At 73.5% G+C, this 56008-nt stretch carries 52 protein-coding genes, 2 tRNA genes and 3 pseudogenes (1 of these 57 cut by a window edge); 26 read left to right on the top strand and 31 right to left on the bottom strand.

Annotated features, from left to right (window positions below; genetic code table 11):
• The 7 genes from BG482_RS31965 to BG482_RS31935 all read left to right on the top strand — a co-directional run.
• Positions 1-2222 carry the 3' portion of a type I polyketide synthase gene (locus BG482_RS31965; protein ID WP_069772682.1) on the top strand. 4816 nt of this gene lie to the left of the window's left edge, so the window shows 2222 of its 7038 coding nt (coding positions 4817-7038); the start codon falls outside the window, past its left edge; its stop codon occupies positions 2220-2222.
• Positions 2223-2266: 44 nt separating this feature from the next.
• A complete protein-coding gene (locus tag BG482_RS31960; RefSeq protein ID WP_069772681.1) occupies positions 2267-6841 on the top strand; it encodes a type I polyketide synthase in 4575 nt (1524 codons plus the stop codon).
• On the top strand, positions 6838-7164 hold the full coding sequence (locus BG482_RS31955; RefSeq protein WP_069772680.1) for an acyl carrier protein: 327 nt from the start codon (positions 6838-6840) through the stop codon (positions 7162-7164). The genes BG482_RS31960 and BG482_RS31955 overlap by 4 nt, the downstream gene beginning before the upstream one ends.
• A 3-nt stretch (positions 7165-7167) precedes the next feature.
• The gene (locus BG482_RS31950) at positions 7168-7995 is read left to right on the top strand and encodes an alpha/beta fold hydrolase (RefSeq protein ID WP_069772679.1); all 828 of its coding nucleotides are present in this window, start codon (positions 7168-7170) and stop codon (positions 7993-7995) included.
• Positions 7992-9158, top strand: coding sequence for a glycosyltransferase (locus BG482_RS31945; RefSeq protein WP_069772678.1), 1167 nt, complete (start codon positions 7992-7994; stop codon positions 9156-9158). Before BG482_RS31950 ends, BG482_RS31945 begins: the two co-directional genes overlap by 4 nt.
• Positions 9155-10222: a class I SAM-dependent methyltransferase gene (locus BG482_RS31940; RefSeq protein WP_176741523.1), complete on the top strand. Its 1068-nt coding sequence runs from the start codon at positions 9155-9157 to the stop codon at positions 10220-10222. Before BG482_RS31945 ends, BG482_RS31940 begins: the two co-directional genes overlap by 4 nt.
• A 99-nt stretch (positions 10223-10321) precedes the next feature.
• Complete coding sequence (locus BG482_RS31935) at positions 10322-11275, top strand: alpha/beta hydrolase fold domain-containing protein (RefSeq protein WP_069772677.1); 954 nt, start codon at positions 10322-10324, stop codon at positions 11273-11275.
• 65 nt (positions 11276-11340) lie between these two features.
• On the opposite strand, the gene BG482_RS31930 is transcribed toward BG482_RS31935, so the two are convergent.
• Positions 11341-12129, bottom strand: coding sequence for an alpha/beta fold hydrolase (locus BG482_RS31930; protein WP_069772676.1), 789 nt, complete (start codon positions 12127-12129; stop codon positions 11341-11343).
• A gap of 162 nt (positions 12130-12291) precedes the next feature.
• On the opposite strand from BG482_RS31930, the gene BG482_RS31925 reads away from it, so the two are divergent.
• Complete coding sequence (locus BG482_RS31925; protein WP_069772675.1) at positions 12292-12636, top strand: cupin domain-containing protein; 345 nt, start codon at positions 12292-12294, stop codon at positions 12634-12636.
• On the opposite strand, the gene BG482_RS31920 is transcribed toward BG482_RS31925, so the two are convergent.
• A complete protein-coding gene (locus BG482_RS31920) occupies positions 12626-13672 on the bottom strand; it encodes a LacI family DNA-binding transcriptional regulator (RefSeq protein WP_069772674.1) in 1047 nt (348 codons plus the stop codon). The genes BG482_RS31925 and BG482_RS31920 overlap by 11 nt on opposite strands.
• A 139-nt stretch (positions 13673-13811) precedes the next feature.
• On the opposite strand from BG482_RS31920, the gene BG482_RS31915 reads away from it, so the two are divergent.
• Both BG482_RS31915 and BG482_RS31910 read left to right on the top strand, forming a co-directional pair.
• Positions 13812-14969 carry a Gfo/Idh/MocA family protein gene (locus tag BG482_RS31915; protein ID WP_069772673.1) on the top strand — a complete coding sequence of 386 codons (1158 nt, stop codon included), beginning with the start codon at positions 13812-13814 and terminating at the stop codon, positions 14967-14969.
• 137 nt (positions 14970-15106) lie between these two features.
• Positions 15107-15775 (top strand): hypothetical protein, encoded by a 669-nt coding sequence (locus BG482_RS31910; protein ID WP_069772672.1) that lies wholly within the window; start codon positions 15107-15109, stop codon positions 15773-15775.
• 98 nt (positions 15776-15873) lie between these two features.
• Here the strand turns inward: BG482_RS31910 and BG482_RS31905 are convergent, their stop codons facing one another.
• On the bottom strand, positions 15874-16908 hold the full coding sequence (locus tag BG482_RS31905; protein ID WP_069772671.1) for a LacI family DNA-binding transcriptional regulator: 1035 nt from the start codon (positions 16906-16908) through the stop codon (positions 15874-15876).
• A 129-nt stretch (positions 16909-17037) separates the two neighbouring features.
• On the opposite strand from BG482_RS31905, the gene BG482_RS31900 reads away from it, so the two are divergent.
• Together BG482_RS31900 and BG482_RS31890 are read left to right on the top strand one after the other, a co-directional pair.
• Entirely contained in the window at positions 17038-18210 is a 1173-nt protein-coding gene (locus tag BG482_RS31900; protein ID WP_069772670.1) for a phytanoyl-CoA dioxygenase family protein, read from the top strand.
• Positions 18211-18661: 451 nt separating this feature from the next.
• The gene (locus BG482_RS31890; RefSeq protein WP_069772668.1) at positions 18662-19666 is read left to right on the top strand and encodes a Gfo/Idh/MocA family oxidoreductase; all 1005 of its coding nucleotides are present in this window, start codon (positions 18662-18664) and stop codon (positions 19664-19666) included.
• A gap of 59 nt (positions 19667-19725) precedes the next feature.
• Here BG482_RS31890 and BG482_RS44230 read toward each other — a convergent pair whose 3' ends face one another.
• The 6 genes from BG482_RS44230 to BG482_RS31860 form a co-directional block, all read right to left on the bottom strand.
• Positions 19726-19899, bottom strand: a complete 174-nt coding sequence (locus BG482_RS44230; protein WP_176741522.1) for a hypothetical protein — start codon at positions 19897-19899, stop codon at positions 19726-19728.
• A 51-nt stretch (positions 19900-19950) separates the two neighbouring features.
• On the bottom strand, positions 19951-21198 hold the full coding sequence (locus BG482_RS31880) for a serine hydrolase (RefSeq protein ID WP_069772666.1): 1248 nt from the start codon (positions 21196-21198) through the stop codon (positions 19951-19953).
• 150 nt (positions 21199-21348) lie between these two features.
• Entirely contained in the window at positions 21349-22251 is a 903-nt protein-coding gene (locus BG482_RS31875) for a sugar phosphate isomerase/epimerase (protein ID WP_069772665.1), read from the bottom strand.
• A 1-nt stretch (position 22252) separates the two neighbouring features.
• Positions 22253-23173, bottom strand: a complete 921-nt coding sequence (locus BG482_RS31870; RefSeq protein ID WP_069772691.1) for an ATP-binding cassette domain-containing protein — start codon at positions 23171-23173, stop codon at positions 22253-22255.
• A 5-nt stretch (positions 23174-23178) separates the two neighbouring features.
• Positions 23179-24255: an ABC transporter permease gene (locus BG482_RS31865; protein WP_069772664.1), complete on the bottom strand. Its 1077-nt coding sequence runs from the start codon at positions 24253-24255 to the stop codon at positions 23179-23181.
• On the bottom strand, positions 24255-25274 hold the full coding sequence (locus BG482_RS31860; protein ID WP_069772663.1) for a substrate-binding domain-containing protein: 1020 nt from the start codon (positions 25272-25274) through the stop codon (positions 24255-24257). Before BG482_RS31860 ends, BG482_RS31865 begins: the two co-directional genes overlap by 1 nt.
• Before the next feature lie 515 nt (positions 25275-25789).
• On the opposite strand from BG482_RS31860, the gene BG482_RS31855 reads away from it, so the two are divergent.
• Entirely contained in the window at positions 25790-26575 is a 786-nt protein-coding gene (locus BG482_RS31855) for a GntR family transcriptional regulator (protein ID WP_069772662.1), read from the top strand.
• A 57-nt stretch (positions 26576-26632) separates the two neighbouring features.
• Here BG482_RS31855 and BG482_RS31850 read toward each other — a convergent pair whose 3' ends face one another.
• From BG482_RS31850 to BG482_RS31830, 6 genes and pseudogenes are all read right to left on the bottom strand, one after another.
• On the bottom strand, positions 26633-27391 hold the full coding sequence (locus BG482_RS31850; RefSeq protein WP_069772661.1) for an SDR family NAD(P)-dependent oxidoreductase: 759 nt from the start codon (positions 27389-27391) through the stop codon (positions 26633-26635).
• A 2-nt stretch (positions 27392-27393) separates the two neighbouring features.
• Positions 27394-28572, bottom strand: a complete 1179-nt coding sequence (locus tag BG482_RS31845) for an acyl-CoA dehydrogenase family protein (RefSeq protein ID WP_069772660.1) — start codon at positions 28570-28572, stop codon at positions 27394-27396.
• A gap of 147 nt (positions 28573-28719) precedes the next feature.
• Positions 28720-29292, bottom strand: a complete 573-nt coding sequence (locus BG482_RS31840; RefSeq protein WP_069772659.1) for a TetR/AcrR family transcriptional regulator — start codon at positions 29290-29292, stop codon at positions 28720-28722.
• Between the two features lie 47 nt (positions 29293-29339).
• Complete coding sequence (locus BG482_RS31835; RefSeq protein ID WP_069772658.1) at positions 29340-30326, bottom strand: aldo/keto reductase; 987 nt, start codon at positions 30324-30326, stop codon at positions 29340-29342.
• A gap of 550 nt (positions 30327-30876) precedes the next feature.
• Positions 30877-31110, bottom strand: a pseudogene (locus tag BG482_RS41715) (peptidase M15); the annotation flags it as partial.
• A 346-nt stretch (positions 31111-31456) separates the two neighbouring features.
• A tRNA-Pro gene (locus BG482_RS31830) sits at positions 31457-31530 on the bottom strand.
• 101 nt (positions 31531-31631) lie between these two features.
• Between BG482_RS31830 and BG482_RS31825 the strand changes: the two genes are divergently transcribed.
• Entirely contained in the window at positions 31632-32162 is a 531-nt protein-coding gene (locus BG482_RS31825) for a DUF309 domain-containing protein (RefSeq protein WP_069772657.1), read from the top strand.
• A gap of 42 nt (positions 32163-32204) precedes the next feature.
• Positions 32205-32978: a precorrin-6A synthase (deacetylating) gene (cobF, locus tag BG482_RS31820; RefSeq protein WP_069772656.1), complete on the top strand. Its 774-nt coding sequence runs from the start codon at positions 32205-32207 to the stop codon at positions 32976-32978.
• 103 nt (positions 32979-33081) lie between these two features.
• Here the strand turns inward: cobF and BG482_RS31815 are convergent, their stop codons facing one another.
• Complete coding sequence (locus tag BG482_RS31815) at positions 33082-33855, bottom strand: sulfite exporter TauE/SafE family protein (protein ID WP_069772655.1); 774 nt, start codon at positions 33853-33855, stop codon at positions 33082-33084.
• Between the two features lie 165 nt (positions 33856-34020).
• Positions 34021-35208, bottom strand: a complete 1188-nt coding sequence (locus BG482_RS31810; protein ID WP_069772654.1) for a thiolase family protein — start codon at positions 35206-35208, stop codon at positions 34021-34023.
• Positions 35209-35309: 101 nt separating this feature from the next.
• Between BG482_RS31810 and BG482_RS31805 the strand changes: the two genes are divergently transcribed.
• The 4 genes from BG482_RS31805 to BG482_RS31790 are packed head-to-tail and all read left to right on the top strand — an operon-like array spanning position 35310 to position 37267.
• The gene (locus BG482_RS31805; protein WP_069772653.1) at positions 35310-36110 is read left to right on the top strand and encodes an alpha/beta hydrolase; all 801 of its coding nucleotides are present in this window, start codon (positions 35310-35312) and stop codon (positions 36108-36110) included.
• 56 nt (positions 36111-36166) lie between these two features.
• Positions 36167-36424, top strand: coding sequence for a WhiB family transcriptional regulator (locus BG482_RS31800; RefSeq protein ID WP_069772690.1), 258 nt, complete (start codon positions 36167-36169; stop codon positions 36422-36424).
• Positions 36421-36903 carry a Dps family protein gene (locus BG482_RS31795; RefSeq protein WP_069772652.1) on the top strand — a complete coding sequence of 161 codons (483 nt, stop codon included), beginning with the start codon at positions 36421-36423 and terminating at the stop codon, positions 36901-36903. The genes BG482_RS31800 and BG482_RS31795 overlap by 4 nt, the downstream gene beginning before the upstream one ends.
• Positions 36904-36934: 31 nt before the next feature.
• Positions 36935-37267, top strand: a complete 333-nt coding sequence (locus tag BG482_RS31790; protein WP_069772651.1) for a DUF3140 domain-containing protein — start codon at positions 36935-36937, stop codon at positions 37265-37267.
• Positions 37268-37333: 66 nt separating this feature from the next.
• Here BG482_RS31790 and BG482_RS31785 read toward each other — a convergent pair whose 3' ends face one another.
• Both BG482_RS31785 and BG482_RS31780 read right to left on the bottom strand, forming a co-directional pair.
• Positions 37334-38590, bottom strand: a complete 1257-nt coding sequence (locus tag BG482_RS31785; RefSeq protein WP_079142402.1) for an amidohydrolase — start codon at positions 38588-38590, stop codon at positions 37334-37336.
• Between the two features lie 107 nt (positions 38591-38697).
• A complete protein-coding gene (locus BG482_RS31780; protein WP_069772650.1) occupies positions 38698-39567 on the bottom strand; it encodes a Cof-type HAD-IIB family hydrolase in 870 nt (289 codons plus the stop codon).
• 70 nt (positions 39568-39637) lie between these two features.
• Between BG482_RS31780 and BG482_RS31775 the strand changes: the two genes are divergently transcribed.
• The 6 genes from BG482_RS31775 (at position 39638) to murJ (ending at position 46004) form a co-directional block, all read left to right on the top strand.
• Positions 39638-40486 carry an SAM-dependent methyltransferase gene (locus BG482_RS31775; protein WP_069772649.1) on the top strand — a complete coding sequence of 283 codons (849 nt, stop codon included), beginning with the start codon at positions 39638-39640 and terminating at the stop codon, positions 40484-40486.
• A gap of 78 nt (positions 40487-40564) precedes the next feature.
• Positions 40565-41968, top strand: a complete 1404-nt coding sequence (locus tag BG482_RS31770) for a glutamine synthetase family protein (RefSeq protein WP_069772648.1) — start codon at positions 40565-40567, stop codon at positions 41966-41968.
• 1 nt (position 41969) lies between these two features.
• Positions 41970-43106 (top strand): amidohydrolase family protein, encoded by a 1137-nt coding sequence (locus BG482_RS31765; RefSeq protein ID WP_069772647.1) that lies wholly within the window; start codon positions 41970-41972, stop codon positions 43104-43106.
• 15 nt (positions 43107-43121) lie between these two features.
• Positions 43122-43661 (top strand): NUDIX hydrolase family protein, encoded by a 540-nt coding sequence (locus BG482_RS31760; RefSeq protein WP_107450828.1) that lies wholly within the window; start codon positions 43122-43124, stop codon positions 43659-43661.
• 5 nt (positions 43662-43666) lie between these two features.
• Positions 43667-44134 carry a (2Fe-2S) ferredoxin domain-containing protein gene (locus BG482_RS31755; protein WP_256096539.1) on the top strand — a complete coding sequence of 156 codons (468 nt, stop codon included), beginning with the start codon at positions 43667-43669 and terminating at the stop codon, positions 44132-44134.
• 226 nt (positions 44135-44360) lie between these two features.
• A complete protein-coding gene (murJ, locus tag BG482_RS31750) occupies positions 44361-46004 on the top strand; it encodes a murein biosynthesis integral membrane protein MurJ (RefSeq protein WP_069772646.1) in 1644 nt (547 codons plus the stop codon).
• A 236-nt stretch (positions 46005-46240) separates the two neighbouring features.
• On the opposite strand, the gene BG482_RS31745 is transcribed toward murJ, so the two are convergent.
• From BG482_RS31745 to tdh, 7 genes and pseudogenes are all read right to left on the bottom strand, one after another.
• Positions 46241-46314, bottom strand: a tRNA-Pro gene (locus tag BG482_RS31745).
• A gap of 111 nt (positions 46315-46425) precedes the next feature.
• The gene (locus BG482_RS31740; RefSeq protein ID WP_069772645.1) at positions 46426-46785 is read right to left on the bottom strand and encodes an MmcQ/YjbR family DNA-binding protein; all 360 of its coding nucleotides are present in this window, start codon (positions 46783-46785) and stop codon (positions 46426-46428) included.
• A 30-nt stretch (positions 46786-46815) separates the two neighbouring features.
• A pseudogene (locus BG482_RS31735) lies at positions 46816-47346 on the bottom strand (GNAT family N-acetyltransferase).
• A gap of 54 nt (positions 47347-47400) precedes the next feature.
• A pseudogene (locus tag BG482_RS46270) lies at positions 47401-47457 on the bottom strand (hypothetical protein); the annotation flags it as partial.
• A gap of 101 nt (positions 47458-47558) precedes the next feature.
• Positions 47559-48461 (bottom strand): LysR family transcriptional regulator, encoded by a 903-nt coding sequence (locus tag BG482_RS31730; protein WP_069772644.1) that lies wholly within the window; start codon positions 48459-48461, stop codon positions 47559-47561.
• 47 nt (positions 48462-48508) lie between these two features.
• Positions 48509-49720, bottom strand: a complete 1212-nt coding sequence (locus tag BG482_RS31725; protein WP_069772643.1) for a glycine C-acetyltransferase — start codon at positions 49718-49720, stop codon at positions 48509-48511.
• Positions 49721-49766: 46 nt separating this feature from the next.
• Complete coding sequence (tdh, locus tag BG482_RS31720; RefSeq protein ID WP_069772642.1) at positions 49767-50795, bottom strand: L-threonine 3-dehydrogenase; 1029 nt, start codon at positions 50793-50795, stop codon at positions 49767-49769.
• Positions 50796-51087: 292 nt separating this feature from the next.
• Here tdh and BG482_RS31715 point away from each other — a divergent pair, with 292 nt between their 5' ends.
• Positions 51088-51693, top strand: coding sequence for a GPP34 family phosphoprotein (locus tag BG482_RS31715; RefSeq protein ID WP_069772641.1), 606 nt, complete (start codon positions 51088-51090; stop codon positions 51691-51693).
• Positions 51694-51739: 46 nt separating this feature from the next.
• Here BG482_RS31715 and BG482_RS31710 read toward each other — a convergent pair whose 3' ends face one another.
• From BG482_RS31710 to BG482_RS41710, 5 genes are all read right to left on the bottom strand, one after another.
• Complete coding sequence (locus tag BG482_RS31710) at positions 51740-52309, bottom strand: GAF domain-containing protein (protein ID WP_069772640.1); 570 nt, start codon at positions 52307-52309, stop codon at positions 51740-51742.
• A gap of 62 nt (positions 52310-52371) precedes the next feature.
• The gene (locus BG482_RS31705; RefSeq protein ID WP_256096538.1) at positions 52372-53040 is read right to left on the bottom strand and encodes an ATP/GTP-binding protein; all 669 of its coding nucleotides are present in this window, start codon (positions 53038-53040) and stop codon (positions 52372-52374) included.
• On the bottom strand, positions 53018-53389 hold the full coding sequence (locus BG482_RS31700; protein ID WP_069772639.1) for a DUF742 domain-containing protein: 372 nt from the start codon (positions 53387-53389) through the stop codon (positions 53018-53020). Before BG482_RS31700 ends, BG482_RS31705 begins: the two co-directional genes overlap by 23 nt.
• 2 nt (positions 53390-53391) lie before the next feature.
• Complete coding sequence (locus tag BG482_RS31695; RefSeq protein ID WP_069772638.1) at positions 53392-53823, bottom strand: roadblock/LC7 domain-containing protein; 432 nt, start codon at positions 53821-53823, stop codon at positions 53392-53394.
• Positions 53824-53894: 71 nt separating this feature from the next.
• Positions 53895-56008 (bottom strand): ATP-binding protein (locus tag BG482_RS41710; protein ID WP_079142400.1); only part of this gene is annotated, 2114 nt, incomplete at its 5' end.

Here is a 56008-nt window from a genome sequence, read left to right as displayed (position 1 = left end):
ATCTGGTGCGCACCGCCGACGGCGCCCTCCTTCCCGGTGCGCTCGCACCGGCCCGACGTGTCGTGGACCCCATCGAGAGGACAGCGGCGACTGTGACGACCAACCCCCCGCACGGCGTCCCGTCCGACCGGGACGCGCTCGTCTCCGAATTCCTGCGCACCAGCCGGGAGATGATCGCCGCCCAACGGGACGTCCTGCTGACCTACTTCGGGGCCGACCCGGGCGCGCGGCTCGCCCCGCCCCCGGCGCCGGCCGCCCCCCGGCTCATCCAGGCCGTCCCGCAACTCCCCGCCGCAGAAGCGGAGTCGACGGCGCCCACCCGGGCGTCGGCCCCGACGAACCATGTCGGAGGACCGGACGACGGGGATCCCGTTGTGGAGCCGTCGGGGGCGGTCGACGTCCAGCAGGTCGTCCTGGAGATCATCAGCGAGCGCACCGGCTACCCCGTCGACATGATCGAGCCGGACCTCGATCTCGAGGCGGATCTCAGCATCGACTCCATCAAGCGGGCCGAGATCGCGGGCGAACTGGCCCGCCGCCTGGGCGCGGGGGCGGACGCCGACCTCGCGGCCCTGGACGACGACGCGCTGGAGGAGCTGGCGAAGGCGCGGACGGCCGCCGCCGTGACCGGCTGGCTGACCGCCCGGCTGGGCGGACCCGCCGAGCAGGCCGCCGCCCCGACGGAACCGGCCGCGCCCCCGACCCTGCAACCCGGGCCGAAACCCGGGCCGGGGCCGGACGCCGTCACCGGCGAGGCCCCCGGACGGCGTCTCCTGCGCCCGGTCCTCCTCGACGAGCGGCCCGACGCTCCCGTCGACCCGTCGGCCGCGTTCACCGGCGCCCGCTGGATCGTCCTCGGCGACGCCCCCGAGGCCGCCGCCCGGCTGGCGTCCCACGGTGCCGACGTCGACGTGCGCCCCCGCGATCACGTCCTGACGGAGGCGGACGGGCCGGTGGACGGCGTGCTGTGGCTCGGAGCCCTCGCGGACGCCGACGACTCCCCCGTGCTGCCCGACGCGTTCCCCGTGCTGAAGGCAGCCCTGGCGCACGGCCCGCGCCGGCTGCTGGCCGTACGGCGCGCCGACGGCGAGGCGCCCGACCCCCGCACCGCGGGCCTGCGCGGACTGTTCAGGACGGTGGCGCACGAGTATCCGCAGACGGTGGCCAGGGTCGTCGAACTCTCCGACGTCTCGCCGTCCGCCGTCGCGGACGCCGTGGTCGCCGAGGCCGTGGCGCCGGACCGGACGCCGGTCGTGCTGCGGACGGCGGCCGGCCGGCACGGGTTCGAACTGGTGGCGGCCCCGCTCGGCGCTCTCGGCGACACCGGGGCGGGACCGGCCGGGGAGGGGGCCGCGGAAGCGGCCGCGCTGGGGCTGGACCGGGATTCGGTGGTGCTGCTGGCGGGCGGGGCGCGCGGTATCACCGCGCAGTTCGCCGCCGCGCTCGCCCGCGCCGCCCGCTGCCGTCTGGAACTGCTCGGCCGCACCCCCGCCCCGGACGGTCCGGAGGCCGCGGACACCGCGTCCGCCGGCACCCCGGCGGAACTGCGGGCCGTGCTCGCCGCCCGCGGCGGTCTGCGGCCGGCCGAGATCAACCGCGCCGCCGAACTGCTGCTGGCCCAGCGGGAGATCGCGGCCACCCTCGCCGAGCTCACCGCGCTGGGCAGCCGGGCCCGCTACCGCTCGGTCGACTTCCGCGAGCCGGACGCCGTCCTGCAGGCGGTCAAGGAGATCCACGCGGAGCACGGACGGCTCGACGGCGTGGTGCACGCGGCCGGCGTGATCGAGGACCGGCTCATCGCCGAGAAGAGCGCGGAGTCGTTCCGGCGGGTGTACGGCACGAAGGCGACCGGCGCCCACGCCCTGCTCACCGCGTTGGAGGAACTGCCGGAGGCGCCCGCGTTCACCGTGCTGTTCGGCTCGGTCTCGGCCGTGGTGGGCAACCGGGGCCAGGTCGACTACGCGGCCGCCAACGACGCGCTGGAGACCCTGGGCGCGGCCTTCGCGGCCCGCACGGGCCGGCGTGCGGTGACCGTGCACTGGGGCCCCTGGGCGCCCTCGGCCGAGCATGCGGGCATGGTCGGGGCGGAACTCGCCCGCGAGTACGCCCGGCGCGGCATCCGGCTGATCGACCCCGAGGAGGGGACGGCCGCGCTGCTGCGGGAGCTCGCCTGGGGCGAGGAGTCCGCGACCGCCGTCGTCTACACCGCCTCGGGCTGGTGACGGGCCCGGTGCCGTCACCCCGACTCCAGGACGCGGCACAGGTCATGACGGCACGTCAGGTGCCGGTCGCCATCGTCGGGATGGCGGTGCTGCTGCCGGGCGCCCCCGACCTGGACGCCTACTGGCGCAACCTGCGCGACGGCGTCGACGCGATCGGCGAGGCGCCCGAAGGGCGCTGGGACGCCGACTTCTACCGGCCCGGCACCGCGTCCGACCCGGCCGTCGCGGACCGGGTCTACGCCCGCCGGGGCGGCTTCGTCGACGGGCTGGCGCAGGTGGAGGTCACCCGTTTCGGGATCATGCCGAACTCGGTGGCCGGGACCGAGCCCGACCAGCTGATCGCCCTGCACGTGGCCTCCGCGGCACTCGACGACGCGGGTGGCGCGGACCGCCTTCCCGACCGGGGGCGGGTCGGCGTCGTCCTGGGCCGGGGCGGCTATCTGACGCCCGGCCTGGTCCGGCTCGACCAGCGGGTCCGCACCGCCGGCCAACTGGTGCGCACCCTGGGCGAGTTGCTGCCCGACCTGACGGGCGACCAACTCGACCGGGTGCGCTCGGCGTTCACCGAGCGGCTCGGTCCGGACAGCCCCGAGTCGGCGATCGGCCTGGTGCCGAACCTCGCGGCCTCCCGGGTCGCCAACCGGCTCGACCTGCGCGGGCCCGCGTACACGGTGGACGCCGCCTGCGCCTCGTCGCTGGTCGCCGTGGACCAGGCGGTGGGCGAACTCGCCTCCGGGCGCTGCGACCTGATGCTCGCGGGGGGCGTCCACCACTGCCACGACATCACGCTGTGGAGTGTCTTCTCCCAGCTGCGCGCCCTCTCCCCCAGCCAGCGCATCCGCCCCTTCCACCGGGACGCCGACGGCATCCTGATCGGCGAGGGGACGGGCGTCGTCGTCCTCAAGAGACTGGCCGACGCCGAACGCGCGGGCGACCGGATCTACGCCGTGATCCGGGGCACCGGCGTGGCCAGCGACGGCCGGGCGGCGGGTCTCGTCAACCCCGATCCCGGTGGCCAGGCGCAGGCGGTGCGGCAGGCGTGGCGGGCGGCCGGGCTCGACCCCGCCGAACCGGACTCGATCGGCCTGCTGGAGGCGCACGGCACCGCGACCCCGGCCGGCGACGGAGCCGAACTGACCACGCTGGCCGAGGTGTTCGGCCCCGGCGACGGCGACGCGGTGCTGGGGTCGGTCAAGTCGATGATCGGGCACGCCATGCCGGCCGCCGGGGTCGCCGGTCTGGTCAAGGCCGCGCTCGCCGTCCACCACGGCACGCTCCTGCCGACCCTGCACTGCGACGACCCGCACCCCGCCCTGGCCCGCACCCGGTTCCGCGCTCTGGAGAAGGCGGCCGACTGGGAGACCACCGAGCGGCGGCCCGTGCGCCGCGCCGCCGTCAACGCGTTCGGGTTCGGCGGGATCAACGCGCACGTGGTGCTGGAGGAGGCGCCGGACTCCCGCGGGAGCCGCGCGGGCGGCCCGGCCCGGCCGGCCCTGCGGGTCGCCGAGCCCGAGCAGGTGCTGCTGCTCGCCGCCGACTCCCCGGCCCGCCTGGCCGCCCTTCTCGACGCCGACGACGCCACCGTGCGGGCCGCCGGCCTCGACCCGGACCGTCCGCACCCGCAGGCCGGGCCCGCCCGCCTCGGCATCGTCGACCCGACCGCCAAGCGGCTCGCCCTGGCCCGCCGCGCGGTCGTCCGGGAGCGGCCCTGGAACGGCCGCAGCGATGTCTGGTTCCGGCCCGGTCCCCTGCTGGGCGCCGGCCACGGCAGGCTCGCGTTCCTCTTCCCCGGCCTGGAGGGCGACTTCACCCCGCAGGTCGACGACGTGGCCGCCCACTTCGGGCTGCCCGCCGTCACGGTCGACGGTTCCCGCACGGGTGACGTGGGCCGGCACGGCTTCGGCGTGGTCGCCGTCGGCCGCCTCCTCGACGCGGCGCTGCGCCGCAGCGGGATCGTGCCGGACGCCGTCGCCGGACACAGCGTGGGCGAGTGGACGGCGATGGCCGCGGCCGGGCTGTACTCCGGGGACGAGGTCGACGCGTTCATGAGCACGTTCGACCCGGACTCGGTGACCGTCCCCGGTCTGGCCTTCGGCGCGGTCGGCGCGTCGGCCGAGAGCGTCCTGACCGCCCTGCGCGCCGAGGGCGGGGACCGCGCGGGCCTGGTCCTGTCCCATGACAACGCGCCCGGCCAGTCGATGGTGTGCGGTCCGCAGGCGGCGGTGGAGGACTTCGTGCGGGCGCGACGCGCCCAGGGCGTCCTCAGCCAGGTCCTGCCGTTCCGGTCGGGCTTCCACACGCCGATGCTGCGTCCCCATCTCGCGCCGATCGAGCAGGCCGCCCGCCGGTTCCGGCTGCATCCGCCGCACACCGCGCTCTGGTCGGGCACGACCGCCGCGCCGTTCCCCGACGACGAGGCCGGGATCCGGGCCCTCTTCGTCCGGCACCTGCTGGAGCCCGTACGGTTCCGGCAGCTGACCGAGGCCCTGCACACGGCGGGCCACCGGGTGTTCGTCCAGGTCGGCCCAGGTCAGCTCGGCTCTCTCGTCGGGGACACGCTGGGCGCTCACGACCACCTGGTGGTCGCCGCGAACTCGCCCCACCGCAGCGGCCTCGCCCAGTTGCGCCGGGTGGCCACCGCGCTGTGGACGGCGGGTTCGGCGGTGGCGCCCTCGCTGCGCCCCGTCGGGGAGGCGGCCGGGGACCGACGTCCGCCGGTGCGACTGGAGCTGGGCGGCGCCCTGGTGTCCCTGGCTCCCGGACGGCTCACCGAGCTGCGGGCCGACCTCCGGGCCGAGCTCCGGGGCGATCCGCGCGGGGAGCCGGGCGCGTCCGCCCGTGCGCCGGGCCGGGTGGGCCCGTCGCCGCTGGACACGCTCGTCGACGGCTCCCCGATGGCCGCCGAACTGAGCGCCCTGCTGCGCGAGACCGCGGACACGGCCGCACTGCTGATGTCCGCGCGGACGACGGCCCCGGCGAGAACGCCGATGCCCGCGCCTGCTCCGGCCCACGCCCCCGCCCCTGTGCCCGCCCCGGCACCGGACCCGTCGGACGGGTCACGGCACACGACCGTCCGCGTCTCCCCCGACACGATGCCGTACCTGCTGGACCACTGTTTCTTCCCCCAGCGGCCCGGCTGGCCCGAGGTGGCCGACCGCTGGCCGGTCGTGCCGGCGACGACGATCGTGCAGCACATCGTGGACGCGGCGCTGGAGACCGCCCCCGGCGCGGTGCCGGTCGCCGTGCACGGCGCGCGCTTCGAGGAGTGGCTCACCGCCACCCCGGCCGTGGACGTGCCCGTGACCGTGACGCCCGGGGAACCCGGTCGCCTCGCCGTCTCCTTCGGTCCCCGCGCCCGCGCCACCGTGCAGCTCGCCGCGGCCCATCCCGCGCCGCCGCCCGCCCCCTGGACCGTCGACCCCGGCGCCGAGCGCGCCCCGGACCACACCGCCGCCCAGCTCTACGCAGAGCGCTGGATGTTCCACGGCCCGGCGTTCCAGGGGGTCACCGAGCTCACCGCGATCGGCGAACGGCATGTGCGCGGACGTCTCACCACGCCTGCCGCGCCCGGCGCCCTGCTGGACAACGTCGGCCAGGTCCTCGGCTACTGGATCATGGCGACCCGTGCCGAGCGGACCGTGGTGTTCCCCGTGGGCATGCGGGAGATGCGGTTCTACGGGCCCCATCCGGCGCCGGGCACGGAGGTGGGCTGCCTGGTGCGGGTCACCTCGCTCACCGACGCCGTCCTGGAGGCCGACGTCCAGCTGACGGTCGGCGGGACGGTGTGGGCGGAGCTGTACGGCTGGCAGGACCGTCGCTTCGACAACGACCCGCAGACCCGGCCCGTCGAGCGCTTCCCCGAGCGGCACACCCTGTCCGAGGCGCGGCCGGGCGGCTGGCTGCTGCTGCACGAGCGGTGGCCGGACCTGGCCTCCCGGGAGCTGATCATGCGCAACTCCCTGGGCGGCGCGGAACGTGCGGAGTACGCGCGGCACGCGCCGCGCGGGCGCCGGCAGTGGCTGCTGGGCCGGATCGCCGTCAAGGACGCGGTGCGGCAGTGGCTGTGGGACCAGGGGGAGGGCCCGGTCTTCCCGGCGGAGCTGCGGGTGCACAACGACGACGCCGGCCGCCCCTACGTCACCGGGGTGCACGGCCGGGCCCTGCCCCCGCTGGACGTCTCGCTGGCCCACTGCGCGGAGGCGGCCGCGGCGATCGTGCGGCCGCACCGGCCGGGCCCCGGGCCGGGGATCGACGTCGAGGAGGTCGTCGACCGCGCCCCGCAGGCCATGGCCGCCGCCCTCGGCGCGGACGAACTGCGGCTGCTGCGCCGCCTGTCGGCGTCGGCGGGCGACGGAGAGGCCCTGTGGTTCACCCGCTTCTGGGCGGCGAAGGAGGCCGTCGCCAAGGCCGAGGGCACCGGCTTCGGCGGCCGGCCGCGGGACTTCGCCGTGCTCGACGCGGCACCGGCCGGAGACCGGCTGACCGTCGCGGGTCGCCTGGAACGCGCCTACACCGTGCACTGCGCACCGGCCGCCAACCCGCCCCGGCTGCCGGAGCGCGCCTACGTCGTGGCATGGACGACGGGACAACCGACCGCTGAGGAGTACGACGCCCGATGACATCCCCCACCCCCCGCACCCCCGTCACCGCCGACGAGGCCTCCGTCCTCGCCGACCTCACCGCCCTGCTGGCGCGGCTCCTGGAGGACGAGTACGGCCTCGACGACGTCGAGATCGGCATGGCGACGACCTTCAACCGCGACCTGGAGCTGGAGAGCATCGACCTGGTCACCCTGGCCGGACTGCTCCAGGAGCGCTACGGCGAGCGCGTCAACTTCGCCGAGTTCCTGGCGGACATGGAGTTCGAGGAGATCATCGAGCTGACCGTCGGACGGCTGGTCGAGTACGTCGTGACCAGTCTGAAGGCCACGGAGGCGAGCTGAGCCATGGCGATGGTCGACACCGGCGCCGTCCGGTTGCACGTACAGCGGATCGGCCCCCGCGCGGGCCGGCCGGCGACCGCCACCGTGGTCCTGGTGCACGGTCTGCTCACCGACAGCCTCGCGAGCTACTACTTCACCGTCGCGCCCGCGTTCGCGGCCGCCGGGCTCGACGTGGTCATGTACGACCTGCGCGGGCACGGCCGCAGCGAACGCCCGGCGCGGGGGTACACGCTGGACCACAACATCGACGATCTGGAGGCGTTGCTCGACCGGCTGGCGGTGAGCGGTCCCGTGCATCTCGTCGGCAACTCCTACGGCGGCACGATCGCGTTCGGTTTCGCCGCCCGGCACCCGGAGCGGGCGGCGAGCGTCAGCCTCATCGAGTCGGAACCGGCCACCGCGGCCTGGGCGGTGAAGCTCGGCGGCATCCTGGACCGCGTCGTCACCCAGCTCGCCCACAACGAGGCCGACGCGATCCGCTGGATCTCCGCCCACCGCGGACACAACACCGCGCGCCTGGCCAAGGGCGCGGCCCGGCTGGCCCGTGACACCACCCTCGGCCGGGACATCCCCGCCAGCCGTGTGCTGACGCAGGCTCAGATCGCGGCGGTGCGCTGTCCGGTGCTCGGTCTGTACGGGGGCGACTCCGACCTCGCCGAGCTCGCGCCCCGGCTGGAGTCGGCGCTGCCGGACTGCCGGACCGTGGTGGTCCCGGGGCATGAGCACTCGGTCCTGGTGGAGGCGTCCGGGACGGTCGGCGGGCACGTTCTCGGGCTCGTGGAAGAGGTCGAGCGCACGGCCGGACGGGTGGCGGCGGAGGCGGCCGGGTGAGCCGGTTCCTGTTCGTCGTACCGCCGTTGACGGGTCACATCAACCCGGCGGTCGGCGTCGCCGCCGAACTCACCGCACGCGGCCACCGGGTGGCGTGGGCCTGTTCCGACCCGGCGCTGGTCACCCGGCTGGCGGGCTCCACGGCCGGACCGGTCCTGGCCTGCGCCGGGGCGCCGCGGGGCGAGCGGCCGGCCGAACTGCGCGGGCCGGAGGCGCTGAAGTTCCTGTGGGAGTGGTATCTGCTGCCGCTGGCCGAGGCGATGGCCCCTGGTGTCCGGGCCGCGGTCGAGGAGTTCCGGCCGGACGTCGTCGTCGCCGACCAGCAGGCCTTCGTCGGCGCGCTGGTGGCGGAGCGGCTGGGCCTGCCGTGGGCGACCTCGGCGACCACGTCGGCGGAGTTCACCGACCCCCTCGCCGGACTGCCCAAGGTCGCCGAGTGGCTGCGGCGGCGGCTCGCCGCACTGCGCGAGGCCGTCGGGGACCCGGCCGGAACCGCCGACCCCCGCTTCTCCCCGCATCTCGTCCTCGCCTTCAGCACACCGGAGTTGGCGGGCGACGCCCACGACGGGGTCTGCTGGGTCGGGCCGTCGATCACGTCCCGGCCGTCCGGGACCGGCTTCCCCTGGGAGTGGCTCGACCCCGGCCGCCGAACCGTCCTGGTCACCCTGGGCACCGCGAACGCCGACGCCGGCGGCCGGTTCCTCGACGTGTGCCGGAACGCGTTGCGGGAGCGGGCCGACCGGGTGCAGACGGTGATCGTCGATCCCGGCGGCACGCTGCCCGCGCCGGGCGACGACAAGGACGTGCTGATCGTGCCGTCCGTGCCGCAACTCGCGCTGCTGGAAAGAGGAGTCGGCGCGGTCGTGTGCCACGCCGGGCACAACAGCGTGTGCGAGGCCCTGTGGCACGGGACGCCGCTGGTGGTGGCGCCCATCCGGGACGACCAGCCGGTCGTGGCCGGCCAGGTCGTGGCCGCGGGGGCGGGGGTGCGGGTGCGGTTCGGCCGGGTCACCGCCCGTCAGCTCGGCGCGGCGGTCGACTCCGTCCTCGACGATCCCGCGCACCGCGCCGCGGCCGACCGGATCGGCACGGCGTTCCGCGCCGCGGGTGGCGCCTCGGCCGCCGCGGCCCGACTCGACGAACTGGCCAGGGAGTCCCGATGAGCGAGAAGACCGAGCGCGCCGAACGGATCGCCGGGCTGCGGCCCGTCTATCAGGCGGACATCGCCGCCGGCCCGGACCGCTTCTTCGAGCCCCGGCGCACCAGTTGCCCCTGGTGCGGCTCGCCGGAGCTGACCACCCGGCTGCGCACCACCGACCTGCTCCAGCACAAGCCGGGCCGGTTCGTCCTCGACCGCTGCGAGGGGTGCGGGCACACCTTCCAGAACCCCCGGCTGAGCGAACAGGGCCTGGAGTTCTACTACCGGGACTTCTACGACGGGCTCGGCGAGAAGAAGCTCGGCGACACCTTCGGGAGCCGGACGAAGATGTACCGGGGGCGGGCGGAGTCGATGCTGCCGCACGACCCCGCGCCCAAGACCTGGCTGGACGTGGGCACGGGCCACGGCCACTTCTGCGCGGCCGCGCGCGAGGTGCTGCCCCACACCTCGTTCGACGGGCTCGACTTCACCGACGGCGTCGAACTCGCCGAACGGGAGGGCCGGGTGGAGCGTGGCTACCGGGGCGACTTCCCCGGGCTCGCGCCCGAACTGGGCGGCCGCTACGACGTGGTGAGCATGTTCCACTACCTGGAGCACAGCACCGATCCCGACCGCGAACTGCGCGCCGCGCGCGAGACGGTACGACCCGGCGGGCATCTCCTCGTCGAGGTGCCGGACCCCGAGAGCCGCTACGCGCGGCTGCTGGGCCGCTGGTGGCTGCCCTGGCTGCAGCCGCAGCATCTGCACTTCGTGCCGGTGGCCAATCTGCGCGCACGGCTGACAGAGCTGGGCTTCACGGTGGTGGCCGAGCAGCACGCCGAGCCGCACGACCCGGTGGACCTGCTGGCCGCCGTCTGGCTGGCGCTGGACCACACGGCCCCGCGCGACGACGCGCCCTGGCTGCCCCGGCCGCCGAGCGGACCGCGGCGCGCGCTGCGCGCGGCGCTGCTGGTCGCCGGGATCCCGGCGCTGGTGGCGGGCACCCTCCTCGACCGGTTCGCGGTGCGGCCGCTGTCCCGGCGGCTGAGGGTGTCGAACGCGTACCGGATCGTGGCCCGGCGCGACTGACGGGGCGGTGCGCACGCGGGTGTCGCCGTGCTATGTTCCGCCCGTCCCATCGACAGGAATCCTGGCGATCGACGGTACAGCTCGACGAACGGAACCCGCATGTCCATCCTGGCCGGACCGACGGTGGCCGCCCTCGCCGCCAAGACGATGCAGAGCCTCACCCGGCTGGCGAGCCGCCGCTCGGGCGGCCCCGGATCGACGGCCGCCTGGCGGGCCAGGTTCCCCGAATACCCGCGCGTCGTCACCGAGTCGACGATCCCCACGTCCGTCGCCCCCGCCCCGGTCACGGTGTACGCGCCGCCCACCGGTACGGCGACCCGGCCCCCCGTGCACGTCAACTTCCACGGCGGCGGCTATGTCATGTCGATGCCGGCGATGGACGACGCACTCTGCCGGTTCCTCGCGGTCGAGGCGGGGGTGGTCGTCGTCAACGTCAAGTACGTCGTGGCACCGCAGCACCCGTTCCCGGCCCCGCCCACCCAGGCGTACGACGTCGTGCGCTGGGTCGCCGAACACGGCGCCGAGCACGGGTGGGACGGCGGACGGCTGACGGTGGGCGGGCAGAGCGCGGGCGGCGGGCTCGCCGCTGCCGTGGCCCGCCAGGCCCATGAAGAGGCCGGGCCCCCGATCGCGCTGCAGGTGCTGCACTATCCCCCGCTGGACCTCGCGACCCCCGGCAGGGACAAGAAGGCCACCGTCGACAAGCCCGTGCTGCGGCCCTGGATGGGGGAGATCTTCGACACCGCCTATGTGCCGGACCCCCGCGAGCGCGCTCACCGCCTCGTCTCCCCCGCGGGCGCGTCGGACACCGCCGACCTGACGGGCATCGCCCCCGCGCTGGTGATCACGGCCGAGTACGACCTGCTCAGGAACGAGGCCGTCCGATACGCCGAGCGGCTGGACGCGGCCGGCGCCCTCGTGGAGCACCACGACGTCGCCGGGGCCGACCACGGCTACGACGCCCAGGACGACGAGAAGGCGCGCTTCGTCTACGCGCTGATCGCCCGGCACATCGCACGGGCCACCGGCGCGCAGGCTCCGGCCGCTTCCTGAACGGCACCACCGCTTCGGACAGGCGAGCCCGGCCGCCGCACACCGTCCGGCGGCGGACGCCGCGTTCAGCGCACCGCCGCAGCGGCCGCCTCCGCGACGATCCGGGCGACTGCGGCAGGCTGCTCGACCAGGAGGAGGTGTCCCGCATCGGGCACGGTGACCGTGCGCACGTGCGGGCAGGCCTCCAGGGCGCGCCGCTCGCCGTCCGTCAGGCCGATCTCGTCGCGGTCGCCGCGTACTGCCCACGTGGGGACGGCCGCCGCGCACAGCCTGGAGACCAGGGAGGGATACCGGTCCAGGTAGGCGTAGTAGGCACGCACCACGCGACGGCAGGTCGCCGGGTCGTTGCCGCCCATGACCGCCGCCAGGGTCTCGGCGCGGTGCGGCGGCAGCTCGCGTCTCACCGCCCGCGGCACAAGCTTGATCATGGCCGCCCAGGCCGCGCCGCCGAGCACGGGCACCCGGCCGACGGCGTTCAGCACGGTCAGGAACCTCGCCTCGTCGCCCCGCGAGAACGTCGGCGACAGCAGCACCAGGGGCCCGGTGAACACCCCCAGCGCGGCCATCTCGAGCGCCACGTTCGCGCCCAGGCTGTGACCGACGACGGTGTCGCAGCCGGCCTGCGCGGCGAAGTCAGCCATCAGCCGCGCGTAGTGCTCCATGGACACGTCCGCCGGCGCCTCGGTACGGCCGAACCCCGGCTGGGTGACCGCGACCATACCGAGCCCGGCCACCGCGGGCTCGGCCATGACGTCGGCGTAGAACTCCGTCGTGCACATCCCGCCCGGGATCATCAGCACCCGGTGCGGGGCGTCCGCCGCGCCCGCCCGGCGGACCTCCCAGCGCTCACCCATGTTTGTAGCCTGCCGCCGTGCCCGCCCGGCCGCACCCGGAGCGGCCCGAGCCGCCCCCTTGCCCTTCCGCTCCTCCGCCCCGACGGACTGCCGCCCTTCCCCCGCCCGCGGCACACACCCTGTCCACCCCGCACGGCAGGACCGCGCCGCTAGGGTCGCCGCATGACCCACAGCTTCGCTCTGCACATCCCCGACGCCGACCTCGAACCCGACCCGCTCGACCCGGCCCAGATCGTCTCCGGCGCCCCCGAGGCCAGCGGCAGGGTGGTCTGGGAGTCCGCCGACGGCCGGCAGATCCGGGGGATCTGGCAGATCACGCCGGGCGTGGTCACCGACACCGAGGCGGACGAGCTGTTCGTCGTGATCAGCGGCTCGGCGACGATCGAGGTCGAGGGCGGCCCCGTCCTGACGGTGGGCCCCGGCGACATGGCCGTGCTGCGCGAGGGCGACCGCACGACGTGGACGGTCCACGAGACGCTGCGGAAGGCCTACGCGATCAATCGGTGAGCGGGGCGGCCGCCGGAGCCGTCGTCCCCCGGATCTCCAGCAGCGGCGCGGCCAGCTGTACCCGCCCCGCACCCCCGCGCCCCTCGATCCGGTCCAGGAGGCAGCGGGCCGCCCGGCGTCCGACCTCGTGGCCGGCGTTGTCCACGGTGGTCAGCCACAGATGGCGCAGTCGCGACGTGCTGGTGTTGTCGTAGCCCACCACGGAGAGGTCGCCGGGGACGCGCAGGCCCAGTTCCTCGGCCGCCGACAGCGCGCCCACACAGGCGATGTCGTTGACGCCGAACACGGCGGTGGGCCGGTCCGGGCGGGCCAGCAGCCGTACGGCGGCACGGTGTCCGCCCTCCTCGGTCATGTCACTGGGTTCGACCACGGCCCCCCGCGTCCCGTGGGCACGCATCACGGCTTCGAAGCTGCGCCGGCGCAGCTCCCCGACCGCGCCGTAGCCCGCGATGTGCGCGATGCGGCGGTGGCCGAGGGCGAGAAGGTGCTCGGTGGCCAGGCGCGCGCCCTGTTCGTCGTCGCCCGCGACCACGTCCACGCCCGGCGGGACGGGCTCCCGGGCGCCCGCGACGACCACCGGGATCCGCTCGGCGACCGCGTCCAGCGCCGCCGGGTCGGGCAGGGTGCCGACGACGACCAGCCCGTCCGCCCCCAGGTCCAGGAAGGAGTCGGCCGGGTCCTGGCCGACGCGGCGGTTCAGGCGGGCGTCGGCGAGCAGCATGTGCAGACCGCTCGCGTGCAGCAGGGAGTTGAGGCCGTCCACGAGGTCGACGTACCAGGGGTTGCGCAGGTCGTGCAGCAGAACGCCGACCAGGGGGGTCCCCCCGCCGGAGCGCGGCCGGGCTGAGGGGAGGGCACGTGCCTCGCTGAGGCTGCGCGCCGCCGCGTTGGGCCGGTAGCCGAGTTCGCGCACGGCGCGCAGCACGGCCTCCCGCTTCTCCGCGCGCACCTGCCCGGAACCGCGCAGCACGAGGGAGACCAGCGATTTGGACACGCCCGCGCGGTCGGCGACGTCACGGATGGTCGGTGGTCTCATGACTTGGACCGTTCCATGTCGTTGACCGGTTGTCAAACGGGCGTATGGACCTTGACACCCTGTTCAGAGCGCCCTCAGGGTGGCCTGGACAGGACATGGACCGGTCTAATGGGGCCGCTCAGGGCTGAGAGGAGCCGTCATGGTGGACGCGCTCGGTGTCGCCGTCGTCGGGTTCGGCTGGATGGGCCGGGTGCACACCCAGGCCTACGCCCGTGTCCGGCACCACTATCCGCAGCTCGCCCTGCGGCCGGAGCTGGTGGTGGTCGCCGAGGAGGTCCCCGGCCGGGCCGAGGAGGCCGCCGACCGGTTCGGCTTCACCGCCACCACCCGGAACTGGCGGGAGGTGGCCGCCGACCCGCGCGTGGGAGCCGTCAGCATCACCGCGCCGAACTTCCTGCACCGCGAGATCGGCGTCGCGATGGCCGAGGCCGGCAAGCACATCTGGATCGAGAAGCCCGTGGGTCTCACGGTCGAGGACGCCCGCGCGGTGGCCGACGCGGTGGCCGCGGCGGGCGTGCAGGGCACGGTCGGCTTCAACTACCGCAACGCCCCGGCCGTCGAGGCGGCCCGCGACCTGATCGCGTCCGGTGAACTCGGCGCGATCACCCATGTCCGCATCCGGCTCTTCAGCGACTACGCGGCCCATCCGGACGGCGCTCTGACGTGGCGCTACGAGCGGGAGCGCGGCGGCAGCGGCGTACTGGGCGACCTGGCGTCGCACGGCGCCGACCTGGCCCGCTTCCTGCTCGGCGAGATCACCGCGCTGACGGCCGACACGGCGGTCTTCGTGCCCGAGCGGGCCCGCCCCACGGGCGCGACGGCGGGCCACGCCCGTGCCGCCGGCGGCACGCTCGGCCCGGTCGAGAACGAGGACTACGTCAGCTGCCTCCTGCGCTTCGCGTCCGGCGCCCGGGGGGTGCTGGAGGCGTGCCGGGTCTCCGTCGGCGAGCAGAACAACTACGGCTTCGAGGTACACGGCGCGAAGGGCGCGGTGTTCTGGGACTTCAGGCGGATGAACGAACTCGGTGTCAGCCGTGGCACGGCCTATCAGGACCAGCCCGTCAGCACGGTGTACGTCGGTCCGGGCGACGGCGAGTTCGGGGCCTTCCAGCCGGGCGCCGCGAACGCCATGGGGTACGACGACCTCAAGGTCGTCGAGGCGTACCGCTTTCTGCGCTCGGTCGCCGAGGGCGCCCCGCACGGGGCCACACTCGCCGACGCGGTGCGCAGCGCAAGTGTGCTGGACGCGATGACACGGTCCGCGCACACCGGCGTCTGGACGGATGTGCACCCCTAGGGGTGGCGATAGCACCACCGCGGGTTCGGTCCCCAGGCCCAGGGACGGCGGGCCCCGTGGGACGGCACGCTTCAGGGGCCGGCGAGCGCACGGACGCCGGCGCCGAAACCGCCACACCGAGAACTCGGGGGAACCCCATGTCCGAAGCCCTCGCCCGCCGTACGACCGGCCTCGCGGCCCTCGTCGCCGCGATCGCCCTCATCGTCGAGGTGCCGCTGTACTTCGTCTACTCCGGCCCGCCGCCGGACGCGAACGTCCTGTCCCGGCTGCTGCTCGGGATCGTCGCGCTGGCGTCCCTGGTCGTGTTCTTCACCGCGTTCCGCGAACTCGTCGCCCGGGTCGCCCCCGAACACGGCTGGCTCGGCTCGATCGCCTTCTCCACCGGGCTCGTCTACGCCACCGTCACCCTGGTCTCGATGGGCCTGGAGGCCGGCGCGGTCATCGCCGTGGACCACCCGATCGACCCGACGATCGACGTCAGCGGCACCTACATCCTGTACGGGTCGATCTCGCGCCTGATGCTGGCTCTGTTCCTGGCGGCGTTCGGTCACGCGGTCACGCGCAGCGGCGTGCTGCCCCGCTGGACCGGCCGTTCCGCCTACGTCCTGGCGGGCGCCGGCCTCCTGTTCGTACCGTCGCTGTTCTTCGGCAACGACCCCGCGTTCTTCTACGCGGCGAACGGCTGGGGCACGACGGCGCTGATGGGGGCCGTCCTCAGCTACTGGCTGCTGGCCCTGGGCATCACGGTGTACCGCAGCGCGGGCCGGGTCGTCCCGGCGGGCGCGTCACCCGCTCTGCACCGCTGAGACGGCCCCGCACTGCCCGGGTGAGGCGGTCGGGCGGTCCACACGGCCCGGGGACCGGGCGTCGCACCGAGAGCACACGCCCCCAGGGGGCGGCCGCGTCAGCCGGCCGCCCCCTGGGGCGGCATGTTGTACGGGGTGACCACCTGGATCGCCGACGGCGGCCGGGGCCCGGCCGGGGGCAGCGCGCCGTGCGCGCGCATCACGGTGTGGCAGGCCTCGCGCACGTCGTGCCGCAGGTCGTGGTGGAGGACGGCGGACAGCCGGTGCTCGCGCAGCAGCCCGGTGTTGTCGTGGTCGAGGTCGTGGGCCACGAACACGTCGCAGTCGCGGCCGAGGTCGGCGAAGGCGCGCAGGGTGGCGATGTTGCCGCCGCCCATGGAGTACACGGCGCGGATCTCCGGATCGCGTTCCAGCGCGGCCCGGACGAGGTCGTACTGGGTGGCGTCCAGCCCCTGCCCCTCGGCGATCTCGACGAGCGCGCGCTCCGGATGGCGGGCGCGCATGAGGCTGCGGAAGCCCATCTCACGCTCCTCCTCGTTGCGGAAGAAGCCGCTGCTCAGGCTGGTGAGCACGTTCCCGGGGCGGTCGCCGAGCCACTGGCCCATGAGGTAGGCGGCGGTGGCCCCGGCGGCCCGGTCGTCGATGCCGACGTAGGCGAGCCGGGCGCTCGCGGGCAGGTCCGTGACCAGGGTGACGACCGGGATGCCGGCGGCCACCAGCCGGCCCACGGCGGCGGTGACCTCCGGGACGTCCGGCGCCTTGAGGATCACGCCCTGCGAGCCGCGCCGGGCGGTCCGGTCCAGGGTCGCGACCAGCTCCTGGACCGGACCGGTCTCGCGGAAGAGGAAGCGGGAGCGCAGCACGGCCGGATGCAGGGACGGCAGCTCCGCCTCCAGGGCGGACCGGACGGCCGTGGTGAACCGTTCCGGCGCCTGCATCACGATGTCGATCATGAAGGTGCGGCCGACCAGCCTGACCTGCGTGCGCTGCCGGTCCAGATCGGCGATGGCCCGCCGCACCTCCTGCGCGGTGGAGTCCCGCACCCCTCCCCTGCCGTTGAGCACCCGGTCCACGGTGGCCTCGCTGAGACCGGCCTGACGTGCGATCTCACGCAGCGGGAAAGGGTGGCCCACGGAGGCTCCTGAAGGGTGGGATCGAGGGACGGCTTGAGGGGTTTTTGACGGCTGCCTGCTGGTTGTTCGACGGGTTTGTACTGACAAGAATGGCAGCACCGAGCCGCCGCTGTCACCGAAGGGACGACGATGTCCTTCACCTCCACCCGAGACCGTGCCTGGCCGACCGAGCAGACCTGTGACATCGACGACCTGCGCGCCCTCGTGGAGCGCAGCACCGAACTCGCCGACTATCCGCACGCCGCGTCGGTCGAGGGCGGCGTCCTCGTCTATGACAGCGAGCGGCTGCGCGCCACGGGGGCCGGAGCAGGCCGGGCGGTGCGGGCCGAGCTGGTGCGCGCCTTCGCCGACGGCCCCGGCGTCGTGGTCTTCCGGGGCGCATTCCCCGATCCGGCGGTCGTCGACCGCGCCACCGCCGTCTTCGAGGCGCTGATCTCCGAGCAGCGCGCCTCGGGCGCCGCCGCAGGCGACCACTTCGCCGCGCCCGGCGCCAACGACCGCGTCTGGAACGCCCTGGAGAAGACCGCCCTGTACGACCCGGAGACCTTCGCGGACTACTACGCCAACGACGTCCTCGCCCTGGCGTCGCGGGCCTGGCTGGGGCCCGGCTACCAGGTGACCGCGCAGGTCAACGTTGTCAACCCGGGCGGCGCCGCCCAGCGCCCGCACCGCGACTACCACCTGGGGTTCCTCTCCGCGCGGACCGCCGCCGCCTACCCGGCGCACGTCCACCGGCTCTCCCCCGTGCTGACGCTGCAGGGCGCGGTCGCGCACTGCGACATGCCGGTGGAGACCGGCCCCACGCTGTACCTGCCGTACTCGCAGACGTACGAGCCGGGCTATCTGGCCTGGCGCCTGCCGGAGTTCCAGGCGTACTTCGACGAGCACCACGTGCAGCTCCCGCTGGCCAAGGGCGACGCGGTCTTCTTCAATCCGGCCGTGCTGCACGCCGCGGGCCACAACCGCACCGCCGAGGTGCGCCGCACGGCCAACCTGCTCCAGGTGTCCTCGGCTTTCGGACGGGCGATGGAGACGGTGGACCGGGAGGCGGTGGCGGGCGCGGTCTTCCCGGTGCTGCTGCGACGCCGGGCGCAGGGCGTGGACGAGGACTGGCTGGAGCGGGTCGTCGCCGCGAGCGCCGAGGGCTACCCCTTTCCCACCAACCTCGACTCCGACCCGCCCGTCGACGGTCTCGCGCCGCCCTCGCAGGCCGACCTCGTACGCCGCGCGCTGCACGAGCAGTGGACCCCCCGGACGCTGCGGGACGCGCTGCGGGCGGCCGCCCGGCGCCGCATCAGCTGACCGGGGCACGCACATGGAACTTCTCCACGTCGACGGCCGCGCCGGCCGTGACAGCCGGGGCGGCGGTGCGGCCGTCACCACGGGACGGCGACCGGAGCCGGACGCGGCCCCGGTGACCGGTCGGGCCGCCCCGGGCCGCGAGGCGGCGGGCGTACCGCCGGAGCCCGGCCCTGCGGAGCCCGGGAGGACCCGTCGGGGGGCCGGTGTCCGCCCTGCGGGCGGCGGTCGCCGACGTGCCGGTCGGCCGGGCGCCCGGCAGGATCGTCGACGTCGTCGCACGGCCCGCGTGCGGCGGGCAGCCCCCGCTCACGCCCTGCGTCCGCGCTCGGACCGGACCCGCCGGCCCCATGCTTCCCCTTCCCCTTTCCCCCGTCCCCTTCGCCCGTCCGCCCCCGTCCCCGTCCCCGTCCCCGTCCCCGTCCCGTAAGACCCTCAAGGAGCTGCACGTCCCATGCGCATCGGAATCCTCGGCCTCGGCCGCATCGGCGCCTTCCACGCCGAGACCCTCTTCGGACTCGACGCCGTCGAGTCGCTCGTGGTGGCCGACCCGTTCGCGGAGGCCGCCAAGACCGCCGCCGAGCGGTTCGGCGCCGACGTCGCGGACTCCCCCGAGGCCGTGCTGGCCGCCGGGGTGGACGGTGTCGTGATCGCGGCGGCGACCGACGCCCATCCGGGTCTGATCCTCGCCGCCGTCGAGGCGGGCGTCCCCGTCTTCTGCGAGAAGCCCGTCGCCAGGACGATGACCGAGGGCGTCGCGGTGCTCAGCGCCGTCCAGGGCAGCAGCGTGCCCATCCAGATCGGCTACAACCGCCGCTTCGACGCGGGCTTCGTCGCCGCGCGGTCGGCCGTTCGGTCGGGCGAGCTGGGCAAGCTGCACACCGTACGCTCCACCACGCTGGACCCGGCCCCGCCGCCGGCCGCGTACATCGCCGCGTCCGGCGGCATCTTCCGGGACTGCTCCGTGCACGACTTCGACATCATCCGCTGGGTGACGGGCCGCGAGGTGACCGAGGTGTACGCGGTGGGCGGCAACCGGGGCGCCGACTACATCAGGGAGGCGGGCGACGCCGACACCACCGGGGCGGTGCTCACCCTCGACGACGGCACCATCGCGGTGGTGTCCAACTCCCGCCACAACGCGCGCGGTTACGACGTCCGTATGGAGCTCCACGGCTTCACGGACTCGATCGCCGTGGGTCTGGAGGACAAGCTGCCGCTGCGTTCGGTGGAGCCCGGCGTCACCTTCCCGGCCGGCACCCCGCACGACTTCTTCATGGACCGCTTCACCGCCGCCTACCGTGCCGAACTCACCGCGTTCACCGAGGTCGTGGCGGGCTCCCGCCCCTCGCCCTGCACGATCGAGGACGCTCTGGAGGCGGGCTGGATCGCGGAGGCCTGCACGCTGTCCCTGCACGAGCACCGGCCGGTGACGATCGCGGAGGTGCGGGCCGGCTGAACCGGCGGCCCGCCCCGAGCGCGGCCGGGGACAGTGCTCCCCCGGCCGCGCTCATCGGCTCACAGGCCGTACCGCACCGCGAACTCGTCCGGGTCGTAGGCGTCGCGCGCCGGGTCTCTCGGCGTGGCCGGCTGCTCCTCCACCATGTCCTGCGGGCGCACCCGCTCGGGCAACGCGCCGAACCGCGCCCGACGCAGCTCCTCCGCGGCGCCGGCCTGCTCCTTCTCCCGCATCTCACCCTCCCCGTACACGACGTCACTCGCCCTGTGCCTTGTCGAACGTCCTCACCGCGCCGCGGGTTCCGCCGGCAGGTTGAAGACATGGTCCGGGGAGATGATCTTCGTGATCGCGTCGCCGAACAGGGTACTGGGCTCTGCGTTCTTGTAGTCGATGTCCGTGTTCAGCACGACGACGACGGTGGCCTGCGCGGACGGCAGATAGATGGTCAGCGACTCGTAACCGGGCAGCGAGCCGTTGTGGCCGATCCAGCCCTGCACATTGAAGATGCCGAGGCCGTATCCGGCGCCCGGGACGGGCGTGGGGGGTGTCGTCAGCCGCTGCTTCTGGGCGGCGGGGCTGATCATCCGCTCACCGTCGGGCAGCACGCCGGTGGCCACGGTGCGCGCCCAGATCCGCAGGTCGTCCAGGGTGGAGATCATCGCGCCGGCGGCCCAGGCCCAGGAGGGGTCCCAGTCGGCCGAGTCCTCGACCTGCCCGGTCGCGGTCTGGTTCGTGTAGCCCTGGGAGTGCGGGGTGGGGAACTCGTTGCCGGTCGGGAACAGGGTGTCGTCGAGACCGGCCGGGCTCAGGATGTGCTCGTGGATGTAGTCGTTCAGATGCTGACCGCTCATCTTCTCGACGACCAGACCGAGCAGGATCAGGTTGGTGTTGCAGTAGAAGAACTCCTGGCCCGGCGGGAAGAGCACGGGGTGCTTGAAGGAGTAGCCGAGCAGCTCCTGCGGGGAGAACGGCCGGTTCGGGTCGGAGGTCAGCGCCTTGAAGAAACCCTCGTCGTCGGAGTAGTTGAACAGTCCGCTGCGCATCTCGGCCAGCTGCCGCAGGGTGATCCGGTCGCCGTTCGGCACACCGTCGACGTAGGTCCCGATGGTGTCGTCGAGGCCGACCTTGCCCTCGTCGACCAGTTGCAGGAGCGCGGTGACGGTGAACGTCTTGGTCTCGCTGCCGATCCGCATGAACAGGTCGGGGGCCATGGTCTGACCGGTGCTCTTGTCGCGGACCCCGAAGGACTTCACGTACTGCCCCTTGTCGGGCGTCCAGATGCCGACGCTCACGCCGGGCACGTTCGCCTGCCGCATGACCTGCTGGACGGCGTCGTCGACCTGCTGTCGCACCCCGGGGGTGAGCGCGACGACGCCGTCGCCGGACGAGGTGGGCGAGGGCGGTTGGGCGGCGGTCACGGCGGCGGCCGAGGCGGGCGGCGGCGTCGCACCGGCCGCGGCGGGCGCCATCAACGCCCCCACCGCGGCGGCGACGAGGACGCCGCTGCGCAGTCGCGTGTACGGGTGTGTCATGGGCTTGCTCCCACGTGAGGAGGTTCTCGCGCCGCAGACCACAGCCGCACCAGGGGCACGGGCCGCATGCGGCCCATCACCCCCACCATACGAGCGGGGGCACGCCGCCGCCTGTCGGCCACGGCGCGACGCTCCGCGACCTGCGGCCGCTCACGCCCCGCAGGAGCGCAGGAACTTGCGGGTGCGCACCGCGATGGGCAGCGGCTCGTCCGGCTCGCACGGGTACATGTCCTGCTCGACGATCGCGAACAGCTCGACGCCGAGCCGCTGCGCGGCGACGAGGACCGGCTCCAACTCCGGTATTCCGGAGGGAGGTTCGCACATCACTCCGCGTTGCACGGCGGGGCCGAACGGCAGTTGGTCGCGCACCACCTCGGCGAGGATCCCCGGGTCGACCTGCTTGAGGTGCAGATAGCCGATGCGCTCGCCGTAGCTCTCGATCAACTCGACGCTGTCGCCGCCGCAGTAGGCGTAGTGACCGGTGTCCAGGCAGAGGTTGACCAGTTCGCCGTCGGTGGAGTCCAGGAAGCGTTCGACGTGGTCCTCGGTGTCGAGGTGGGTGTCGGCGTGCGGGTGGACGACCAGGTCCAGTCCGTAGGCCTCCTTCACCTCGTGACCCAGGCGCTCCATGCCCTTGGTGAGGTGCGCCCACTGCTCGCCGGTCAGCTCCGGCGGCTCCAGGATCTCGGCCGTCTTGTCGTCGCGCCAGAAGGACGGGATGACGACGAGGTGCCTGGCGCCCATCGCCCGCGTGAGCGCGGCCACTTGGCTCACGTGCGCCCAGGTGGCCTCCCAGACGGAGGGCCCGCGGTGCAGGCCGGTGAAGACGGTGCCCGCCGACACCTTCAGGTTCCGCCGGTCCACCTCGTCGGTGAGACGGGCCGGGTCGGTCGGCAGGTAGCCGTAGGGTCCGAGTTCGATCCAGGAGTAGCCGGCCTCGGCGACCTCGTCCAGGAAGCGCTTCCAGGGCACCTGCCGGGGGTCGTCGGGGAACCACACGCCCCAGGAGTCGGGGGCGGACCCCACCCTGATGCGGTCCAGCGCTCCGGACATCTCAGGACTTCCCTTCGCCGGGGGCGGCCACCGGAGCGGTGAGGTCCTTCTCCTCCGGCAGCAGATCCACGTCCACGCCGCGGACCTGGGCCAACTCATGCTTCAGGGCGGCGAGTTCGGTGCCGCCTGCCATGTGGTTGGTGAGTTCTTCGAGGCTGACCTGGTCGCGGGAGGCGCTGAGCTCCATGGTGCCCAGGCGCAGCACGCTGAAATGGTCGCCGACCATGTAGGCGTGGTGGGGGTTGTGGGTGATGAAGATGACGCCGAGGCCGCGGTCGCGGGCGGCGGCGATGTACTTCAGGACCACGCCGGACTGCTTGACGCCGAGGGCGGCGGTGGGCTCGTCGAGGATGAGGACACGCGCGCCGAAGTAGACGGCGCGGGCGATCGCGACACACTGGCGCTGGCCGCCGGAGAGGGTGCCGATGGGCTGTTCCAGGTCGTCGAGGATGATGCCCATGTTGCGCAGTTCCTCGTCGGCGGTCCTCTTCATCCTGTCGATGTCGAGACGGCGCAGCGGCCAGGAGCCCTTGGTCATCTCCGAGCCGAGGAAGAAGTTCCTCCACACCGGCATCAGCGGGACGGTGGCCAGGTCCTGGTAGACGGTGGCGATCCCCTTGTCGAGGGCCTCACGGGGGGTGGAGAAGCGCACCGGCAGGCCGTCGACGAGGAACTCGCCCTCGGTGTGCTGGTGCAGCCCGGAGACGATCTTGATGAGGGTGGACTTGCCGGCGCCGTTGTCGCCGAGGACACAGGTCACCCGGCCCGGGTGGACGGTCAGGCTGACGCCGTGCAGGGCACGGATGTTGCCGTAGGACTTGCCCGCGTTGCGCAGTTCGACGATCGCCCCGTCGTCCACGCCCTCGGCGACGGTGTCCGCGATGACGGCCCCGTGGGCGCCGCTGTGGTTGCTGGATGTCATGGGGGTCACCTCCGGGTCGCCGTGCGGCTGACCCACAGATTGATCAGGACGGCGCCGAGGAGCATCACGCCGAGGAAGGCCTTGAACCAGTCGGGGTTCCAGCCGGCGTAGACGATGCCCTGCTGCACCATGCCGAACATGAACGCGCCGAAGACCGGGCCGATGGCCGAGCCGGCGCCGCCGGTCAGCAGACAGCCGCCGATGACGGCCGCCGAGATGTAGATCAGCTCCTGGCCGACGCCCTCGCCGGACTGCACGGTGTTGAAGGTGAACAGCTGGTGCATGCCGACGAACCAGGCGCCGAAGCCGACCAGCATGAACAGCGAGATCTTCGTGAACGTGACCGGCACGCCGACCGCCCGCGCGGACTCCTTGTTGCCGCCGACCGCGAAGATCCAGTTGCCGTACCTGGTGCGCAGCAGCACCCAGGTGGCCAGGGCCGCGAACACCAGCCAGTACACGATCGTGATCTTCACCTGGACGCCGCCGACCTCGAAGGACGAGGCGAAGATCTTCTTCGCCTGGCCGAAGCCGTCCATGTCGCTGATGTCGTCGGTCGCCACATTGGTGGTGACCAGCTTGGTGACGGCCAGATTCACGCCCTGCAGGATCAGGAACGTGCCCAGCGTGATCAGGAAGCTCGGCAGCCCGGTCCTGACCACCATCCACCCGTTGAAGAACCCGATCCCCAGGGAGACCAGGAGCGCCACGACGACGCCCACCCAGACGTTCATGGTGAGCTGGTAGCTGAGCATGCTCGCGGTGAGCGCCGAGGTGATCACCGCGACACCGGCCGACAGGTCGAACTCGCCGCCGATCATCAGCAGCGCGACCGGCAGCGCCATGATCCCGATGGTCGACGACTGGTAGAGGATGTTCGCCATCGCGCTGGCCTCGCGCACCGGCGGCGCCGAGATCAGGAAGAAGACGTACACCGCGACCGCACCGAGGAAGACGCCCACCTCGGGTCGGGCCAACAGGCGCAGCGCCAGGGGACGTTGCGCGGTCCGGCCGTCACTCTCCTTGCGGCCGGGGGCCGGCGGTGTTCCCACCGCCGGCTCGGCGTGGCGAGTCATGCTCATCACCGGGTGCCCTTCGCGGCGTATGCGGCCACCGCGTCGACGTTGGACTTGTCCACGAAGGCGGGACCGGTCAGCACCGGCTGCTCCCCGCCGCCCATGTAGTTGCCGTTGTTCTTGTACAGCCACAGCGAGTCGATCGCCAGGTAGCCCTGAAGGTAGGGCTGCTGGTCGACGGCCAGCTCGACGGTGCCCTTGCTGATGGCGCCGGTCAGGTCCTTGTTGAGGTCGAAGGTGGCGATCTTGGCCTTGCTGCCCGCGTCGGTGACCGACTGCGCGGCCGTCAGCGCGATGGGGGCGCCGAGCGTGACGACATGGTCGATGGCCTTGTCCTGGCTGAGCTTGGCGGTGATCGTCGACTTCACGGACGGCATGTCGGTGCCGTTGACGTAGAGGTTCTCGACGGAACCGGAGAACGTCTTCTTCACGCCGTCGCAGCGCTGGGTCAGGCCGATGTTGCCCTGCTCCTGGATGACGCAGACGACCTTCTTGGAGCCCAGCGAGTTCAGCTTGTTGCCGAGGGCCTGGCCCGCCACCGCCTCGTCCTGGCCGAAGAACTCCAGCAGGCCGAGCTTCTTCCATTCGCTCACACCGGAGTTGAGGCCCACCACGGGTATCTTCGCGCCCGTCGCCTTGGCTATGACGGCCTTGAGGGCGTCGGGCTTGGCGAGGGTGACCGCGATGCCGTCGACCTTCTGGTCGATCGCGTTCTGGATCAGGTTGGCCTGACCGCCCGCGCTCGGGTCGGCGGAGTACACCAGCTTCACGTTGTCCTTGTCCGCGGCGGCCTGGGCCCCCTTGCGGACGATGTCCCAGAAGGTGTCGCCGGGCGACTGGTGGGTCACCAGGGCGACCGTCATCTGCGGGGTGCTCGCCTTGCCCGCGGAAGCGCCGTCCGCGCTCTCCTCGGACTTCTTTCCGCCGGAGCTGCTGGAGCAGCCCGCGAGGGTCAGGGCCACCGCCGCGGCCATGGCGACGACCGGGGCGATTCTGCGCGAGCGGGAGGGAGAAGAGCTGTCCATCTTTCCTGCACCTCACTGTGCTACGGGGAAAACGACGGGGGAAGGGAGAGGGCGATCACGAGGATCCGGGACCCCGTTCTCCTCAGATTGGGGCCACGGGGCCGGGTCCGCGACTGTTCAGGTGTCCCGGACTCGGCCCGTGCGCTGCTGGGACGGGATCCAATCCCGTGTCAGGCCCCCTGTCAATACTTTGTTAAGACATCATTTCACGATCAGGTCCGAATGTTAGAACAAACCATTGACACCGGGGGTCCCGCGGACCTACACCTGGGAGTCGCCAGACACCCCGGTCGCCGTGAGGAGCCTCGCACATGGCCGAGCCGGTCCGACCACCGCATTCGATCACAAGGGGGCGCGTCAAGATCGATCACTACCCCCCGCGAAGGGACGTACCCCTCGCGCGAGCACGGCCGCGCGGGAGATTCCGTGGCGGGTCCGGCGTCGTCGTCGGGGCCGCCCCCGCCTGACACGCACCGCCCGCTCCCCCACCTCACCGAGACCGAGGAGGCGCCCCGATGGCGAAGACCGGCGACCGCCCCCGTGCGGTGCCCGGCTCGGCGGTCGACGCGCTGCACTTCGCGCTGGACCGCACCAGCCCCGTACCGCTCTACTACCAGCTCGCCCAGCAGCTGGAGGCGGCGATCGAGCATGGGGCCCTCACCCCCGGCAACCTTCTGGGCAACGAGATCGACCTGTCGACCCGCCTCGGTCTGTCCCGTCCGACGGTGCGCCAGGCGATCCAGTCGCTCGTCGACAAGGGGCTGCTGGTGCGCCGTCGCGGAGTGGGCACGCAGGTGGTGCACAGCCAGGTGAAGCGGCCGCTGGAGCTGAGCAGTCTCTACGACGATCTGGAGACGGCCGGACAGGGGCCCACCACGGACGTCGTGCGCAACGAACGCGTGCCGGCGAGCGCGGACGTCGCAGCCGCGCTGGGCATCCCGGAGGGCAGCGAGGTCACCGTGCTGGAGCGGCTGCGCGCCACGCACGGACAGCCCGTGGCGTTCCTGTGCAACTACCTGCCGCCGGCCCTGCTGGACCTCGACACCGCACGCCTGGAGTCGACCGGCCTGTACCGGCTGCTGCGCTCGGCGGGCATCACCCTGCACAGCGCCCGCCAGACCGTGGGCGCCCGCTCGGCCACCGCCGAGGAGGCCGCCCTGCTCGCGGAGAAGGAGGGGGCGGCCCTGCTGACCATGCAGCGCACGGCGTACGACGACACCGGCCGGCCGGTGGAGTACGGGACGCACATCTACCGCGCGTCCCGGTACGCCTTCGACTTCCAGCTGCTGGTCAGGCCCTAGGGGGCGGCCCCGGCCCGAGGAGCCGGCAACGGGCCGCCCGGAGCGACTTCCCGAGGGCTACCTGGGGGCCATCCGCAGCGCGCCGTCCATCCGGATGGTCTCGCCGTTGAGGTAGTCGTGATCGACGATCGACAGCGCGAGCTGCGCGTACTCCTCGGGACGGGCCAGCCGCCGCGGGAAGGGCACGCCGGCCGCGAGTCCGGCCCGGAACTCCTCCGACACGGTGGCCAGCATCGGCGTCTCCACGATGCCCGGGGCGATGGTGCACACCCGGATGCCGTACTGCGCGAGGTCGCGCGCGGCGGGCAGCGTCAGTCCCACGACCCCGCCCTTGGAGGACGCGTAGGCCGCCTGGCCGACCTGGCCGTCGTACGCGGCGATGGACGCGGTGTTGACGATGACACCCCGCTGGCCGTCCGCGTCGGCCTCGGTCCCGGCGATGGCCTCCGAGGCGACGGCGAGCACGTTGAAGGTGCCGATCAGGTTGATCTGGATCACCTTGGCGTACAGGCCCAGGTCGTGGACGCCCTTCTTGCCGAGGATCCGCGCCGACGGGCCGATGCCCGCGCAGTTGACCACCGTCCGCAGCGGGACGCCGGAGCCGGCCGCCGTCGCGACGGCGGCGCGCACCTGCTCGGGGTCGGTGACGTCGGCGGGGACATAGGTGACGCCGTCGACCTCGGGCGCCTTGTCGACGCCGTCCTTGAGGTCGAGGGCGAAGACCCGGGCGCCGCGCACGGCGAGGGCCTTCGCGGTGGCCGCGCCGAGGCCGGACGCACCGCCGGTGACGAGGGCGGCGGTGTTCTCGAGCTGCATCATCACTCCTTGCCGAGGACGGTGAGCACACCGCCCTCGTCGCGATCCAGCGCACGGGAGATGATCATGCGCTGGATCTGGTTGGTTCCTTCGAAGATCTGCATGACCTTGGCCTCGCGCATATAACGCTCCACCGGGAAGTCACGGGTGTACCCGTACCCCCCGAGGACCTGCACGGCGTCCGTGGTCACCTTCATGGCGTTGTCCGTGGCCACGAGTTTGGCGATGGACGCCTCCCGTGTGAAGGGCACGCCGATGTCCTTCAGGCGGGCGGCGGACAGCGCTGCGGCCCGCGCAGACTCGATCGCGGCGCTCATGTCGGCGAGGACGAACGCCAGGCCCTGGTGCTCGATGATCGGCTTGCCGAACGTCTCCCGCTCGCGGGCGTAGCGCACGGCGTGGTCCAGCGCGCCCTGGGCGAGCCCGGTGGCGACGGCCGAGATGCCGAGCCGGCCGCAGTCGAGGGAGGCGAGCGCGATCTTCAGGCCCTGCCCCTCCTCCCCGATCCGGCGGTCCACGGGCACCCGGACGTCGTCGAGCCGCATGGTCGCGGTCGCCGAGCCCGTCAGGCCCATCTTGCGCTCCGGCGGGTCGGCGCTCAGCCCGGGGGCGTCCGCCGGGATCAGGAAGCAGGAGATGCCGTGCGTGCGGTCGTCGGAGGTGCGGGCCATCACGGTGTAGAAGTCGGCGTAGCCGCCGTGGGTGGTCCAGGCCTTGGAGCCGTTCAGGACGTAGGAGTCGCCGTCGCGGACCGCGCGGGTGAGCATGGCCGCCGGGTCGGAGCCGGCGTGCGGCTCGGACAGGCAGTACGCGCCGAGGAGTTCACCGCCGAGCATGTCCGGCAGCCAATTGCGCCGCTGCTCGTCGGTGCCGAAGCGGGCCAGCGGGAAGCAGGACAGCGCGTGCACGGAGATGCCCACGGCGACGCTCGACCAGACGGCGGCCACCTCCTCCAGCACCTGGAGGTAGACCTCGTAGGGCTGCTCCGCGCCGCCGAACTCCTCGGCGAAGGGCAGCCCGAGCAGACCGCTGCGCCCGAGGGTGCGGAAGACGTCCCGGGGGAACGCCCCGTCCGCCTCCGCGTCGGCGACCCGGGGTGCGAGTTCCTTGGCGGCGAGGGTGCGCGTGAGCTGGATGAGCTCGACGGCTTCCTCGGTCGGCAGGGCGCGAGTGGCAGGCATGGTGACCTCCACGTAGAAGTGCTGACAGTACCGAGAATGATACTGGCGTGTGTACGAACGTATCATCAACAGTACGCCACGCGGGCGCTCCGCGGCACCCGCACAGGAGGGGAACGTGCGCGACCGGGGCGAACGGGCCGCCCGGCGTCAGGACGAGACGGCGTGCACGATCAGCGAGGCGAGCTGCTCGTACGCCTCCGCATCGGTCAGCCCGGTGCGCGCCTTGAGCTCGCCCTGCTGGATCTGGCGCATGGTCGCGGCGGCGACCTCGCCGACGAACGCGGTGTGCACCTCGCGGAAGGCGCCGTCCGAGACACCCTCGGCGATCAGCCGGCGCACCCGCTCCGCGGCCATCCGCGTGTTGGCCTCGTACACCTCGCGGGCGGGCGGGAAGTCCGCGACGTCCTGCAGGAACCGGCGCGAGAGCGGGCGCAGCTGTTCGGCGACGGCGCTCAGGTACACGCGGACCCGGTCCGAGGGGTCGACGGTCTGCCCCACCCGCTTCTCGACGGCCTCGGTCGCCCCGCGGAAGTAGTGCTTGACGGCCTCCACCACCAGCCCCTGCTTGCTGCGGGCCAGCTGGTAGAGGGTGGTCTTGGAGCAGCGCAGCCGCTCGGCGAGGTCGTCCAGGGTGAAGTCCGAGAACCCCTCCGCCGTCAGCAGCGCGACAAGTCGTTCCAGCAGCTCGGACTGTCGGGCGGTGCGGCGGGGGGACGGCATGATCCCAGCGTAGCCTCCCCGGTTACCGCTCGGTCACCCGCCGGACCTCAGTGCGCGGCGTCCAGCCGGGAGCGCTGTTCCCCGGTCAGTTCCAGGTCGACGGCGGCCAGGTTCTCCTCCAGTTGCGCCACCGACGACGCCCCGGCCAGCGGCACGACGGGCAGCTGTCCGCCCAACTGCCAGGCCAGCACGACCTGGTTGACGCTCGCACCGGTCTCCCGGGCGACGTCGCGCAGCACGGCCAGGCGGGCCGGGGTGCCCGGGTGGTCGTAGTCCGGCGGCAGCGGCCGGTCCGTGCGGGTGTACGCGCCCTTGAGCAGCGGCGAGTACGCGACGAGGGTCAGGCCGGGCTCCGCCCGCAGATAGCCGCGCAGCTCCGGGCCGGCGTGGCCGAGGCTGCCGTCCGGGAAGAGACCGTCGGGGATGTCGGTGCGCGGGCGCAGATAACTGTGCTGGTACTGGAGCACCTCATACCCGGGCAGGCCGGCCGCGGCGGCGAGGGCGCGGGCCCGCTCCACCCGCCAGACGGCCTGGTTGCTCACCCCGAGCAGTCCGACCGTGCCCTCGGCGACGAGCTCGGCGAAGGCTTCGACGGTCTCCCGCTGGGGCACGGCGTGGTCGTCGATGTGCGCGTAGAGCAGATCGAGGCGCTCGACGCCGAGCCGGTCGCGACTGCGTTCGGCGGCTTCGCGGATCACCTTCGCGGACAGGCCCTCGGGGTTGCCGACGTAGTCGGTGCCGGGCGCGAGCGGCCGGGCGCCGAGCTTGGTCGCGACGACGATCTCGCCGCCGACGCCCCGACTGCGCCGCCAGCGGCCGAGCAGTTCCTCACTCTGGCCGCCCTGGCCGCCGTCGGCCCAGAAGGCGTAGTTGTCGGACGTGTCGAGGAAGTTCCCGCCGGCCTCGACGTACCGGTCGAGTATCGCGAAGGACGTCTCCTCGTCGGTCGCCGACCCGAACAGCATCGTCCCGAGCGCGAGAACGCTGACCTCGCGGCGGGTGGCCGGGTCGGCCCCCAGGGTGCGGTACTTCATGACGGATCCTCCCGTTCGGCCGGGCGGCCCCGGCTCGTACGGGAGTCTTGCGCTTGAAGTGCGCTTCAGGGCAAGGGCGCTGGCGAAACCGACGGGCCCCGCGGTCGTGGCCCCCGGGCTACGAGCGCTCGGTTCCGGTGGCTGCTTCGCGCGTGCTCCTCCGGGACGCCGTGCGCAGAACACGGACCGACCGCACGGCCGCGAAACGCGCGGCGACCCGGTGCCGTGGACGAGACCGTACTGGAGCCCGCCCAGCGCCCTCACGTATGCGCCGAAGGTGAAGACACGTTCCGCGCCCGGGAGCGGATGCGTCCGGAGCGCCCCGGCGACGGACCCGATCGACGCGTACCGTTCCCCCGCGCTCCGGTAGGCCGGTCGGGTGGTCCGTCGTCGAGCACCGGATCGGCGAGCCGCGGGTGTTCGTGTCCTACGCCCACGACCATTGTCCGGGGTCGAGGCCCCGGCCGGGCCTCAGAGGCGTTCGGGCAGGCCCGACTCGGCCGGCGCCATGGACGACCCGAGCCGGGCCGACGCCGACGCCGTCGGCTTCTTGCCGCAGAACGCGGCCGTAGAAGCGGGTGTTGGTGGCGTCGGTCGGGGTGACGGTGGTCATCGCCTCCAGCATCCGCGGCGTCAGCGGCCTGCCCCGCATCAGCGCGGTCACGAAGGTGTTCAGGTACGCCGGGCTGGAGATGATGGCCCCGGCCGACTGCGCCCAGGAGACCGTCTGTTGAGTGGAGTCCACCAGCGGCGCGCCGACCTCGTCAGGGTGCAGACAGCCACGTGCAGGCAGCCGCGAGCATGCCCCGCTGGTCATGCAGGCGCACCGGAAAATTCCAAGATCCCCGACAGAGTCAGGTCAAGGGACGGCCGCTCCCGGCGTAGCGCGGGTCTCACCGGCTGTCCGGGTGATCGTCTCAACCGTCGTCGCCCCTGGGTGTTCGGCACCGGAACGTTGGACGGCGTCGGACTTCCGACCAGCGATTCCGCCGCTACCAGGCGCGCACCCTGACCGGCTCGAGGTGCGCTTCGGACCGGCCGGTGCACGGGTTTCCCACTGGTCCTCAGAAATGACCGAGAGGCTGTACCGGCAACCGCCGATACAGCCTCTGACCTGCGACTGTCTCCAGTCGGGACGACAGGATTTGAACCTGCGACCCCTTGACCCCCAGTCAAGTGCGCTACCAAGCTGCGCCACGTCCCGATGCGCTTTCCACGGCTGTTCGCCGTGCGACCGCGCGAACAGCACCTTACCCCACGTCGGGCACTGCGCCGAAAGCGGCCCGGGCGCGGGACAATCGTCGTATGGACCGTTGGGGCAGCACAGGAGGCACGAGCGGCGGCCGGGGCGCCATCGGGCGGGACCGGGACGGCGACGGGCGGGCGCGCAACGCCCGCCCGCGGGACGGGCTCGGACGGCCCCTGCCGTACGGCGCGGACGGGGTGGAGCGGCAGCCCGAGGGCGTCGTGCGCACCCCGCAGGAGACGGTCGCCCAGGCGCAGGCCCTGCTGGACGCCGGGAAGCCGTTCCACGCGCACGAGGTCTTCGAGGACGCCTGGAAGTCGGGCCCCGACGGCGAGCGCGCCCTGTGGCGCGGACTCGCCCAGCTCGCGGTGGGCCTCACGCACGCCGCCAGGGGCAACCTCGGGGGCGGGGGGCGGCTGCTGCGGCGCGGCGCGGCGGCCGTGCGGGAATGGGCCGCGGGCAGCGGCGAGGACCGGCCGTACGGGGTGGATCTCGCCGGGCTGGCACGCTGGGCGCAGGAGCTGGCGGAGTCGGTGGAGCGCTCCGGCGCGGCCGTGGACGCGAGGGCCGTGGCGCCTCGGTTGCGCTGACCCGGCACGGTCGTCGCGAGCGGGGTACGGCAGACTCGTGGCGTGCGAAGGATTCATGTCATCGGTATCGGCGCGGGCGACCCCGACCAGCTGACCCTGCAGGCGGTGCGGGCGCTGCGCGACACGGACGTGTTCTTCGTCCTGGACAAGGGCGAGGTGAAGAGCGACCTGACGCGACTGCGCCACGACATGCTGGACACGCACCTGTCCGAGGACGGCTACCGGGTGGTCGAGGCGCGGGACCCGGAGCGCGACCGCCGGGCCGGGGGCGCGGCCTACTCCCCCGCGGTCGGCGACTGGCGCAGCGCCCGCGCCGACATCTACGAGCGGCTGATCGCCGAGGAGCTCGGCGAGGGCGAGTGCGGCGCGTTCCTGGTGTGGGGCGACCCCGCGCTGTACGACAGCACGCTGGGCATCCTCCAGGAGGTCCTGGCGCGGGGCGCGGTGGCCTTCGAGTACGACGTGATCCCCGGGATCAGCAGTGTCTCGGCGCTCGTCGCGCGGCATCGCACCGGTCTGAACCGGGTCGCGCGGCCGGTGCAGATCACGACCGGCCGGCGGCTCGCCGAGGGCTTCCCCGAGGGGGTCGACGACGTCGTGGTGATGCTCGACGCCCACCAGACCTTCCGGCAGTACGCCGAGGACGACGTCGACATCTTCTGGGGGGCCTACATCGGCACCCCGGACGAGATCCTCGTCTCGGGTCCGATCGCCGAGGCCGGGCCCCGCATCGAGCGGCTGCGCGCCGAGGCCCGTGAGCGCAAGGGCTGGATCATGGACACGTATCTGCTGCGTCGCAACCCGGACCGGGAGTAGCGCCCGGATCGCCGACGTCCGGGGCCCGGCGGTAGGGCCTGGTGGCCCGGGACGTCGGCCGCCGTCGCGCGGGCGGCGGCCTGCGGGCGGCGGTCACCGGCTCCTAGCGCAGCAGGAGTTGCAGGCCGCCCACCACCGTCGCCGCGATCACCAGCTGTTCGAACAGCCGCTGGTCGATGCGGTGCACCGCCCATTTGCCCAGCAGCGCGCCGGGGACGACGAACGCGACGAGTGCGAGGTCCAGGAGCAGCGAGCGGCCGTCGATCAGGCCGAGCCCGGCGCTGAACGGCACCTTGGCGACGTTGACGATCAGGAAGAAGAAGGCGGAGGTGCCGAGGAAGCCGAGTTTGCGGAAGCCGGCCGAGAGCAGATACAGCGACATGACCGGGCCGCCCGCGTTGGCGACCATCGTGGTGAAGCCGCCGAGGACGCCGTAGGAGCGGGCCTTGATCCGGCCCGACCGGGTGGCCACGGCGTCGGGTTCGTCCGTCGCGTCGCTCGTGCGGCGCCGCCACACCGTGACGCCCGCCATCAGCAGCAGGATCGCGCCGATGGACGTGCGCACGACGCCGTCGTCGGCCCACACGAGGAACAGCGTGCCGAGGACCACGCCGGCCGCGACCGCCGGGAACAGCCGCCACAGCGTGGGCCAGTGGGCGTGCCGCCGGTAGGTGAGGACGGCCAGGACGTCGCCCGCGATCAGGATCGGCAGGAGGACGCCCGTGGAGGCCTTGGCGGGCAGGACCGCAGCGAAGATCGCCAGGCTGACCGTGTTGGCGCCGCTGACGGCCGTCTTGGAGAAGCCGACCAGCAGGGCCGCGAGGGCGAGCGCGGCGAACCCCCACCCGGTGATGTGCCACAACGTCATCATGTTCATGCGGAGGTAGATGCTACGCACATCCGGCTCCCGGCCCCCGGGCGTCTCGCCTGATGACCTCCCCGAGCCCGCCCGAGCCCGCCCGGCGCCTGCCCGGCAGCGGTCCGCCGTCGGCATCCGCCGGACGCCGGCCCGGCCCGCGTCGGCCGGCCGGCGTCCGCTTCGTCAGTGGCGTTCGACCAGGAGGGCGCTGCCCTGGCCGACGCCCACGCACATCGTGGCCAGGCCGCGTTCCGCTCCGGTGCGGCGCATGCGGTGCAGCAGGGTGGTGAGGATGCGGGCGCCCGAGCAGCCCAGCGGGTGGCCGAGGGCGATCGCGCCTCCGCTGGGGTTGATCCGGTCGGCGTCGATGCCGAGCTGGTCGACGCAGGCGAGCACCTGTGCGGCGAACGCCTCGTTGAACTCGGCCTCCTGGACGTCGTCGACGCTCCACTCGGCGCGGGCCAGCGCCTTGCGGGTGGCGGGGACCGGTCCGATGCCCATCACGTCGGGATGGACTCCGGCGGAGGCCCCGGCGACGTAGCGGCCGAGGGACTCGAGGCCCAGCTCGTTGAGCGCCTCCTCGCTGACGAGGAGCAGGCCCGCGGCTCCGTCGTTCATCGGGGAGGCGTTGCCGGCCGTGACCGTGCCGCCCTCCCGGAAGACGGGCCTGAGCCCGGCGAGCTTCTCGTAGGAGGTGTCCTCGCGGATGCCCTCGTCGGCGTCGACGACCACGCCGTCGGGACGCCGCACGGGCAGCAGTTCGTCGTCGAAGTGGCCGTCCTTGCGGGCGAGCGCGGCCAGCCGGTGACTGCGCAGGGCGAACGCGTCCTGACGTTCGCGCGCGATGCCGTACCGTGCGGCGACCTCCTCGGCCGTCTCCCCCATCGCGAGCAGCCCGTGCAGGTCCTTCATCGCGGGGTTGACCAGCCGCCAGCCGAGCCGGGTGTCGACGGTCTCCACGCGGTGCGGGAGCGCCTCGTCGGGGCGGGCCAGCACGAAGGGGGCCCGGCTCATCGACTCGGAGCCGCCCGCGAGCACGATGTCGGCCTCGCCCGCGGCGATGGTGCGGGCCGCGGTGGTGACGGCCTCCAGTCCGGAGGCGCACAGCCGGTTCACGGTGGCGCCGGGCACGGTCTCCGGCAGGCCGGCGAGGAGGGCGGCCATGCGGGCGACGTTGCGGTTGTCCTCGCCGGCCTGGTTGGCGGCGCCCCAGTAGACGTCGTCGATGCGGGCCGGATCGAGCGCGGGCACGTCGGCGACCAGACCGCGGATGACGGTCGCTGCGAGGTCGTCGGGCCGGACGGAGGACAGGGCTCCGCGCAGCCTTCCGACGGGGGTGCGGCGAGCGGCCGCGAAGTGGACGGGACGCACGAGCGGACTCCTTGGTTAGCACTGCTAGTTTTCGACTATAGACCGCGGCCCGGCCCCCTGGGAAGATCCTCGGAGACTTCGCCGACACAGCTGGAGGCGCGATGCCCCGACACGTCCTCACCGGGACCCGCGGCCCGATCGCCGTGCTGGAGCGGTCCGGCCCGCACCCCCGCTACCTCGCCCTCCTGGTGCACGGCTACGGCGAGCACTCCGGCCGCTACGCCGAACTCGCCGACGTCCTCGCCGCGCACGGCGCGGCCGTGTTCGCGCCCGACCATGCGGGGCACGGCAGATCGGCGGGCGAGCGCGTGGTGGTCGAGGACTTCGAGGACGTGGTCGACGACGTGCACAGCGCGGCCGAACTGGCCCGCTCCGCCCGCCCCGGCCTCCCCCTGGTCGTCGTCGGGCACTCGATGGGCGGCCTGATCGCAGCCCGGTACGCCCAGCGCCACGGCGCCCGGCTCGCCGCCCTCGTGCTGTCGGGACCGGTGATCGGCGTCTGGGAGCTGCCCGCCCGGCTGCTCGCGCACGAGGAGATCCCGGACGTTCCCGTCAGTCCCGCCGCCCTCTCCCGCGACCCGGCTGTCGGCGCGGCCTACGCGGCGGATCCGCTGGTCTGGCACGGGCCGATGAAACGGCCGACGCTGGAGGCCTTCGAGCGGACCCTGAAGACCGTCGCCGAGGAGGGGGACGTCGGCCCGCTGCCCGTGCTGTGGCTGCACGGCGGCGACGACCGGCTGGTCCCGCCGGCCGGCAGCCGCGTCGGCGTGGAGCGGCTGACCGCGGGCGCCCACACCGAGCGGATCTACCCGGGCGCCCGGCACGAGGTCTTCCAGGAGACGAACAGGGCCGAGGTGTTCGCGGACCTGACGCGGTTCCTGGACGGTGTCGTCCCGTCCTGAGGCGGAAAGGGCAAACCCGCTGTTTGCAGCGGTGCGCCCGGGGCACCCGCGCCCTCATGGAGTGGTTGCGCGCTGCCGCCTGTGTGGGCGAGGACCCCGAGATGTTCTTCCCCGTGGGCACCACCGGGCCGGCGCTGCGGGAGGCCGCAGAGGCCAAACGCGTGTGCGCCCGGTGTCCGGTCTCCGCCGCATGCCTGTCCCACGCCCTGGACACCGCACCGACGTCAGGGGTGTGGGGAGGCACCGGCGAGGACGAGCGCGCGGAGCTGCTCCGTGCCGCCAGGCATGACGCGAAGAGGAGGAGTCCCGTATGACTGTCGTGAAGAGCCCGCTGCCCGAACCCGCCCGCCAGGTCACCTTCGACGCGTTGCAGACCACCCTCGTGGACCTTCTGGGCCTTTCCCTGATCGGGAAGCAGGCGCACTGGAACATCGTGGGCCCGCGCTTCCGCTCGATCCACCTCCAGCTGGACGAGGTCGTCACCACCGCCCGCGGCTTCGCGGACACGGTCGCCGAGCGCGCCGCCGCGCTGGGACTGCCCCCGGACGGCCGCCCGGAGACGATCGCCTCCGCCTTCACCCTGCCCGCCCCGAAGGACGGCTGGCTGCGCGACGAGGACGTCGTCACGGTGATCGCGGAGACCCTGGGAGCGGCCATCACCCGGCTGCGCGAGCGGATCACGGCGACCGACGAGGCCGACCCGGTCACCCAGGACCTGCTGATCACCATCACCGCCGAGCTGGAGAAGCAGCGCTGGATGTTCGAGGCGGAGAACTGGACGCAGGAGAAGTGACGCGCCCGGACCGAGCGGGAGGGAGGCCTGCATGATCGACGCCCTGGAACTGGACGCGCTGTGGGAGGACTTCCACCGCGCCGTGAACATGACCTCGCAGGAGCTGGCCGCATGGCTGCGGGTACGCGACGCCGACGAGAACGCGGAGCCGCTGCCCGAGCAGGCGGGCAGCCCGACCGGGCAGCATGTCCTCGCGATCCTGCAGAAGCGGCGCACCGACCTGACCGACGACGACGTCCAGGTCATGTACCGGGTCGTGGACACCGTCGCCGAACAGGCGGACGCGGAGAACGAGCCCGAGGCGGAGGAGACGCGCCGCCGCCACCGCCTGATGACGATCGGCCACGACCCGCTCAGGCCGTAGCCCCGGTCGCTCGGGCCGCAGGCCCGGGTCCCGCCCCGCCGCCTCGCGGGCGGCCCCGCGGGCGCCTCAGACGGCGAGCCGGGACAGTGCCGCCGACACCAGTGTGCGGACGCCCGGGCCCAGCACCGACAGGTCCGGTGCGAACAACGGGCTGTGGTTTCCCGGCACTGCGGCCACCTTCTCCTTCAGATCCTCCCCCGGCGCCGTCTCCCAGACGGCCGCCGGGGTCGAGGTGACGTACCAGTAGTCGTACGGCACGCCCTGCGGTGCGAGGAGGGAGAAGTCCTCGCTGCCCAACGCCTGACCGAAGTCGAACACCGTTCCCGCGCCGAAGAGTTCACCGTGCACAGCGGCGATCTCACCGTCCAGGGAAGCGTCGTTGACGGTGTTCGGGCAACCGGGCAGCACGGTCACCTCCGGCGGGAGCGGGCAGTCGGCGGCGGCGCACTCCGCCTCCACCACCCGCCGGATCGCGGCGAGGACGCGCTCGCGCACCAGGACGTCCTGAGTGCGCACGTTCAGCCCGAGCCGCGCCTCGGCGGGGATGATGTTGGACGTCGTCCCGGCGTGGAACCGCCCCACGGTGAGCACCACAGCCTCGTTCGCCGCGATCTCGCGCGAGACGACGCTCTGCAGCCGGGTCACGACGTAGGCGGCCGTCACGACCGGATCGACGGTCGACTCGGGCCGCGAGCCGTGCCCGCCCACACCGTGCACGACGACGTCGACGTCGTCCGAGGCGGACAGGGTCAGTCCGGGAGTGTGCGGATAGAACCCGGCGAGCCCCGGCGCCACGTGCTGGCCGAACAGCACGTCGGGGCGGGGGAAACGGTCGTGGACCCCGTCCGCGACCATCGCCGCCGCGCCGCCCCCGGCCTCCTCCGCGGGCTGGCCGACCACGACGAGCGTCCCGGCCCACGTCTCGCGGGCGGCGGCGAGCGCCTCCGCGGCGGCCGCCAGCCAGGTCACGTGCAGATCGTGGCCGCAGGCGTGCATCACGCCCTCGACACCCGAGGCGTAGGACAGGCCGGTCGCCTCGCGCACCGGGAGCGCGTCCATGTCGCCGCGCAGCCACACCACCGGCCCCTCGCCGTTCACGAGAACCCCGACCACGCCCGTCCGCGCCACGCCGTCAGTCACCTCGTACCCGGCCGCCCGCAGCCGACCGGCGAGTTTCGCGGCGGTGCGGTGCTCCCTGAAGGACAGCTCCGGGTGGCGGTGCAGGTCCTGGTAGAAGTCCGCCAGCGCCCCGGGCAGTTCACCGGGGTCGAGCCCCGGGGTGATCTCCCGGGTCAGACGGGCGACGACGGCCGCTTCGCGCATGGCGCTCCCCTCTCCTGCACTGCACTGCCCTGCACTGCCCTGCCCTGCCCTGCCCTGCAGCCTAGGACGAACGGCCGGGGTGCGGAGCCGGTCTCCGGCCGTTCGGGTCAGACCCCGGCCACCGGCAGGTCGAGCAGGCGGACGACGGTGCGCAACACGCCGTTGTCGTTGTTGGACGGGGCCAGATGACGGGCCCGGCGGACGACCTCCGGGTGGGCGCCCGTCATCGCGAAGGACCACTCGGCGGCGTCCAGCATCTCCAGGTCGTTGAGGTAGTCGCCGAAGACCATGGTCTGTGCGGGGGTGATGCCCAGCTCCCGCTGGAGCCGGCGCAGGGCCGCGCCCTTGTGGGCGGTGCGGTTCATGACGTCGACCCAGTGCTCGCCGGAGACCACGACCTGATGGGTGTCGGCGAAGGACGCCAGCGCCGGCGCGGTGCGCTCCTCGGCGGAGCCGAAGTCGAACAGGGCGACCTTGACGATCTCGTCGTCGACGGCGGCGACGTCCTCGACGACCCGGTGGCGGACGTAGTACCTGGCCACCTCGGCCAGGAACGGCTCGTCGGAGCGTTCGACGTACGCCGACCGCTTCCCGCAGACGACGGCACCCATGTCGACGCCGTCGGCCGTGAGCCGCCGCGCCACCGCCACGACCCGCGCGACCACGTCCGGGTCCACGGGGTCGGAGCTCAGCTCCCGGCCGTCGCGGACCACGTAGGCGCCGTTCTCCGCGATGAACACCATACCGTCGGCCACATCCGCGAACTCCCTGGCCAGGGACGCGTACTGGCGTCCGCTCGCCGGGCTGAACAGCACCCCGCGCTCGCGCAGCCGCTCCAGCACCTCCCACAGGCCCGCAGGGATCCGCTTGTCGTCGTCGAGCAGGGTGCCGTCCATATCGGTGACGACCAGGCGTATGTCGGCGCCGTCGGCCGACGGCTCGGGCGCGGTCGGACCGGGGACGTGGGTGTAGGGCATGTCGTGCTTCCTGTACGGGATCAGCGGTTTTTCACCCTACCGGGGACAGCGGTGATCATCCGGCGGCACAATGACGGCCTGGGGCCCGCGACACGGGCCGGGACGTGGGACGGGAAGGGGCGGTCACGTGAGCGGGCCGGCACGGCTGGACACCAGCGTGGCGCACAACGCGCGGGTGTGGAACTACTGGATCGGCGGCAAGGACAACTACGAGGTCGACCGCGGGGTCGGCGAGCACGTCGCGGGGATGTTCCCGCTCATCCGGGAGATCGCCCGCGCGGACCGCTGGTTCCTGGGGCAGGCGGTCCGCCACCTCGCCGAGGAACGCGGGGTGCGGCAGTTCCTCGACATCGGCACCGGACTGCCGACGGCCGACAACACCCACGAGATCGCGCAGCGCGTCGCGCCCGACGCGCGGATCGTCTACGTCGACAACGATCCCATCGTGCTGGCGCACGCCCGCACCCTGCTGACCGGCACCGCCGAGGGCGTCACCGACTACATCGACGCCGACGTGCACGACCCGGCCGCGATCCTCGAACGCGCGGCGGGCACCCTGGACTTCACCCGCCCCGTCGCGGTGATGATGCTGGGCATCCTGAACTTCGTCCTGGACGTGGAGGCGGCCCGCGACATCGTCCGCAAGGTCATGGCCGACGTCCCCTCCGGGAGCTTCCTGGTCCTGACGCACCCGACCCACGACAGCGAGGTGGGCGGCGAGGGCCAGATCCCGGCGATGAGGTTCTGGAACGAGAACGCCAAGCCGCCGATCACCGCCCGCAGCGGCGCGGAGATCGCCGCGTTCTTCGACGGCCTGGAGCTGCTGGAACCGGGCCTGGTGTCGTGTTCGCGCTGGCGCGGGGAGGCCGACTCCCTCGCGGTGGTGCCGCAGTACGGCGCGGTGGCCGTGAAACCCTGACGCACGTCCGGCACGCGCTCCCGCCCGTCCGGCCCGCCGGGCCCCGGGGCGCACCGATCGCACCGCTGTGGAGGACGTATGACCACCCTCGCCGATCCCGTGCCCGGCGGGCGTCCCGGAGACGTCGAGCGGGCGGGCGCGCTGTCCGGGGAGCTGACCGGGAGAGGCGTCCACGGAATCGTCCTGGCCTACGTCGACACCGCGGGCATCGCCAGGGTGAAGACGGTCCCCACGGCCGCCCTGCCCTCGGCGGCGGCCTGGGGCGTCGGGATGTCGCCGGTGTTCGACACGTTCCTCGCGAACGACACCGTCGTCGCCACGGACGTCCTGGGCTCCCCGGACGGCGACCTGCGCCTCTACCCGGACCTGGACCGGCTGGTGGTCCTGGCGGGCCAGCCGGGCTGGGCCTGGGCGCCGGTCGACCGCGTCACGCAGGACGGCGAACGGCATCCCGGATGCTCCCGCACCTTCCTGCGGCGCGTCGTCGCGGACGCGTCCCGCGAGCAGGGTCTGCACTTCAAGGCGGCTTTCGAGATCGAGTGGGCGGTCGGCCTGGACCCCGCGCCCGACGGGGAGTTCGTCCCGGCCACCACGGGCCCGGCGTACGGCGCGTCCCGGCAGGTCGAGCTGAGCGAGTACACCGCCGAGCTGCTGGCCGCCTGCGCGGCACAGGGCGTCGACGTCGACCAGATCCACCCCGAGTACGCGCCCGGCCAGTTCGAGATCTCGGTGGGCGCCCTGGACCCGGTGGCGGCGGCCGACCGCAGCGTGCTCGTCCGCCAGACGATCCGCGCGGTGGCCCGTCGGCACGGTCTGCGGGTCTCCTTCTCCCCCGCGGTCGTCGCCCACGGCGTCGGCAACGGCGGACACGTCCATCTCTCCGCCTGGCGCGACGGCGTGAACCTGCACACGGGCGGCGAGCGACGGCACGGCATGACCGCCGCCGCGGAGGCCTTCGCGGCGGGCGTCCTGGCCCGGCTGCCCGCTCTCACCGCGGTGACCGCGCCGAGCCCGGCGAGCTTCCTGCGCCTCAGACCCTCCCAGTGGGCGGGCGCGTTCACCGCCTGGGGCCTGGAGACCCGCGAGTGCGCCCTGCGTCTGGTCCGGGGCACCGCGGGCCGGCGCGCGCAGCAGGCGAACCTGGAGGTCAAGCCGGTCGATCTGGCCGCCAACCCCTACCTCGCCCTCGGCTGCCTGATCGCCGCGGGGCTGGCCGGGCTGACGTCGGACGCCGCCCTGCCCGAGGAGACACGAGGGGATCCGGTCCGGCTCGACGCCGAGGAGGCCGCCGAGCGGGGCGTGCGGCGGCTGCCGACCTCGCTCTCCGAGGCGGTCGCCGCCTTCCGCGGGGACGAGGTGCTGCGGGCCGCGCTCGGGCCGGTCCTCGCCGACGCGGTGACGGCCGTGCGGCAGGGCGAGATCGAAGCCGTCGACGGCCTCGACGACGAGCAGGTGGCGGCGGCCTACCGCTGGAAGTACTGACATGGCCGGCGGAGCGGTCCACGAGGCGCTGGCCGGGCTGGAGCTGGTGGACCACCACTGCCACGGCGTCGTCGTCGACCCCCTGGACCGGCCCGGGTTCGAGGCCCTGCTCACCGAGGGCGACCGCTGGCCCGGCGTGTCGACCTTCGACACCCCGGTGGGCGTGGCCGTGCGCCGGCACTGCGCGCCCCTGCTCGACCTGGAGCGGCACGCCCCCGCCGACGTCTACGTGACCCGGCGCGCGGAACTCGGTCCCCGGGAGGTGAACCGGCGGTTCCTCACGGCCGCCCGCACGGGCGTGTTCTGCGTCGACACCGGGTTCGCCCCGCACCGCGTCACCACCGTGGCGGAGCTGGCCGGGGCCGCCGGCGGGGCGGTCGCCCACGAGGTCGTACGACTGGAGTCGGTCGCCGAGGCCGTCGCCGAGCGGGGCGTCGACGCCGGCGGATACGCCGACGCGTTCCGGGCGGCCGCACTGGACGCGGTCCGGCGGCCGGGAGTGATCGCGGTGAAGTCGGTGGCCGCCTACCGCACGGGTTTCGACCTCGACCCGGCCCGCCCCTCGGACGACGAGGTCGCCCGGGCCGCACGGCGCTGGCTGGCGCGCGGCGGACGGCTGGACGAACCGGTGCTGATGCGGCACCTGCTGTGGACCGCCGTCGACCTGGGGCTGCCGCTGCAACTGCACACCGGCTTCGGCGACCACGACATCCGCCTGCACCGGGTGGACCCCACGCATCTCACGGACTGGCTGCACCTCATTGCGGGCACGATCCCGGTGCTGCTCCTGCACTGCTGGCCCTACCAGCGGCAGGCCGGTTTCCTGGCCGCGGTGTTCGAGCAGGTGTATCTGGACGTGGGGCTCACCCTGCACCACGTCGGTCCCGTGCGAGCGCGGGCGGTCCTGGAGGAGGCGCTGGAGATCACACCGTTCCGCAAACTGCTGTACAGCTCCGACGCGTATGGTCTGGCCGAGTTCTACGGGCTCGGCGCGCTGGCGTTCCGCAGGGGCCTGGGCGAGTTGCTCCAGGACCGGGTGGACGCCGACGAACTGGGCCTGCCCGACGCGCTGCGCCTGGCCCGCTGGGCCGCAGCCGACAACGCCCGCCGGGTCTACCGGCTTCCCGACGGACACTGAAAGTATGATCAAGCAATGTCTGACTTGACCGAAACCACTCCGGGTTGGCTGAGCGCCGACGAGCTCGAGATGGCGCGCGCCCGCATGCCGATCCTGTACGTCGAGGCCGTGCCCGTGCGCGTCGACGACAGCGGCGAAGTCACCAGCGTCGGCCTGCTGTTGCGGATCGGACCGGACGGCAACGTCAACCGGACCCTCGTCTCCGGCCGGGTCCTGCACCACGAACGCGTCCGGGACGCCCTGCTGCGCCACCTGGAGAAGGACCTCGGACCGGTGGCCCTGCCCCGCGTGCCGACCTCGCTCCAGCCGTTCACGGTGGCCGAGTACTTCCCCACGCAGGGCATCACGCCGTACCACGACCCCCGCCAGCACGCGGTGTCGCTGGCCTACATCGTGCCGGTCACCGGCGACTGCCGGCCCCGGCAGGACGCGCTGGACCTGGTGTGGTTCAGCCCCCAGGAGGCGGCGTCGCTCGCGGTGCAGAGCGAGATGCCCGGCGGGCACGGCTTCCTGCTGCGCCAGGCGCTGGCCCATGTGGGCCTCTCGGCGTCCTGAACGGCATGGGTGACGGGAAGACCGGCCGGCGGGCCGAACGCGTGACGTTGCCGTCCCAGCGCACGGCCGGCGGGCGGGCGGCGATCGGAGCGGCCGCCCGGCGGCCCTGCACCCTGGTCGTGTGCCGGGGCTGCTGCTGCGGCGTCGCACGCAAGCACCCCGGCTTCGACCACGCCTGGCAGCTGGAGCGGCTGCGCGCGGCCGCGGCGGCGTCGGGCGGCGGCTTCCAGGTCCGCACGACGGACTGTCTCGGCCCCTGCGACCAGGCGAACGTGATCGTCGTGCAGCCCTCGGCCGACGGACGCCGGGCGGGCGGCCGGGCCACCTGGGTCGGCTTCGCCATGGACGACGACTGCACCGAGGAGATCCTGGCATGGGCGACGGCCGGAGGCCCGGGCCTCGCGGCCCCGCCGGCCACGCTGGAGCTGCAGTTCATCAGCCCGCCCCGAGAGGGCCGCGTCCGCCGCCGCTGACGACGCCCGCCGGCGGCCCCGGTCCGCGGCCGGTCCCGGTCGGCGCGCCGCACAGTTCGCCTGGGCCGCCAGGGGCCGCACGGGCGACGGGCCGATGAACTCGTCGCCGAGCCGAGCCGACCCCGCCGACCTCCGCCGCGCTCCGCCGTCGTCCTGGACGACCCCCAACCAGTCGGCCGGGTAAGGGAGTTCGGAGATTCCGAGCTCGATGACGTAGGTTGACCGGATGGGCGCCCCGACACAACCGAAGATCGAGGAACGCACGGCGCGCAAGGGCGGGGCGGCCCGTTCCTCGGCGCTGATGGCACTGGGCACGGTCGCGTCCCGGGCGACCGGGCTGATCCGTCAGGTGCTCCAGGCCGCCGCCCTGGGCACCGGCCTGCTGGCCAGCACGTACAACACGGCCAACACCGTGCCCACCAGCCTGTACACCCTGCTGATCGGCGGCGCGCTCAACGCCGTCCTGGTACCGCAGTTGGTGCGGGCCAGGGCCACGCATGCCGACGGCGGCCGGGCGTACGAGCAGCGGCTCGTGACCCTCGTCGTGTCCGTCCTCGGCGTGGGGACCGTGCTGGCGGCGTGGGCGGCCCCGTTGATCGTCTCGCTGTACATGCGCGACACCCCGCAGACCCACGAGGCGTTCCGGCTCACCGTGGTCTTCGCCCGGTTCCTGCTCCCACAGATCTTCTTCTACGGCCTGTTCAACATCTACGGTCAAGTCCTCAACGCCCGTGAGCGGTTCGGCGCGATGATGTGGACGCCGGTCCTCAACAATGTCGTCCTGCTGGGCATGTTCGGCGCGTACCTGGGTCTGATGACCGTGCCGGAGCGGGTGGAGGACATCACCGCCGCACAGGTCCGGCTGCTGGGCGTCGGCACGACGGCCGGCGTCGCGGTGCAGGCCCTCGCGCTGGTCCCCTTCGCACGGGCCGCCGGGTTCCGGCTGCGTCCGCGGTTCGACTGGCGGGGCTCCGGCCTGGGATCCGGCGTCCACGCGGCCAAGTGGACCCTGCTGCTGGTGCTGACCAACCTCGTCTCGCTCACGGTGGTCACCAACTACGCCAACGCGGTCGACGAGAAACTGCCCCACGCCGGCGCGGGCTACACGGCCTACACGTACGCGCAGACCATCTGGATGCTGCCGCAGTCGGTGATCACCGTGTCCCTGGTGACCGCGCTGCTGCCCCGGATGAGCCGCGCCGTGGCGCAGGGGCGGATCGCGGACGTGCGGGCGGACCTGTCGCGCGGGCTGCGGGTGAGCGGGGTCGTCATCGTCCCGGCCGCGTTCCTCTTCCTCGCCCTCGGCCCGCGCATCTCCGCCCTGCTCTTCGCGCACGGCGCGGCCGACGCGGCCTCGGCACAGCCGATCGGGCACATGCTCCAGGCGTTCGGACTCGGCCTGATCCCGTTCTCCGCGCAGTACCTCCTCCTGCGGGGCTTCTACGCGTTCGAGGACACCCGCACCCCGTTCTTCATGGCGGTGTGGATGGCGACGGTGAACATCGCCCTGGCCACCGCCTGTCATCTGCTGCTGCCCGACCGCTGGTCGGTGACCGGCATGGCCGGGGCCTACACCGTGTCCTATCTGGCCGGTCTCGCCCTCACCGCCCGGGTGCTGCGCAGACGGACCGGGAGCCGGCTGGACGACGGCGCGCTGCGCCGCACCTACACCAAGCTGCTGGGCGCGGCGGGCCTGGCCGCGGCCGCCGGGTGGGCGGCCGACCGGGCCTGCGCGGCCCGGCTCGGCGACGGAACCCTCCCGAACGCCGCCGCCCTCGCCGCGGGCCTCCTCACCCTCTGCCTCGTCTACCTCGCCGTGGCACGGCTGACGAAGGTGGAGGAACTGCGCGAGCTGCGCGGGCTGCGCTGACCGTCCCGCGCATACCCGCCGCAGCCGGTCGGCGTCCAGGCGGCCCTTGTCCTTATGGGCCAGCCGGAGATCGGGCCTTCCGGGCGGCAAGCCGGCCTGGAGGCCCGCAGGCCGGGCGCCGCTCGAGCGTGTTCTGGCGGCGTGATGCAGTCACGGAGCATCGCCGGCCCCCGGGAATGGTCAAAGGCCGGTTTCGGATGTCTCCGAAACCGGCCCTGAACTGCGACTGTCTCCAGTCGGGACGACAGGATTTGAACCTGCGACCCCTTGACCCCCAGTCAAGTGCGCTACCAAGCTGCGCCACGTCCCGTTGCCCGTCTGACCTGGGGTTTCCCCTGGCCGAGCGCGCATGGAAACAATACCGCACTCGGGTCGATGGTCGCGCACCCGTTTCTCCCCGCCGCCGGGTGCCGGGACGCCGTCACTCTCCGGGGGGCCGGCCCAGTTCCGGATGCGCCTCCAGCAGATGCGGCGGGGCCGCCTGCCGCCAGGAGTCGGCGAGGATGTCGCGCAGTTCCTCCTCGTCCTCCAGGGCCGACAGCCGGGCCCGCACCCAGGCGAACTGCGCCTCGTGGTCGGCGATCCAGAACTTGCCGGGCTCGGCGAGCGCCAGTTCGTCGCGTTCCTCCTTGGGGCAGCGCACGGCCAGGGAGGTCTCTTCCTCGGGCAGCGTGGCGAACATCTTCCCCGCCACCCGGAAGGTGGGCATGCTCCAGGCGGTCTTCTCCGTGGTGTCCGGCAGGGACAGGGCGATACGGCGTACGTCTTCGGCGTCCGGCATGCTTCGCACGGTAGCGGCTGCCACTGACAGTCACTCGGCGGCGACGTGCCGGTGGTACAGGGTGGTGGGGCGGAGCGTCCCGGCCGGGCCGGCCGCGTAGCCGCGGATCACGCCTGCCCGGTCCGTCCGGCGGTGCGGTAGTGGTGTTCGGCCGGGCTGTCGGTCACGGTGCCCAGGGCGGCAGGGTGACGCCCACGGCTGCGGCCGCCCGCTGGGCCGTGGTGGGCAGGGCGCGGCGGGGACCCCGCCCGCGGGCGTCCCGGTGGACCATCAGCTGGACGAGTTCGGCGCGATGGCGGCTGTCGGGCTTGTCGGGGAAGGCCAGGCCGACGCTTCCCACGCCCCGGTGCCGTCCCGGGCCGCCCGGACGGCGGGCCGTCCCGCAGCCGCCTCCGCGGCCCGGCCGCGCCACCGGGCGACGGCCCCGGCCCGGTCGAGGGACGCGAGGAAGCCGACCGGGGCTCCTCCGCGTACCGTGTCGACCCTCCCGGCCGCACGGGCTGCTCGTCGGCGCGCACCAGCGGCGCGGGGCCGTCTCACCTCGCCGAGCAGCCGGGACATGGTCCGCCCGTCGGCGTCGCACAAGCGGTTGAGGAGCGGGCCCGTGGGACTGGTCTGCGCCCGCTCGGCGCGGGACAGGGTGGGTCGGCTGATCCCTGCGCGCGGCGCCAACTCCCCCAGCGACCGGCCGCGTTCGGCCCCGCAGATCGGTCAGGCGGGCGGCCGGACCGGCGGCCGGCCGCGCGTCGACGTCGTCCGGGGTTGTGGAAGCCTCACACCCGGGCCGCCTCGCGCAGCGACCGGAGCACCGGCCGGATCAGCGGATGCTCCTCGGAGCCCCGGCGCACGGCGGCGAAGACCCGCCGGGTGGGCGCCACACCGTCGACCGGGCGTACCACCACGCCCGTGAGGTCCATGCCGCGCAGCGCCGAACGCGGGACGAGCGCCACGCCCGCGTCCGCGGAGGCCAGGGCGACGACCGCGCGGAAGTCGTCCGAGGAGTGCTCCAGCCGGGGCTGGAAACCGGCGCTCTCGCAGGCCAGGACGACCACGTCATGGCAGGGGTTGCCGGGGTAGGGGCCGATCCAGCAGTCCTTGGCCAGCTCGGCGAGGGGGACCTCGGGAGCGTCGGCGAGGCGGTGCGTGACGGGCACCACCGCGTCGAAGGGCTCGGCGTAGAGCGGCACGTGCACGAGGCGCGGGTCGTCGGCGGCCGGGGCGCCGCGGTACTCGACCGCCACGGCGACGTCGACCTGGCGGTCGAGCACCATCGGCAGGCTGGCGTCGCCCTCGGCGTCCTGGACGCGGATCCTTATCCCCGGGGCGGTGCGGGCGAGCCGGGCCACCGCGGGGGCCACGACCAGCGCGATCCCGGTCGCGAAGGCGGCCACCGTGACCGTGCCGGCCGCGCCGGAGCTGTAGGCGGCCAGCTCGGCCTCGGCCCGCTCCAGCTGGGCGAGGACGGCGTGCGTGTGCGCGAGCAGGATCTCGCCGGCCGGAGTGAGCCGTACGCCCTTGGCGCCGCGCTCGACGAGCCGGTGGCCGGTCTCCTGCTCCAGCGCCGTCAGCTGCTGGGAGACCGCGGACGGGGTGAGGTACAGCGCGGCGGCAGCCGCCGTCACGGTGCGGTGGTCGGCCACCGCACGGAGGATGTGGAGCCGCCGCGCTTCGATCATGGGACCGATTATCGCAATATGTCCGGGCCGTTCGGACCGTCGGCGCTTCAGACCGCCGCGGGCCCCGCCTCCCCCAGTTCGGCCCGCGCCGCGACGAACGCGTCCACGGCCCGGTTCACGTCGTCCGTGGAGTGCGCGGCGGACAGCTGGACCCGGATGCGGGCCTGTCCCTGCGGCACCACCGGGTACGAGAAGCCGATCACGTACACCCCGCGTTCCAGCAGCAGCTCGGCCATCCGGCCCGCCTTCGCCGCGTCGCCGATCATCACGGGGGCGATGGCGTGGTCGCCGGGCAGGACGTCGAAGCCCTCGTCCGTCATCCGGCGGCGGAACAGGGCGGTGTTCTCGGCGAGGTGCACGCGCAGGTCGTCGGCCGACTCCAGCAGGTCGAGGACCTTGAGCGAGGCGGCCGCGATGACCGGGGCGAGGGTGTTGGAGAACAGGTACGGGCGCGAGCGCTGGCGCAGCAGGGCGACGATCTCCGCGCGTGCGGCGACATAGCCGCCGGACGCGCCGCCGAGCGCCTTGCCCAGGGTGCCGGTGATGATGTCGACGCGGTCCATCACGCCGTGCAGTTCGGGTGTGCCCCGGCCGCCGGGACCGACGAAGCCGACCGCGTGCGAGTCGTCGACCATGACCATCGCGTCGTAGCGCTCGGCGAGGTCGCAGATCTCGGCGAGGGGCGCCACGTAACCGTCCATGGAGAACACGCCGTCGGTGACGACCAGCCGACGACGGGCGTCGGACGCGTCCTTCAACTGCCGTTCCAGGTCGGCCAGATCGCGGTTGGCGTAGCGGAAGCGGCGGGCCTTGGACAGACGGATTCCGTCGATGATGGAGGCGTGGTTGAGCGCGTCGGAGATGACCGCGTCCTCGGGGCCGAGGAGCGTCTCGAAGACCCCTCCGTTGGCGTCGAAGCAGGAGGAGTACAGGATCGTGTCCTCCTGGCCGAGGAAGGCCGACAGCCGCGCCTCCAGCTCCTTGTGCACCTCCTGCGTCCCGCAGATGAAGCGCACCGACGCCATGCCGTAGCCCCAGCGGTCCAGGGCCTCGTGGGCCGCGGCGATCACCTCGGGGTGGTCGGCGAGGCCGAGGTAGTTGTTGGCGCAGAAGTTGAGGACCTCGCCCGGCCGGCCGCCGGCGGTGACGGCGACGGTGGCCGACTGCGGGCTGCCGATGACGCGCTCGGGCTTGTGCAGACCGGCGGCGCGGATCTCGTCGAGGGTGGCGCGCAGATCGTCGCGCACGGAGTCGAACATCAGGAGGCTCCTAAGAAATGCGGGAAACGCGAGAAACCGACGTGTCTTACGCGGTCCAGTCGAGGATGACCTTGCCGCCGCGGCCGCTCGCCGCGTCGGCGAAGGCCGCCTCGAAGTCGCGGTAGCCGTACCGGCCGGTGATCACGGGCGCGAGGTCGAGACCGCCCTCCAGCAGCACCGACATCGCGTACCAGGTCTCGAACATCTCCCGGCCGTAGATGCCCTTGATCGTGATCATGGAGGTGACGATCCGGGACCAGTCGACGGGGAACTCCTCGGCGGGCAGCCCCAGCATGGCGATCCGGCCGCCGTGCGTCATGTTGGCGATCATGTCGCGCATCGCCTCCGGCCTGCCGGACATCTCCAGGCCGATGTCGAAACCCTCGCGCAGTCCCAGTTCCCGCTGACCGTCGCCGATGGACGCCTGCGACACGTTCAGCGCGAGACTGGCGCCGATCTTGCGGGCCAGCTCCAGCCGCTCCTCGCTGACGTCGGTGACCATGACGTTGCGGGCCCCGGCGTGCCGGGCCACGGCGGCGGCCATCAGCCCGATCGGACCGGCGCCGGTGATCAGGACGTCCTCGCCGACGAGCGGGAAGGACAGGGCGGTGTGCACGGCGTTGCCGAACGGATCGAAGATCGCCGCGACGTCGAGGTCCACCGGGACCCGGTGCACCCACACGTTGGACGCGGGCAGGGCGACGTACTCCGCGAAGGCGCCGTCGCGGCCGACGCCGAGGCCGACGGTGGCCCGGCACAGATGGCGCCGCCCGGCGAGACAGTTGCGGCACTTCCCGCACACGAGGTGTCCCTCGCCGCTGACCCGGTCCCCCACGGCGATGTCGGGCACGTCCCGGCCGGTGTCGACGACCTCGCCGACGAACTCGTGCCCGAGCACCAGGGGCGTGCTGATCGTCTGCCGCGCCCAGCCGTCCCAGGAACGGATGTGCAGGTCGGTGCCGCAGATGCCGGTCCGGAGCACCTTGATCAGCACATCGCCGGGGCCGACGGCGGGCTCCGGGACGTCCGCGAGCCACAGCCCGGGTTCCGCCTTCTCCTTGACGAGCGCCTTCAACGCAACGGCTCCTGTGGTGAGGGCCCGGGCGCGAGCAGGCCGAAGCGCCCCGCATCCGGGAAGACGTGTGGATTCGCCGAGCAATCTGCCGCACTCGACCCGGCCGGGTCCATCGAGCTTTTCTTAAGCACCGCCACAGCTCTGCTTCACACGAGTGGTTCACCACCGGGGCGGGCTTCTCGCACACCACGCTGGGGCGTGCCACCCTGGACCGCAACCCGCACCGGGCCGACCGGCTGACCGGCCGGTCCACCCGAGCGGCCTCGCTGCGACCGACCGATGGGGAGCCCCGATGACGACAGCACGGGATCTGATGATCGTCGCGTTGGACGTGCCGCCCCTGCGCGATGTCGGGCAGGGGGATCTGTCGCTCGCCCTCGCGGGCGCGGAGGCGGTCGATCTGGTCAGGGCGGGGGCGTTCGTCCTGGACGGCGACCTCATCGTGCCCCGGCCGCCGACAAGGCCGCAGGACCCCCTTCTGGCCGAGGCCGAGTCCTCGTTCGTGCGCACGGAGCCGTACGAGTCGGTCGAGGACTGGCTGTGGCGCCGGGGCCGCGAGCTGGCGGCCGCCTACGCCGCCCGGCTGGCGGCGGACGGACTGGTCGCCCGGCCGCGCGCCCGGCTGCTCGTCGCCCGGTCCGCGCCGATGACACCCGTCGACTCGCCCGCGCATCGCCGCGCCACCGCACGCTGGGCGTCGGACGAGCCGGTCCTCGCCACGCTGGCCACGGCCCTCAGTCTGCGCGAGGAGCCGTCCGAGGGGTTCCCCGGGCCGCTGGACGAGGCGGTCGTGACGGTGCTGGCGTCGACCGGCGACGCGCTGGCCGAACTGCAGGCCGTACGGCAACGACGGTCCATCGAGGACGCGGGCTTCGACAACATGTGGCAGGCCCTCTGACGCCTCCCGGTCCGCCCGCTCGCGGTCCGGGCGCGCCCCCGCGCGCTCACGGCGCCGCCCTCTCGCGCTCCCGGCGCTGCAGCTGTCCCGCGAGATCGGCGGCCGTCGCCTTGATGGTCTCCAGGCCCGCCCTGCCCCAGGGCCGGGGCGTGAGATCGGCGACGCACACCGTGCCCAGCGCCATACCGGTCGAGTCGATGAGCGGGGCGCCGAGGTAGCTGCGGATGCCGTACTCGTCGACGACCGGGTTGCCCGCGAAGCGCGGGTAGTCGGCCACGTCCTCCAGGACCAACGCCTTGCGCCGCACCACGACGTGCGGACAGTAGCCGTACTCGCGGGGCAGCCGGCGGCCCATCTCGGGTTTGCCGCCCCGGGCGGCCCGACCGCCCTGCGGGGTGTGCAGCCCGGCGAAGAACTGCCGTTCCTCGTCGAGGAAGTTGACCATGGCGTAGGGCGCCGCGGCCACCTCGGCGAGACGGTCCGCGAAGGCGTCCAGGGCGGCCTCCGGCCATTCCCCGAGGCCGAGTCGGCGCAGCCTGCGCGCCCGGGCGGGAGCCTCCTTGTCCTCCGGCGTGAGCAGCAGACGACCGGCCGGACGCGGCGGGTCGTAGCTCATGGCCGGGCTCCGTCACTGTGGACGTACGTCATTTGCGGCTCCGGGGGCGTGGGATGCGGGCGTCACATGTGGGCGCCGCGGCTCGGCTGGGGTGCGGCCGGCGCATGGGCGATGAGGTGCTTGACGAGGGTGAGCAGGGTCTGGACGCCGGAGGCGGAGATCCGCGCGTCGCAGCGCACGACGGGGACGGACGGGTCCAGGTCGATGGCGGCGCGCACCTCCTCGGGGTCGTAGCGGTGGGATCCGTCGAATTCGTTGACGGCGATGATGAAGGCGAGTCCGCGCTCCTCGAAGAAGTCGACGGCGGCGAAGCACTCCTCCAGTCGGCGGGTGTCCGCGAGGATGACCGCGCCGAGGGCGCCCTCGGACAGCTCGTCCCACATGAACCAGAACCGCTCCTGGCCGGGGGTTCCGAACAGGTAGAGCACATGCCGGGGGTCGAGCGTGATGCGGCCGAAGTCCATGGCGACGGTCGTCTCGACCTTGTTCTCGATGCCGTCGAGGTTGTCGGTGGCGGCGCTGACGGTGGTGAGCAGCTCCTCCGTGCTGAGCGGCGCGATCTCGCTCACGGCGCCGACGAAGGTCGTCTTGCCGACCCCGAACCCGCCCGCGACCAGGATCTTCAGGGCGGTGGGAAAGGGATCCGGGCCTGTGTCGTCGTGTCCTCCATAGGCGCGGCTGTCGCCGTACCTGTCGTATGCGGCGCGGTCAGAGCTGTCGTCGTAGTCCATCGAGCACTGCCTCCAGTAGGGCCCGGTCGGTGGGGGTGTGGTGGAACTCGGGGGGCTTGGTGGTCAGCGCCCCGCAGTCGAGGAGGTCGGACAGCAGCACCTTGGTGACCGCCGCCGGCAGCTTCAGATGGGCCGCGATCTCGGCGACCGACACGGGCGCGCGGGTCAGGACGAGCGCCTGCGCGTGCTCGGGCCCGAGATACCCGAGGGGGGCCGCCCCCGTGGCTCTCACCTGCGACATGAGATCCAGGGCGACGCTGGGCCTGGTCCGGCCGTTGCTGACCGTGAACGGGCGCACCAGCCGCCCGGCCGCGTCGTCGAGCCAGGGCCCGTCGCCGGCCGCCGCCACGCTCAAGGTCCCATCACCGAGGGTTCGGCGTGCTGCCGGGGCGCGGTCATCAGATACGGCCGGACGCTCTTGACCAGCATCGACATCTCGTAGCCGAGCACGGCCGCGTCGGCCTCGCGCCCGGCGAGCACCGCGAGGCAGGTGCCGGATCCGGCGGTGGTGACGAACAGCAGCGTCGAGTCGAGTTCGACGACGACCTGCCGTACGTCCCCGCCGTCGCCGAACCGGACGCCGGCGCTGCGGCCGAGGGAGTACAGGCCGGAGGCCAGCGCGGCCATGTGGTCGGCGCTGTCGGGGTCCAGGCCGTGGACCGACTTCACGAGCCCGTCGCAGGAGAGCAGCACCGCGCTCGTGGTGTGCGGTACGCGCTGCACGAGGCCGCTCATCAGCCAGTCGAGATCGGATACCTGGCCGGTCGGCGCATCGCTCGCCATGGTGGATCGACTCCTTGGGGTACGAAGGTCTGCGGGAGCGCTGGGGGTGGGGGTGTTGATGCTCGCGGTGGTCATCCGGCCGGTGCGCTCCCGTCGTGCCGGGCGGTGGTCCGGTCGGGGCCGGGCCGGCCCCGTCCGTCGCGGGCGCCGTACGCCTCGGGCGGCGAGGCCGCGTGCCCGGGACGCGGAGCGGATATCCCGCTCCGGTGCGTCGGGCCGACGTCGCTGGACGGCGACAGGGGCGGCAGGAGCGGGACCGCTCCCGAAGGGCCGGGCGGGTTCGAGGGCGCCGACGCGGCGGGCGGGGGGAACGACGCCGGGTTCAGGGACCACGAGGACGGGGGCGACACCGGGGCCGAGGTCGGGTCCGAGGTCGGGAACGAGGGGGACGGCGGCCGCGTGGGGGCCTGCGGTTCGCCGGGCACGGGATGCGGGGACGGTTCCACTACGTCCGCCTCCAGGCTCTGCTGGGCCTCGGCCAGGCCGATGCCCCGCTGGAACGCCGCCATCAGGCCGGGGTCGTGACCCGCGGGCTGTTCGGTGTCCTGGCGCGGGGCCGGGCCGCCGCGCAGCTGGGGCACGAGGTGCTCCTGCGCCCGGCGGCGGGGCAGTTGGGGCCTGCCCATGGTTCCGCGCACCGGACCGACGCGCGGGGTGGGCGCGAGGCCCGCGTGCTCCTCGACGGCGGGGCGGTCGCCGTGCCGGATGCCGGGGGGTGCCTCGGCCGGGTTGGGCCGTGTCTCGCGCGCGCCGCGGACGGGCAGCGGCGCCGGTCGGCCGCCGTTCGCACGCTGCTCGTCCGGCGGCTGCGAACCGTGCTGGACCGGGTCAGCGGCGCCCTGCGTCCGCGAGGAGAGGGACGAGGGGACCGATGGAGGGGAGGAGGACGACGGGTGGGCGTCGGCCGCGTCCCAGGCTCGCGGCGATCCGCCCGACGGACCGGGCGACGGGAGCTGGGGCACGTGCGCGACGCCGAACGAGCGGCCCGCGCCGTCGCTGCCGTCCCGCGCGTGCGCCGGCGCCCCCTCACCGGTCGCCGCTGCCGAGGGAAGTCCCGCTCCGTCGGTGTCACCGGCCTCCTGCCGGCCGACGGGTGCGGGCAGGTCGCCCGGGAGCCGGTGCGCCGGCGCCGGGTGGTGGCCCGCGCCGGTGTGCTGCGGGAGGTGCGGGCGTGCGGGGTCGGTGGTGCGGCCGCCCTCGATCGTGGCGTGCGACCCGGTGCCGTTCGTCGGGGGGCGAGAGGCCGGCGGCAGGGTGGGCCGGCCCGGGGCCACGGCGAGCGGGCTCGGTCCGGGCACGAGGGACAGGCCGCCGCCGTCGCTGTCCGGTCCTCGGGACCCCGCCCCGGGGAGGTCGGGCGCGGAGCCCAGCAGCGCCTGCGGGACGACGAGGACGGCTTGCACGCCGCCGTAGATGTTGCTCTGCAGCCGGACCCGGATGCCGTGCCGACGGGCCAGCTGGGAGACGACGAACAGACCGATCCGGCCGTCGGCGAGAAGGCGGCCGACGTTGACCTGGTCGGGGTCGGCGAGCAGCGCGTTCATCCGGCCCGTCTCCTCGGCGGGCATGCCGAGGCCGCGGTCCTCGACCTCGACGGCGAGTCCCGAGGTGACGAGGTTGGCGCGCAGCAGCACCTGGGTGTGCGGGGCGGAGAACACCGTGGCGTTCTCGACCAGTTCGGCGAGCAGGTGGATGACGTCGGCGACGGCGTGACCGCGCAGTTCGCCGTCCACGGGCGGCACGAGCTTGACCCGCGAGTACTGCTCGACCTCGGCGATCGCGGAGCGCAGCACCTCGGTCATGGAGACCGGGTTGCTCCACTGCCGCCGTGAGACGGCGCCGCCGAGGACGGCGAGGTTCTCCGCGTGGCGGCGGATGCGGGTGGCGAGATGGTCGACGTGGAAGAGGCCCTTGAGCAGGTCCGGGTCCTCGATCTCGTTCTCCAGCTCGTCCAGGATCGAGATCTCGCGGTGCACCAGGGACTGCAGGCGCCGCGCGAGGTTGACGAACACCTCCAGCTTCTGTTCGCTGCCCGTCTGGCTGGACAGCTGTGCGGCCTGCACGACGGCGGTGACGGCCCCGTCGTGGGCGCGGGCCAGGTCGGCGGCGAGCAGCTCGAAGTCGTCGGCGTCACCGGGCGGGCCGCCGCGCGCCCGGCGCGCCGGCGGGGCCTCGCCGCGGCGCA

Origin of the sequence: Streptomyces sp. LUP30, from assembly GCF_001746365.1 — a bacterium.
GTDB lineage: Bacteria > Actinomycetota > Actinomycetes > Streptomycetales > Streptomycetaceae > Streptomyces.
Note: the sequence above shows the minus strand (reverse complement) of the source record. Positions and strands in the feature narration are given on the sequence as shown.

Coding starts and splice junctions, on each gene's coding strand:
- BG482_RS31960 (WP_069772681.1), top strand. CDS start 2,267: ATGACGGCACGTCAGGTGCCGGTCGCCATCGTCGGGATGGCGGTGCTG.
- BG482_RS31955 (WP_069772680.1), top strand. CDS start 6,838: ATGACATCCCCCACCCCCCGCACCCCCGTCACCGCCGACGAGGCCTCC.
- BG482_RS31950 (WP_069772679.1), top strand. CDS start 7,168: ATGGCGATGGTCGACACCGGCGCCGTCCGGTTGCACGTACAGCGGATC.
- BG482_RS31940 (WP_176741523.1), top strand. CDS start 9,155: ATGAGCGAGAAGACCGAGCGCGCCGAACGGATCGCCGGGCTGCGGCCC.
- BG482_RS31935 (WP_069772677.1), top strand. CDS start 10,322: ATGTCCATCCTGGCCGGACCGACGGTGGCCGCCCTCGCCGCCAAGACG.
- BG482_RS31930 (WP_069772676.1), bottom strand. CDS start 12,129: ATGGGTGAGCGCTGGGAGGTCCGCCGGGCGGGCGCGGCGGACGCCCCG.
- BG482_RS31925 (WP_069772675.1), top strand. CDS start 12,292: ATGACCCACAGCTTCGCTCTGCACATCCCCGACGCCGACCTCGAACCC.
- BG482_RS31920 (WP_069772674.1), bottom strand. CDS start 13,672: ATGAGACCACCGACCATCCGTGACGTCGCCGACCGCGCGGGCGTGTCC.
- BG482_RS31915 (WP_069772673.1), top strand. CDS start 13,812: ATGGTGGACGCGCTCGGTGTCGCCGTCGTCGGGTTCGGCTGGATGGGC.
- BG482_RS31910 (WP_069772672.1), top strand. CDS start 15,107: ATGTCCGAAGCCCTCGCCCGCCGTACGACCGGCCTCGCGGCCCTCGTC.
- BG482_RS31900 (WP_069772670.1), top strand. CDS start 17,038: ATGTCCTTCACCTCCACCCGAGACCGTGCCTGGCCGACCGAGCAGACC.
- BG482_RS31890 (WP_069772668.1), top strand. CDS start 18,662: ATGCGCATCGGAATCCTCGGCCTCGGCCGCATCGGCGCCTTCCACGCC.
- BG482_RS44230 (WP_176741522.1), bottom strand. CDS start 19,899: ATGCGGGAGAAGGAGCAGGCCGGCGCCGCGGAGGAGCTGCGTCGGGCG.
- BG482_RS31880 (WP_069772666.1), bottom strand. CDS start 21,198: ATGACACACCCGTACACGCGACTGCGCAGCGGCGTCCTCGTCGCCGCC.
- BG482_RS31875 (WP_069772665.1), bottom strand. CDS start 22,251: ATGTCCGGAGCGCTGGACCGCATCAGGGTGGGGTCCGCCCCCGACTCC.
- BG482_RS31870 (WP_069772691.1), bottom strand. CDS start 23,173: ATGACATCCAGCAACCACAGCGGCGCCCACGGGGCCGTCATCGCGGAC.
- BG482_RS31865 (WP_069772664.1), bottom strand. CDS start 24,255: ATGAGCATGACTCGCCACGCCGAGCCGGCGGTGGGAACACCGCCGGCC.
- BG482_RS31860 (WP_069772663.1), bottom strand. CDS start 25,274: ATGGACAGCTCTTCTCCCTCCCGCTCGCGCAGAATCGCCCCGGTCGTC.
- BG482_RS31855 (WP_069772662.1), top strand. CDS start 25,790: ATGGCGAAGACCGGCGACCGCCCCCGTGCGGTGCCCGGCTCGGCGGTC.
- BG482_RS31850 (WP_069772661.1), bottom strand. CDS start 27,391: ATGCAGCTCGAGAACACCGCCGCCCTCGTCACCGGCGGTGCGTCCGGC.
- BG482_RS31845 (WP_069772660.1), bottom strand. CDS start 28,572: ATGCCTGCCACTCGCGCCCTGCCGACCGAGGAAGCCGTCGAGCTCATC.
- BG482_RS31840 (WP_069772659.1), bottom strand. CDS start 29,292: ATGCCGTCCCCCCGCCGCACCGCCCGACAGTCCGAGCTGCTGGAACGA.
- BG482_RS31835 (WP_069772658.1), bottom strand. CDS start 30,326: ATGAAGTACCGCACCCTGGGGGCCGACCCGGCCACCCGCCGCGAGGTC.
- BG482_RS31825 (WP_069772657.1), top strand. CDS start 31,632: ATGGACCGTTGGGGCAGCACAGGAGGCACGAGCGGCGGCCGGGGCGCC.
- BG482_RS31815 (WP_069772655.1), bottom strand. CDS start 33,855: ATGAACATGATGACGTTGTGGCACATCACCGGGTGGGGGTTCGCCGCG.
- BG482_RS31805 (WP_069772653.1), top strand. CDS start 35,310: ATGCCCCGACACGTCCTCACCGGGACCCGCGGCCCGATCGCCGTGCTG.
- BG482_RS31800 (WP_069772690.1), top strand. CDS start 36,167: ATGGAGTGGTTGCGCGCTGCCGCCTGTGTGGGCGAGGACCCCGAGATG.
- BG482_RS31795 (WP_069772652.1), top strand. CDS start 36,421: ATGACTGTCGTGAAGAGCCCGCTGCCCGAACCCGCCCGCCAGGTCACC.
- BG482_RS31790 (WP_069772651.1), top strand. CDS start 36,935: ATGATCGACGCCCTGGAACTGGACGCGCTGTGGGAGGACTTCCACCGC.
- BG482_RS31785 (WP_079142402.1), bottom strand. CDS start 38,590: ATGCGCGAAGCGGCCGTCGTCGCCCGTCTGACCCGGGAGATCACCCCG.
- BG482_RS31780 (WP_069772650.1), bottom strand. CDS start 39,567: ATGCCCTACACCCACGTCCCCGGTCCGACCGCGCCCGAGCCGTCGGCC.
- BG482_RS31775 (WP_069772649.1), top strand. CDS start 39,638: ATGACGGCCTGGGGCCCGCGACACGGGCCGGGACGTGGGACGGGAAGG.
- BG482_RS31770 (WP_069772648.1), top strand. CDS start 40,565: ATGACCACCCTCGCCGATCCCGTGCCCGGCGGGCGTCCCGGAGACGTC.
- BG482_RS31765 (WP_069772647.1), top strand. CDS start 41,970: ATGGCCGGCGGAGCGGTCCACGAGGCGCTGGCCGGGCTGGAGCTGGTG.
- BG482_RS31760 (WP_107450828.1), top strand. CDS start 43,122: ATGTCTGACTTGACCGAAACCACTCCGGGTTGGCTGAGCGCCGACGAG.
- BG482_RS31755 (WP_256096539.1), top strand. CDS start 43,667: ATGGGTGACGGGAAGACCGGCCGGCGGGCCGAACGCGTGACGTTGCCG.
- murJ (WP_069772646.1), top strand. CDS start 44,361: ATGGGCGCCCCGACACAACCGAAGATCGAGGAACGCACGGCGCGCAAG.
- BG482_RS31740 (WP_069772645.1), bottom strand. CDS start 46,785: ATGCCGGACGCCGAAGACGTACGCCGTATCGCCCTGTCCCTGCCGGAC.
- BG482_RS31730 (WP_069772644.1), bottom strand. CDS start 48,461: ATGATCGAAGCGCGGCGGCTCCACATCCTCCGTGCGGTGGCCGACCAC.
- BG482_RS31725 (WP_069772643.1), bottom strand. CDS start 49,720: ATGTTCGACTCCGTGCGCGACGATCTGCGCGCCACCCTCGACGAGATC.
- BG482_RS31715 (WP_069772641.1), top strand. CDS start 51,088: ATGACGACAGCACGGGATCTGATGATCGTCGCGTTGGACGTGCCGCCC.
- BG482_RS31710 (WP_069772640.1), bottom strand. CDS start 52,309: ATGAGCTACGACCCGCCGCGTCCGGCCGGTCGTCTGCTGCTCACGCCG.
- BG482_RS31705 (WP_256096538.1), bottom strand. CDS start 53,040: ATGGACTACGACGACAGCTCTGACCGCGCCGCATACGACAGGTACGGC.
- BG482_RS31695 (WP_069772638.1), bottom strand. CDS start 53,823: ATGGCGAGCGATGCGCCGACCGGCCAGGTATCCGATCTCGACTGGCTG.